This is a genomic window from Actinoplanes philippinensis, assembly GCF_900113015.1.
Lineage (GTDB): Bacteria > Actinomycetota > Actinomycetes > Mycobacteriales > Micromonosporaceae > Actinoplanes > Actinoplanes philippinensis.
Genome location: NZ_FONV01000010.1, coordinates 1 through 57,671, shown reverse-complemented (window position 1 = coordinate 57,671; position 57,671 = coordinate 1). Strand labels below are relative to the sequence as shown.

At 68.4% G+C, this 57,671-nt stretch carries 45 protein-coding genes, 1 tRNA gene and 1 other RNA gene (1 of these 47 running past the window's edge); 31 read left to right on the top strand and 16 right to left on the bottom strand.

What is annotated here, in order from left to right:
• From ahcY to hpf, 8 genes are all read left to right on the top strand, one after another.
• Nucleotides 1–146: the final stretch of an adenosylhomocysteinase gene (gene ahcY / locus BM290_RS26160; protein WP_093618558.1), read on the top strand. The gene continues 1,300 nt to the left of window position 1, outside the view; 146 of the gene's 1,446 nt are visible here — the last part of the coding sequence; its start codon lies beyond the left edge, outside the window; the stop codon is at nt 144–146.
• A 52-nt stretch (nt 147–198) separates the two neighbouring features.
• Nucleotides 199–1,047 (top strand): helix-turn-helix domain-containing protein, encoded by an 849-nt coding sequence (locus tag BM290_RS26155; RefSeq protein WP_093618896.1) that lies wholly within the window; start codon nt 199–201, stop codon nt 1,045–1,047.
• 53 nt (nt 1,048–1,100) lie between these two features.
• Nucleotides 1,101–1,304 (top strand): DUF397 domain-containing protein, encoded by a 204-nt coding sequence (locus tag BM290_RS26150; RefSeq protein WP_093618557.1) that lies wholly within the window; start codon nt 1,101–1,103, stop codon nt 1,302–1,304.
• A 130-nt stretch (nt 1,305–1,434) separates the two neighbouring features.
• Nucleotides 1,435–2,124 (top strand): MtrAB system response regulator MtrA, encoded by a 690-nt coding sequence (gene mtrA, locus BM290_RS26145; protein WP_089293161.1) that lies wholly within the window; start codon nt 1,435–1,437, stop codon nt 2,122–2,124.
• 53 nt (nt 2,125–2,177) lie between these two features.
• Nucleotides 2,178–3,806, top strand: a complete 1,629-nt coding sequence (gene mtrB, locus BM290_RS26140) for an MtrAB system histidine kinase MtrB (RefSeq protein ID WP_093618556.1) — start codon at nt 2,178–2,180, stop codon at nt 3,804–3,806.
• Nucleotides 3,806–5,620, top strand: a complete 1,815-nt coding sequence (locus BM290_RS26135; RefSeq protein WP_093618555.1) for an LpqB family beta-propeller domain-containing protein — start codon at nt 3,806–3,808, stop codon at nt 5,618–5,620. The genes mtrB and BM290_RS26135 overlap by 1 nt, the downstream gene beginning before the upstream one ends.
• A 9-nt stretch (nt 5,621–5,629) precedes the next feature.
• Nucleotides 5,630–6,346, top strand: a complete 717-nt coding sequence (locus BM290_RS26130; protein WP_093618554.1) for a ComF family protein — start codon at nt 5,630–5,632, stop codon at nt 6,344–6,346.
• 271 nt (nt 6,347–6,617) lie between these two features.
• The gene (gene hpf, locus BM290_RS26125) at nt 6,618–7,235 is read left to right on the top strand and encodes a ribosome hibernation-promoting factor, HPF/YfiA family (RefSeq protein ID WP_093618553.1); all 618 of its coding nucleotides are present in this window, start codon (nt 6,618–6,620) and stop codon (nt 7,233–7,235) included.
• On the opposite strand, the gene BM290_RS26120 is transcribed toward hpf, so the two are convergent.
• Complete coding sequence (locus BM290_RS26120; protein WP_239143729.1) at nt 7,224–8,183, bottom strand: GNAT family N-acetyltransferase; 960 nt, start codon at nt 8,181–8,183, stop codon at nt 7,224–7,226. The genes hpf and BM290_RS26120 overlap by 12 nt on opposite strands.
• A gap of 185 nt (nt 8,184–8,368) precedes the next feature.
• Here BM290_RS26120 and secA point away from each other — a divergent pair, with 185 nt between their 5' ends.
• A complete protein-coding gene (gene secA / locus BM290_RS26115; RefSeq protein ID WP_093618552.1) occupies nt 8,369–11,269 on the top strand; it encodes a preprotein translocase subunit SecA in 2,901 nt (966 codons plus the stop codon).
• A gap of 482 nt (nt 11,270–11,751) precedes the next feature.
• Here the strand turns inward: secA and BM290_RS26110 are convergent, their stop codons facing one another.
• Together BM290_RS26110 and BM290_RS26105 are read right to left on the bottom strand one after the other, a co-directional pair.
• The gene (locus BM290_RS26110) at nt 11,752–12,300 is read right to left on the bottom strand and encodes an Rv3235 family protein (RefSeq protein ID WP_093618894.1); all 549 of its coding nucleotides are present in this window, start codon (nt 12,298–12,300) and stop codon (nt 11,752–11,754) included.
• A gap of 124 nt (nt 12,301–12,424) precedes the next feature.
• Nucleotides 12,425–12,655, bottom strand: a complete 231-nt coding sequence (locus BM290_RS26105; RefSeq protein WP_093618551.1) for a helix-turn-helix transcriptional regulator — start codon at nt 12,653–12,655, stop codon at nt 12,425–12,427.
• 671 nt (nt 12,656–13,326) lie between these two features.
• Here BM290_RS26105 and BM290_RS26100 point away from each other — a divergent pair.
• Nucleotides 13,327–13,830: a DUF6912 family protein gene (locus BM290_RS26100; protein ID WP_093618893.1), complete on the top strand. Its 504-nt coding sequence runs from the start codon at nt 13,327–13,329 to the stop codon at nt 13,828–13,830.
• Nucleotides 13,831–13,872: 42 nt separating this feature from the next.
• Here BM290_RS26100 and BM290_RS26095 read toward each other — a convergent pair whose 3' ends face one another.
• Entirely contained in the window at nt 13,873–15,063 is a 1,191-nt protein-coding gene (locus tag BM290_RS26095) for a hypothetical protein (protein WP_177319914.1), read from the bottom strand.
• A gap of 368 nt (nt 15,064–15,431) precedes the next feature.
• Here BM290_RS26095 and BM290_RS26090 point away from each other — a divergent pair, with 368 nt between their 5' ends.
• The 8 genes from BM290_RS26090 (at nt 15,432) to ssrA (ending at nt 21,965) form a co-directional block, all read left to right on the top strand.
• Nucleotides 15,432–15,947, top strand: coding sequence for a PadR family transcriptional regulator (locus BM290_RS26090; protein WP_093618550.1), 516 nt, complete (start codon nt 15,432–15,434; stop codon nt 15,945–15,947).
• A gap of 50 nt (nt 15,948–15,997) precedes the next feature.
• Nucleotides 15,998–17,110 (top strand): peptide chain release factor 2, encoded by a 1,113-nt coding sequence (gene prfB, locus BM290_RS26085; protein WP_093618549.1) that lies wholly within the window; start codon nt 15,998–16,000, stop codon nt 17,108–17,110.
• A 141-nt stretch (nt 17,111–17,251) separates the two neighbouring features.
• On the top strand, nt 17,252–17,932 hold the full coding sequence (ftsE, locus tag BM290_RS26080; RefSeq protein WP_093618548.1) for a cell division ATP-binding protein FtsE: 681 nt from the start codon (nt 17,252–17,254) through the stop codon (nt 17,930–17,932).
• A 66-nt stretch (nt 17,933–17,998) separates the two neighbouring features.
• Nucleotides 17,999–18,874, top strand: a complete 876-nt coding sequence (gene ftsX, locus BM290_RS26075) for a permease-like cell division protein FtsX (protein WP_093618547.1) — start codon at nt 17,999–18,001, stop codon at nt 18,872–18,874.
• 101 nt (nt 18,875–18,975) lie between these two features.
• Entirely contained in the window at nt 18,976–20,217 is a 1,242-nt protein-coding gene (locus BM290_RS26070) for a M23 family metallopeptidase (protein WP_093618546.1), read from the top strand.
• A gap of 22 nt (nt 20,218–20,239) precedes the next feature.
• Entirely contained in the window at nt 20,240–20,716 is a 477-nt protein-coding gene (gene smpB / locus BM290_RS26065) for an SsrA-binding protein SmpB (protein WP_093618545.1), read from the top strand.
• 146 nt (nt 20,717–20,862) lie between these two features.
• Complete coding sequence (locus BM290_RS26060) at nt 20,863–21,558, top strand: cellulose binding domain-containing protein (RefSeq protein ID WP_093618544.1); 696 nt, start codon at nt 20,863–20,865, stop codon at nt 21,556–21,558.
• Between the two features lie 25 nt (nt 21,559–21,583).
• Nucleotides 21,584–21,965: a transfer-messenger RNA gene (gene ssrA, locus BM290_RS26055) on the top strand.
• Nucleotides 21,966–23,271: 1,306 nt separating this feature from the next.
• Here the strand turns inward: ssrA and BM290_RS26050 are convergent.
• The 6 genes from BM290_RS26050 to BM290_RS26030 form a co-directional block, all read right to left on the bottom strand.
• Entirely contained in the window at nt 23,272–24,909 is a 1,638-nt protein-coding gene (locus tag BM290_RS26050) for an ATP-binding protein (protein WP_093618543.1), read from the bottom strand.
• Nucleotides 24,910–25,008: 99 nt separating this feature from the next.
• Nucleotides 25,009–26,181, bottom strand: a complete 1,173-nt coding sequence (locus tag BM290_RS26045; RefSeq protein WP_239143733.1) for an ISAs1 family transposase — start codon at nt 26,179–26,181, stop codon at nt 25,009–25,011.
• 91 nt (nt 26,182–26,272) lie between these two features.
• Nucleotides 26,273–26,644, bottom strand: coding sequence for a HEPN domain-containing protein (locus BM290_RS51105; protein ID WP_425319644.1), 372 nt, complete (start codon nt 26,642–26,644; stop codon nt 26,273–26,275).
• A gap of 504 nt (nt 26,645–27,148) precedes the next feature.
• Nucleotides 27,149–28,021, bottom strand: coding sequence for a DUF6339 family protein (locus BM290_RS50065; RefSeq protein ID WP_483392417.1), 873 nt, complete (start codon nt 28,019–28,021; stop codon nt 27,149–27,151).
• A complete protein-coding gene (locus BM290_RS26035; protein ID WP_093618541.1) occupies nt 28,018–29,019 on the bottom strand; it encodes a hypothetical protein in 1,002 nt (333 codons plus the stop codon). The genes BM290_RS50065 and BM290_RS26035 overlap by 4 nt, the downstream gene beginning before the upstream one ends.
• The gene (locus tag BM290_RS26030) at nt 29,016–31,103 is read right to left on the bottom strand and encodes a helix-turn-helix domain-containing protein (RefSeq protein ID WP_093618540.1); all 2,088 of its coding nucleotides are present in this window, start codon (nt 31,101–31,103) and stop codon (nt 29,016–29,018) included. The genes BM290_RS26035 and BM290_RS26030 overlap by 4 nt, the downstream gene beginning before the upstream one ends.
• An 882-nt stretch (nt 31,104–31,985) precedes the next feature.
• On the opposite strand from BM290_RS26030, the gene BM290_RS26025 reads away from it, so the two are divergent.
• The gene (locus BM290_RS26025; RefSeq protein WP_143133967.1) at nt 31,986–34,418 is read left to right on the top strand and encodes a hypothetical protein; all 2,433 of its coding nucleotides are present in this window, start codon (nt 31,986–31,988) and stop codon (nt 34,416–34,418) included.
• A 185-nt stretch (nt 34,419–34,603) separates the two neighbouring features.
• Nucleotides 34,604–35,692 carry a PDDEXK-like family protein gene (locus BM290_RS26020; protein WP_093618538.1) on the top strand — a complete coding sequence of 363 codons (1,089 nt, stop codon included), beginning with the start codon at nt 34,604–34,606 and terminating at the stop codon, nt 35,690–35,692.
• A gap of 201 nt (nt 35,693–35,893) precedes the next feature.
• Here BM290_RS26020 and BM290_RS26015 read toward each other — a convergent pair whose 3' ends face one another.
• Complete coding sequence (locus BM290_RS26015) at nt 35,894–36,571, bottom strand: hypothetical protein (RefSeq protein WP_143133966.1); 678 nt, start codon at nt 36,569–36,571, stop codon at nt 35,894–35,896.
• A 428-nt stretch (nt 36,572–36,999) separates the two neighbouring features.
• Between BM290_RS26015 and BM290_RS26010 the strand changes: the two genes are divergently transcribed.
• A complete protein-coding gene (locus tag BM290_RS26010) occupies nt 37,000–38,070 on the top strand; it encodes a hypothetical protein (RefSeq protein WP_093618536.1) in 1,071 nt (356 codons plus the stop codon).
• A 79-nt stretch (nt 38,071–38,149) separates the two neighbouring features.
• Here BM290_RS26010 and BM290_RS26005 read toward each other — a convergent pair whose 3' ends face one another.
• A complete protein-coding gene (locus tag BM290_RS26005; protein WP_177319912.1) occupies nt 38,150–39,136 on the bottom strand; it encodes a hypothetical protein in 987 nt (328 codons plus the stop codon).
• Between the two features lie 928 nt (nt 39,137–40,064).
• Between BM290_RS26005 and BM290_RS26000 the strand changes: the two genes are divergently transcribed.
• The 4 genes from BM290_RS26000 to BM290_RS25985 are packed head-to-tail and all read left to right on the top strand — an operon-like array spanning nt 40,065 to nt 45,010.
• Nucleotides 40,065–41,444, top strand: a complete 1,380-nt coding sequence (locus tag BM290_RS26000; RefSeq protein WP_093618534.1) for an exopolysaccharide biosynthesis polyprenyl glycosylphosphotransferase — start codon at nt 40,065–40,067, stop codon at nt 41,442–41,444.
• A 52-nt stretch (nt 41,445–41,496) separates the two neighbouring features.
• Nucleotides 41,497–42,258, top strand: a complete 762-nt coding sequence (locus BM290_RS25995; protein WP_177319911.1) for a Wzz/FepE/Etk N-terminal domain-containing protein — start codon at nt 41,497–41,499, stop codon at nt 42,256–42,258.
• Complete coding sequence (locus tag BM290_RS25990; RefSeq protein ID WP_177319910.1) at nt 42,255–43,691, top strand: O-antigen ligase family protein; 1,437 nt, start codon at nt 42,255–42,257, stop codon at nt 43,689–43,691. The genes BM290_RS25995 and BM290_RS25990 overlap by 4 nt, the downstream gene beginning before the upstream one ends.
• Nucleotides 43,688–45,010, top strand: coding sequence for a lipopolysaccharide biosynthesis protein (locus BM290_RS25985; RefSeq protein ID WP_093618531.1), 1,323 nt, complete (start codon nt 43,688–43,690; stop codon nt 45,008–45,010). The genes BM290_RS25990 and BM290_RS25985 overlap by 4 nt, the downstream gene beginning before the upstream one ends.
• Nucleotides 45,011–45,028: 18 nt before the next feature.
• On the opposite strand, the gene BM290_RS25980 is transcribed toward BM290_RS25985, so the two are convergent.
• Both BM290_RS25980 and BM290_RS25975 read right to left on the bottom strand, forming a co-directional pair.
• Complete coding sequence (locus BM290_RS25980; RefSeq protein WP_093618530.1) at nt 45,029–46,657, bottom strand: phospholipid carrier-dependent glycosyltransferase; 1,629 nt, start codon at nt 46,655–46,657, stop codon at nt 45,029–45,031.
• Nucleotides 46,658–46,816: 159 nt separating this feature from the next.
• Entirely contained in the window at nt 46,817–48,028 is a 1,212-nt protein-coding gene (locus BM290_RS25975; RefSeq protein WP_143133964.1) for a glycosyltransferase, read from the bottom strand.
• A 401-nt stretch (nt 48,029–48,429) separates the two neighbouring features.
• Between BM290_RS25975 and BM290_RS25970 the strand changes: the two genes are divergently transcribed.
• The 3 genes from BM290_RS25970 to BM290_RS25960 all read left to right on the top strand — a co-directional run bounded on the left by BM290_RS25970 (nt 48,430) and on the right by BM290_RS25960 (nt 53,396).
• Nucleotides 48,430–49,572, top strand: a complete 1,143-nt coding sequence (locus BM290_RS25970) for a glycosyltransferase (RefSeq protein WP_093618528.1) — start codon at nt 48,430–48,432, stop codon at nt 49,570–49,572.
• A gap of 255 nt (nt 49,573–49,827) precedes the next feature.
• Nucleotides 49,828–50,817, top strand: coding sequence for an NAD-dependent epimerase/dehydratase family protein (locus tag BM290_RS25965; RefSeq protein ID WP_093618527.1), 990 nt, complete (start codon nt 49,828–49,830; stop codon nt 50,815–50,817).
• Nucleotides 50,818–51,017: 200 nt separating this feature from the next.
• A complete protein-coding gene (locus BM290_RS25960; protein WP_143133963.1) occupies nt 51,018–53,396 on the top strand; it encodes a carboxypeptidase regulatory-like domain-containing protein in 2,379 nt (792 codons plus the stop codon).
• A gap of 7 nt (nt 53,397–53,403) precedes the next feature.
• Here the strand turns inward: BM290_RS25960 and BM290_RS25955 are convergent, their stop codons facing one another.
• Nucleotides 53,404–54,096 carry an aggregation-promoting factor C-terminal-like domain-containing protein gene (locus BM290_RS25955; protein WP_177319909.1) on the bottom strand — a complete coding sequence of 231 codons (693 nt, stop codon included), beginning with the start codon at nt 54,094–54,096 and terminating at the stop codon, nt 53,404–53,406.
• Nucleotides 54,097–54,349: 253 nt separating this feature from the next.
• On the opposite strand from BM290_RS25955, the gene BM290_RS25950 reads away from it, so the two are divergent.
• Nucleotides 54,350–55,663 (top strand): extracellular catalytic domain type 1 short-chain-length polyhydroxyalkanoate depolymerase, encoded by a 1,314-nt coding sequence (locus BM290_RS25950; RefSeq protein WP_093618524.1) that lies wholly within the window; start codon nt 54,350–54,352, stop codon nt 55,661–55,663.
• A gap of 70 nt (nt 55,664–55,733) precedes the next feature.
• On the opposite strand, the gene BM290_RS25945 is transcribed toward BM290_RS25950, so the two are convergent.
• Nucleotides 55,734–56,540, bottom strand: coding sequence for an S-methyl-5'-thioadenosine phosphorylase (locus tag BM290_RS25945; protein ID WP_093618523.1), 807 nt, complete (start codon nt 56,538–56,540; stop codon nt 55,734–55,736).
• 122 nt (nt 56,541–56,662) lie between these two features.
• Between BM290_RS25945 and BM290_RS25940 the strand changes: the two genes are divergently transcribed.
• On the top strand, nt 56,663–57,211 hold the full coding sequence (locus tag BM290_RS25940; protein ID WP_177319933.1) for a YqgE/AlgH family protein: 549 nt from the start codon (nt 56,663–56,665) through the stop codon (nt 57,209–57,211).
• Nucleotides 57,212–57,288: 77 nt separating this feature from the next.
• Nucleotides 57,289–57,364: transfer RNA gene (locus tag BM290_RS25935), tRNA-Ala, on the top strand.
• Nucleotides 57,365–57,671: the final 307 nt, after the last annotated feature.

The window sequence follows — 57,671 nt, the reverse complement described above, 5'->3', positions numbered from 1 at the left end:
TGCTGCCGAAGAGACTCGACGAGAAAGTGGCCCGGCTGCACCTCGCCGCACTGGGCGTACACCTGACCGAACTGACCAAGGAGCAGGCCGCATACCTCGGGATCGCGGTCGAGGGGCCGTACAAGGCGGAGCATTACCGCTACTGAAGGTGGTGTGCAAGTTGCACCGGGGGGCCACCGCGTCGATATGGTGGGCGTCGTGGCGAGGCCGACTTCGACAGCACGCCGGGAGCTGGGCGGTGAACTGCGCCGGCTCCGCGGTGAGCGCCGTGCTGTCGACGTGGCGACCGCCCTGGGTTGGTCCGAGTCGAAACTGAGCCGGATCGAGACCGCGCACACCGGGATCAGCGAGGACGATCTGGATCGTCTGCTCACCGTCTACGGGGTCGCGATGGAGGACCGGGGGCGGCTGCGCGACCTGGCCCGGCGTGGGCGTGCCCGGGCCTGGTGGACGCCGTACCGGTCGTCGGTGCCGGATCCGTACGACGAGTATCTGGCGCTGGAGTCCGAGGCGTTCCAGATCTTCGAGTGGGAGGCCCAGGTGGTGCCGGGCCTGCTGCAGACCGACGAGTACGCCCAGGCGGTGATCGAGACCGGGGCGGACATCGACGACGAGACGATCATCGAGCGTCGTCTCGCGCTGCGGATGGGCCGGCAGACCACGATGAGCCGGGTCCCGCCGCCCACGCTGCGGATGGTGATCGACGAGGGCGTGCTGCTGCGCCAGATCGGCGGGCCGGCCGTGCAGCGGCGTCAGCTGACCCGGCTCTACGAGGCGAGCAGCCGCCCGGGGATCGAGCTGCTGATCCTCCCTTTTGAGGCCGGCGCGCACGCCGGCCTGATCGAGTCGTTCATGGTCCTGGAGTTCGCGCCCGGCACCAGGTCACCGGTGGTGCACATCGAAGGGCTGACCGGCGGCCTCTTCCGGGTGAAGCCCGAGGAGATCGACGTGTACCGCGACGCCTTCGATGACCTGCAGGAACGCGCATTGTCGCCAGAAGAGAGCCGAACGGCCATCGCTGAGACGAGGGATCGGATCGGTCGTTGACTCCTCGACGTGGGGTCCAATGGAGAGGCATTCCACGGTAAAGGGAGACGAAAATGCAGGACACCACACTGACCTGGCGCAAGAGCAGCCGCAGTGGCGCTGCCGGGCACTGTGTCGAAGTCGCGGAGGCGCCGGCCACGGTGCTGGTCCGCGACTCCAAGGACGTCACCGGCCCGGTGCTCAGCTTCGGCGCCCGGGACTGGACCGGCTTCCTCGCCGGCATCCGCGCAGGGGAGTTCGACCGGCCCGGCATGTGATCGTCGATCGCGTGCCACGGGCGGTCCCGGACCGGGGCCGCCCGTTTTTCTATCTCTGGGGGTAGGCTCCCGGGCAAGATCGGCCCCCAGGTAACGCAAAGACCGGGAGGACAGTGCAATATTGGACCGCATGAGAGCCCGGGTACTGGTCGTCGATGACGACCCAGCGTTGGCCGAGATGCTCGGCATCGTTCTGCGCAGCGAAGGCTTCCTTCCGTCTTTCGTCGCCGACGGTGAGCGGGCCCTGGCCGCCTTCCGGGAGAGCCGTCCCGACATCGTCCTGCTCGACCTGATGCTGCCGGGGATGAGCGGGATAGACGTGGCCCGCGCGATCCGCGCCGAGTCGGGCATCCCGATCGTGATGCTGACCGCCAAGAGCGACACCGTCGACGTGGTGCTCGGCCTGGAGTCCGGGGCCGACGACTACGTGGTTAAGCCGTTCAAGCCCAAGGAACTGGTCGCCCGGATGCGGGCCCGGTTGCGCCGGGGTGAGGACGCCGCGCCGGAGATGCTGACCATAGGGCCTCCGGGCAACCAGATCACCATCGACGTGCCGGCGCACACCGTGTCGCGGGACGGCGAGGAGGTGAAGCTGACGCCGCTGGAGTTCGACCTGCTGGTCGCCCTGGCCCGCAAGCCGCGTCAGGTGTTCACCCGCGAGGTGCTGCTGGAGCAGGTCTGGGGTTACCGGCACGCCGCCGACACCCGCCTGGTCAACGTGCACGTCCAGCGGCTCCGCGCCAAGATCGAGCCGGATCCGGAGCGGCCGGAGATCATCCTGACGGTCCGTGGTGTCGGCTACAAGGCGGGCACCGGCTGATCGGCCGGAGCGGCTAATCTTGCCGCGAGATGCGTGCTCCTGCCTGGCTCCCCATGCCCGTGCGCCGTGCCCTCCGAGTGGTGCGGCGCTACTGGCGCGTGCTGGTGCGATATTCGATGCGGTACACGGCGCCGGCCCGCCGGGCCTGGCGCCGATCGCTGCAGTTGCGGGTGGTCACGATCACCCTGCTCGCCTCCAGCCTCCTGGTCGGCACGTTCGGCGCGTTCATCGCCGACCGCAGCGCCGAGATCCTGCTGAGCCGGGCCGACGACGAGGCGCGGTCGGCGCTGAACACGAAGGTGAAATTCGCGTACGACCAGCTCACCCTCTATCCGCAGCCGCGTGACCCGCAGCTGCCGAGGGCGCTCACCGAGCTGGTCGACGATCTCTTCGCCGGCGAGTCCTCGGCTCGCGGCAACACGGTGATCTCGATCCGTGCGGAGGGTTCGCCGGACCTCAAGGCCGTCGTCGTCCCGCCGTCGGTCGACACCAGCGACCTGATCACCCCGGAGATGGTCAAGGCGGTCACCGGCCCGGACGGCGGCGTCAGCAGACAGATCCGGACGACCGAGATCCAGGGCGAGACGATCAAATATCTGGTGTACGGGTCGCCCGTCACCACCCGCTTCGGCCAGGTCGAGCTCTACTACATGGTCCCGCTCACCAGCGAGGACCAGGATGCCAATCTGATGGGCACCACGGTGCTCGCCACCGGCCTGGCCCTGGTCATCCTGCTCGGCGTGGTGGCGGCCCTGGTCACCCGGCTGGTCGTCACCCCGGTCCGGGTGGCCGCGCGGACCGCCCAGCGCCTCTCGGCCGGCCTGCTCGACCAGCGGATGAAGGTCGACGGCGAGGACGACCTGGCCCTGCTGGCGGCCGCGTTCAACCAGATGGCGGCGAACCTGCAACGCCAGATCGTCCGGCTGGAGGAGATGTCGCGGCTGCAGCGCCGGTTCACCTCCGACGTGTCGCACGAGTTGCGGACGCCGCTGACCACCGTGCGGATGGCCGCCGACCTGATCTTCTCCGAGCGTGACGAGTTCGACCCGGCCGTGGCCCGCAGCGCCGAGCTGTTGCAGGCCGAGCTGGACCGCTTCGAGGAACTGCTCACGGACCTGCTGGAGATCAGCCGGTTCGACGCCGGTTTCGCCGCGCTGGACGCCGAGCACACCGACCTGGTCCCGATCGTCGAGCGGGTGTGCGAGCGGCTCACCGGACTGGCCGAGCGGGTCGGTGTGGAGCTGGAGCTGCGCCTGCCGGACACCCCGGTGATCGCCGAGGTCGACCCGCGCCGGGTGGAGCGGGTGCTGCGCAATCTCGTCGGCAACGCCGTCGAGCACGCCGAGGCGAAACCGGTGCAGATCACCATGGCGACCGACGACGCGGCGGTGGCGATCACCGTTCGCGACCACGGGATCGGGCTGAAACCGGGCGAGGAGCGCCTGGTCTTCAACCGGTTCTGGCGGGCCGACCCGTCCCGGGCCCGGCAGACCGGCGGCACCGGCCTCGGGCTGTCCATCAGCGTCGAGGACGCCCGGCTGCACGGCGGCTGGCTGGAGGCGTGGGGCTCGCCCGGCGAGGGCGCCCAGTTCCGGCTGACCCTGCCGACGCGGGCCGGCGACCGGCTGGTGGCCGCGCCGCTGCCGCTGATCCCCCGGGACCGGACAGCGGAGGTGAGCTGATGATCCGACGTGTGCTGGCCTGCACGGCCGCCGCCGCGCTGCTGCTGGCCGGGTGCGGCATCCCCGACGAGTCGGATGTCACGGTGGTCGGCCCCGGGCCCTCCACCGGCACATCCTCCGGCGACAACGGCAGGCGTACACCGATCGCCCGCAACTCGACCAGCGACCGCATCCAGTTCGTCGCCAACTACCTGCGGGCCGCCGCGGGGGAGTATGACGGCGCCCTCGACCGGGTCAAGCAGTTCATGGCGGCGGGCACGCGGGAGAGCTTCAACCCGCCGGCCGCGCCCCGGGTGATCCGCCTGACCGAGAAGCCGCTGATCAACTCGACCGAGGACCGGGTGGTGATCTCGTATCAGCTGCTCGGCACCCTCGGGAAGAACGGGCTGTTGGAGCCGTCCACCGAGCAGGTCGAGGACAAGTACGAGCTGGTCCTCGACGAGGTCGCCGGCGACGGCCTCTACGTGGTTCAGGCGCCGCCGTTCCTGCTGCTCAGCGACACCGCGGTAACCGAGTACTACGAAGAGCGCACGATCTATTTCTGGAACACCGACCAGACCGGCCTGGTCCCGGACGTCCGCTACCTGCTGCGCGAGGTGCCGAAGGAGCAGCAGCCGACGATCATCGTGAACTGGTTGATCGGCGGCCCCGCCCCGTGGCTGCAGGACGCCGTGGAGCCGCTGCCGGACGGCACCAAGCTGGAGAACAAGGTGCCGGCGATCGACAAGGACCGCCTGCAGATCCGGCTGAGCGCGCAGGCGGTGCCGACCGAGAACTCGGTCGAGGAGATGGAACGCCTGCGGATGCAACTGCAGTGGTCCCTGCGGAGCCTGCTGCCGGAGTATCTGGATCTCACCGTCGGTCACGAGCAGCCGCGCAGCTACTCCGGTGAGGACTTCTACGGCAGCAACCCGGCGTCCCAGTTGCTGCCCGACCCGGAGCGGTTCGTGATCTACGACCACACCGTCCGGCGCCTGTCCGAGGCGTCCCGGCCCACCTCCGACTTCGTGCCGGGCATCGCACCGGACGACAACAAGGACGTCTCGCGGGCGGCCCTGACCACCTCCAGCACGGCCGTCTTCGCCGCCCTGGTGACCGGCTCCGGCAAGAACGAGCGGCTGCGGGTGGGCAGCGCGGCCGACAGCAACCAGATCGCCCTCAAGGAGATCTCCGGTATCCCCACCGGCATGGGCCATCCGACCTGGGCCGTCACCCCGGACAACGACGCGGCCGGCGCGGTCGGTCTGATCATCGCGGGTGGGCGGCTCTGGCGGTTCCGGGCGCAGGGCGGCCCGGCGCAGGAGGTCTCCTCACCCGGTACGGCCGGGCAGATCACCGCGATCACGGTGGCCCCCGACGGTCACCGGGTGGCGCTGGTGGTCGGCGGGCGTCTCTACCGGGCGGTGCTCAATCTCAGCGCCGACGGCCAGGCACTCACCGGGCTGCAGCAGGTCTTCTCGCCGCTCACCTCGGTCACCGCGGTGGACTTCAGCGGCGAGGGCTGGCTCGCCGTGGCCGGTGCGAGTCGCGACGACGGCCGGACGTCGATGATCTACACGTCGATCGACGGGGTCCTGCAGTCGCCGGTGCTGCCCGACATGGGCAACCAGGTGGTCACCTACCTCACCTCGTACCCGGCGAACCCGCTGAAGCAGAGAAACAGCGTCGGCTCGGTCCTCTACTCCACCTCCAACGGCAAGAACGCCTTCGAGGCGCTGTCGTCGGCCGTGCAGATCACCGCGAAGGACCTGGCCGGCCCGAGCGGCGAGCCCCGGCCGGACGTGGTGCCCGAGGCGCCGTTCTTCCTCGACTGAGACTCTGACATGGTGCTCGCCGAACTCGCCGACCTCGTGCTGCCCGCCGCGTGCGCGGGGTGCGGGGCGGAACGGGTGCGCCTCAGCTACGGGGCCTGTGCGGACTGTGTGACGGCGCTGGAGTCGCTGCGGCCGCGGGCTGCCGTGCCGAGCCCGCCACCGGCCGGGTTTCCGGACTGTGTGGCGGTCGGGGCGTACTCCGGGCCGTTGCGGGGCGCGCTCCTGGCGTACAAGGAGAAGGGTCGTCATCGCCTCGCCCGGCCGCTCGGGATGCTGCTCGCCGGCGCGGTGTCGGCGCTGGCGCCGCGGGATCGGCAGGTGACGCTGGTGCCGGTCCCGTCGACGGCGGCGGCGCGGCGCGAGCGCTACGGCGACCACATGGCGCGTCTCGCCGATCACGCGGCGCGGCGGTTGCGAGCCGCCGGATACCGGGTGAACGTCGTGCAGCCACTGCGTGCACTGCCCCGCCCTGACTCAACGTCACTGGAAGCATCCGAACGGGCGACTGTAGCTGTCAATTCGCTGCGAATGATGCCTCGAATGAGCAATCCCCTACGCGACGGAAGATCCCGAGGCACGCTTGTGGTGGCGGATGACATCGTCACCACCGGCGCCACCTTGGCGGCGGTGACACGCCGGCTCGAGGAGGCGGACATGCAGGTCACAGGTGCCGCGGTGCTAGCAGCGACCGAGTTGCGCAAGATCCGCCCCGGCATTTGTCTGTGATCGTGTCCGGACCGGCCGATAGAGGCCAATGTCAGTCTTCAGGTATCCCAAACGAGGGGTGACTGGCGGGCATAGGCGGGTTAGCGTCTAGGTGACGAGGGTAAGCGCGCAGACTTACCCGCCACCGGGAGCGCCGCAGCCGCACCGGAAAGGAGTCGTCTCACTCTCATGAGCCGCGTCCAGTAGTTGATCATGACGCGGTGTTTTCACCCAGTAGCCGGGCTGAGCCGCGAATCGGCGCCCGCAAGCACAACGTTGGGGGAGGTCACGAGTGGACATTGTCGTCAAGGGCCGCAACGTAGAGGTTCCCGACCACTATCGAGAGCATGTCGCCGACAAGCTGAGCAAGGTCGAGCGTTACGACCAGAAGCTGATGAGGGCGGACGTGGAGCTCTTCCACGAACGCAACCCGCGACAGTCCGACACCTGCCAGCGTGTCGAGATCACGGTCATGACCAAGGGGCCGGTGGTACGCGCCGAAGCCCAGGCACAGGATTTCTACGCAGCCCTGGACTGCGCCATCAACAAACTCGACGCCCGGCTACGCCGCTCCGCCGACCGGCGCCGGGTGCATCGCGGACGGCACGCGCCGGTCTCCGTCGCCGCGGCCACCGCCAACCTCCCCACCGACCTGACGCACGGTCGGACCGCGACGCTGACCGAGCCGGTCCTCGACACCGAGCCGACCGAGCACGACGAGGACCAGCCGTGGCGCATCGTGCGGGAGAAGGAGCACTCGGCCGAGCCGATGACCGTCGACGACGCTCTCTTTCAGATGGAGCTCGTCGGCCACGACTTCTACCTTTTCCATGACAAGGACAGCGGCCGGCCCAGTGTGGTCTACCGCCGCCGTGGCTACGACTACGGCATCCTCAGCCTAGGCATGTGAGGCGTTCCCGCCGGAGGCCTGTGCGAGCAGGTCTCCGGCGAGGAGCACGAACTGGACATCGTCGATGCGCGTGCCGTCCGGCCCGGGCAGGCGCGAGCGCAGGTATGCCTCCCGGGTGAAGCCGGCTTTCTCCAGCACCCGCTGGGAGCCGGTGTTCGTCGGCAACGTCCCGGCGATCAGACGGGCGATGCCCGTCTCGGCGAAGACCCAGAGAGCGAGCAGTTGCGCGGCGCGCGAGGCGAAACCCCTTCCCCGGTACGCCGGGAGCACGCTGTACCCGATCATCGCCTGACCGGTGGGCGGCTCCTGGTAATACAGGCCGATCTCGCCGGCCCGTGCCCCGGTCGCGGAGTCGAGGATGACCAGGTCGGCGCGGCTGCCCGCCAGCCAGTGCGCCCCGGCGCGCAGGCATCGCCGGCGGATCTCGGCTGCGGGCCTCGGCTCGGGCGGCACGCTGGTGGCGATCACGTCCGGAAGGTCGTGCAACTCGGTGTAGAAGTCGACGTCCGTCTCGTCGAGCGGGCGCAACGAGATCACGCCGTCGGACAGCTCGCCGCCGGGCAGGTCGGGCAGCAGCCGCGGCGCCGGGCCCTCCGGGTCGTCCGCCAGCCGGGAGAAGACCAGCAGCTCGGGATCACCACGGCGGACCGCCTCGCGGGTGTAACCGGCGCCCAGGGCGACCCGCTGGGCCGCCGTGTTCTCCCAGCCGATCCGCATCTCCAGCCGGGCGCGCCGGGCCAGCAGCGCGCGGCTGAACTCACGCACGGCGGTGGTCGCCACACCCCGGCCCCGGTGCTCCGGCGCCACCTCGAAGGTGAGGATCCCGTGCTCGAGCCCGATCCGGCCGAGAGCCGCCCCGGTCTGCTCGTCGACGATCGTGTCGCCCCGGAAGCGGACTCCGCTGCCGGCGCCCGCGTCCTCGAGCCGTACTTCGGTGTTCTGATCCACGTGGCCATCCTCTCCGGGACGCGCCCGGCCGCCAAACACGTTTCCGATGCGTCGGAGACTGCGCTGTCAGCGAACTTCATGGAATCTTTCGCCCTGTTTGCGAGTTTCCCCGGAGGCCAGGGTCACAGGTACCGGGCGAAGGTGCCTACGATGGTTCGGCAGACTGTCTAGGGGAGCGTTGACCCGTGTCGATTTTGGAAAAGATTCTTCGCGCCGGCGAAGGCCGCATGGTGCGACGGCTCAAGGCGATCGCGGACGCGGTCAACTCGATCGAGGACGACTACGTCGATCTCACCGATGACGAGTTGCGCGACTGCACCCAGCAGTTCAAGGAGCGCTACGAGGAGGGTGAGTCCCTCGACTCGCTGCTCCCCGAGGCCTTCGCGGTGGCCCGCGAGGGTGCGAAGCGGGTCCTCGGCCAGCGGGCGTATGACGTCCAGCTGATGGGTGGCGCCGCCCTGCACTTCGGCAACATCCCGGAGATGAAGACCGGTGAGGGCAAGACCCTGACCGGTGTGTTCCCGGCCTACCTCAACGCGTTGAGCGGCAAGGGCGTGCACATCATCACGGTCAACGACTACCTGGCCCAGCGTGACGCCGAGTGGGTCGGCCGGGTGCACGTGTTCCTCGGCCTCACCGTCGGCGTGATCCTGCCGAACCGGCCGGCCGCCGAGCACCGCGCCGCCTACCAGTGCGACATCACGTACGGGACGAACAACGAGTTCGGCTTCGACTACCTGCGCGACAACATGGCGTGGTCGAAGGACGAGCGGGTGCAGCGCGGGCACAACTTCGCGATCGTCGACGAGGTCGACTCGATCCTGATCGACGAAGCCCGTACCCCGTTGATCATCTCCGGCCCGGCCGAGCACTCGCAGCGGTGGTATGGCGAGTTCGCCCAGATCGTGGCCCGCCTCCAGCCCGGCAAGGACGGCGAGGGCGACTACGAGGTCGACGTGGCCAAGCGGACCATCGCGGTCACCGAGCGCGGCGTCGCCAAGGTCGAGGACCGGATCGGCATCGAAAACCTGTACGAGTCGGTCAACACGCCGCTCGTGGGGTACCTGAACAACGCGATCAAGGCCAAGGAGCTCTACAAGCGCGACAAGGATTACATCGTCAGCCCCGAGGGCGAGGTCCTGATCGTCGACGAGTTCACCGGCCGCATCCTGCACGGCCGCCGCTACAACGAGGGCATGCACCAGGCCATCGAGGCGAAAGAGGGGGTGGAGGTCAAGCAGGAGAACCAGACCCTCGCGACCGTCACCCTGCAGAACTACTTCCGCCTCTACGAGAAGCTCGGCGGCATGACCGGTACGGCACAGACCGAGGCCGGCGAGTTCAACAGCGTCTACAAGGTCGGCGTCGTGACCATCCCGACCCACCGGCCGATGATCCGGATCGACCACCCGGACGTCATCTACAAGACCGAGAAGGCCAAGTTCAACGCGGTCATCGAGGACATCGCCGAGCGGCACGCGACCGGCCAGCCGGTCCTCGTCGGCACCGTCTCCGTGGAGAACTCGGAGATCCTCTCCCAGCTGCTGCGCCGCCGCGGCATCCCGCACAGCGTGCTGAACGCGAAGTTCCACGCGCAGGAGGCCACGATCATCGCGCAGGCCGGCCGGAAGGGCGCGGTCACCGTGGCCACCAACATGGCCGGTCGTGGCACCGACATCCTGCTCGGCGGCAACCCCGACTTCACCGCCGCGGCCGAGCTGCGCCAGCGTGGCCTCGACCCGGTGGAGAGCCCGGAGGAGTATGCGAAGGCGCTCGAGGAGATCCTCCCGATCGTCAAGCAGGCCACCGAGGCCGAGGCCGCCGAGGTGCAGGCCGCCGGTGGTCTCTACGTGCTCGGCACCGAGCGCCACGACTCCCGCCGCATCGACAACCAGCTGCGCGGCCGCTCCGGCCGGCAGGGCGACCCGGGCGAGTCCCGGTTCTACCTGTCGCTTCAGGACGACCTGATGAAGCGGTTCCGGGCGGGCGCCGTCGAGGCGGTCATGGAGCGCTTCAACATCCCCGAGGACGTTCCCATCGAGTCGAAGATGGTGAGCAAGCAGATCCGCAACGCGCAGACCCAGATCGAGGCGCAGAACGCGGAGATCCGCAAGAACGTCCTCAAGTACGACGAGGTCATGAACAAGCAGCGGCAGGTCGTCTACGCCGAGCGCAAGCGCGTGCTCGACGGCGAGGACATGCACGACCAGGTCACCCACATGATCGACGACGTGGTTGCCGACTACGTGAACGCCGCGACCGCCGACGGCTTCGCCGAGGACTGGGACCTCGACGACCTGTGGACCAACCTCAAGCGCCTCTACCCGATCACCCTCACCATCGAGGACATCGTCGAGGAGTCCGGCGGCGAGCGGAACACGCTCGACCAGGAGTACCTGCTGGAGCAGCTGAAGCAGGACGCGCAGGCCGCGTACCAGGCCCGCGAGGAGGAGCTCGGCTCCGAGGCGATCCGTGAGCTGGAGCGTCAGGTGCTGCTCGCAGTGATCGACCGCAAGTGGCGTGAGCACCTCTACGAGATGGACTACCTGCAGGAGGGCATCTCCCTGCGGGCCTACGCGCAGCGCGACCCGGTCGTGGAGTACCAGCGCGAGGGCTTCGACATGTTCAACCAGATGATGGAGGGCATCAAGGAGGAGGCGGTCGGTCTCGTCTTCAACCTGGAGGTCCAGGTCGAGGAGGCGCCGCCGGTCACCCTCGACACCAGCCAGGCCTTCGAGCTGCCCAAGGTCGGCGAGGTGCCGGACGACGACGAGCCCGAGCGGGTCGAGGTGCACGCCAAGGGCCTCAACACGCCGAGCCGCCCGCAGAACCTGCAGTACACGGCGCCGACCATCGACGGCGAGGCCGGCCCGGGCCGCCCGCAGTCCCAGCCGGAGCCGCCGGTCGCCATCGGCCCGGGTGGTTCTCCCGTCCCGGCGAGCCCGGCCCACACCACGGCCCGCGCGGCGTCGAGCCGCTCGTCCTCCGGCCAGTCCGAGTCGAACGGGCCGTCGCGCAACGCGCCGTGCTACTGCGGCTCGGGCAAGAAGTACAAGCGCTGCCACGGAGCGCCCGGGGCGGTCTGACCTCTCCAGCTAAAACGGCCCGCGCGGCCCGGCTTCGGCCGGTGCCGGGCGGGCCGTTCGCTTTCCCGTCCCGAGCCCACGGCCGTCACCGGCCGCGTGCCGCTTCCAGCGCCCATCACCCGGCGCTTGCGGCCGTCGTCCCTTGACCGCTGTGGGCCGTCACCGATCGCCCGCCGCCTGCCGTTCGTCGTCACCACGCGCCGCCGCACGACGATTGTCGCCGTCTTCCGTCGGCCGCCGTCTGCCGATTGCCGCCGTTCTCCGTCGGCGGTCCTCTTCCGTCGGCGGTCGTTCTCCGTCGGCGGTCGTCTTCCGCTGGCCGCCGTCTGCCGACTGCGGCCGTTCTCCGTCGGCGGCCGTCTACCGATTGCCGCCGTCTTACCGCTGGCCGCCGTCCTACTGCCGGCCGCCGTCCGACGGTGGCCGAGTGGCTTGTCGGACGGCGGGTGGCAGGGTCGTGTGTGTCTTCAGGACGGGGCCGGTCAGATGATCACCAGGTCGGTTGCCGACCAGTTCTGCTGGTGCAACTCCAGGCGGAACGCCATCGCCCAGGTCCGGTCGCCGGTTACCAGCGTCACCGCTGCCTCGACCGCGCCGGTGCGGGGCTCGCACAGCACCACCTTGATCACGCCGACCGGGGGCCGCCGCGCCGTCGGCTGACGCGCTCGCCGTAGGTCGGCGGCCCGGCGTGCTCCGGTGAGGCCCTGGGCGACCACTTCGGCCGCCCGTGACGGCAGCGCCAGCCGCCGGAGGTGGGCGGCCGGCCGGAATCCGTTGAGGACCTCGACGCAGAGCCGCACGAATCGGCGGACCGCGAGCTTGGCGTCGCCGGACGCCCCGGCCACGACCGGTGGCTCGACCACGGGCGGCGGCGCCGATGGGCTCTCGGCCGGCCACTCCAGCGTCAGCTGCCGCGACGACGTCCACACCTGAGGCGTCGCCTCGTCGTCGAACGGGGGTTCATACCGGGGAACCGGGCGCAGGCGGATCGCCGCCCGTGACCCGGTGGGTGTTTCGACCGCCGAGCGCATCGCCACCGCCAATTCTTGCGTTTGCCTCCGTTTGCTTTCGATAGCTTCGAGTCTTGCTCACGCTCGATCGCCCCGACAAGCGCTACTCATCGATCCGGGAAGAGGCGCAAAAGCCGCTGAAAGGTCAATCCGCCTCGCGCTCGGCCAGCGGGTTCTCCCGGACCCACGCCGCGGTCTCGGCATACTTGCCCGCGATGTACTCCTCCAGCTTGGCCCGCTCGACACGCCACTGACCGCGGCCACCGATCTTGATCGCGGGCAGCTCGCCGCTGCGGACCATGTGGTAGACCTGCGAATCCGAGACGTTGAGCTCGGCCGCCACGTCGGACAGCAGGAGGAAACGAGGCTCGGACACGGCAATCTCCTATCGACAGCCTCAGTTTGCCACCGTTTGCCGTCACCACTCATCCCGTGCCGCGGGGAGGACCGCAGCTCCTAGGAGGCATCCGCGGTGTCGCCGCCGGACCGGGGCGGTCAAACCTGGAGGGCGGAGCTTCGGGCCAGCCCGGGATTTCCCCAGACCCGAGCGGGAGGGCGGAGCTTCGCGTCGGCTCGGGATCGGTCCCAACCGGGGTGGGCGGGGCTTCGGATGGGCCGGGGATCGGTCCCTGTCCCGAGCGGATGGGTGGGGCTTGGGGTTGGTCCGGGCCTCGACCGGGGTGGGTGGGCTTCGGGTGGGCTTGGGGTCGGTCGCGGCGACGAGCTGATGGGTGGGGCTTGGGGTTGGTCCCGGCCTCGACCGGGGTGGGCGGGCTTCGGGTGGGCTCGGGGTCGGTCCCGGTGACGAGCTGATGGGTGGGGCTTGGGGTTGGTCCCGGCCTCGACCGGGGTGGGCGGGCTTCGGTGGGCTCGGGGTCGGTCCCGGCCCCGTGTTGGTGAGCGGGCCTGCGGGTCGGCGTGGGATCGGTGCGGCCCCGAGCCGCCCCGATTCGGAGACGCCTGGTGGAATGGTGCACTCGGCGGACCGTGTGGACGGTGTACTGTCCGGGACCGCTGAACGTGCCTGCGCAGGAGGAAGACGTGCCGATCACCGATCTGGTCCGGGTTTATGTGCCGGCCACCCTGCCGATGCTCGCCGCGCTGCGGGCCGACGGGCGGCTCGGCGACCAGGCGACGATCGCGCATGCGGTGACGCCCGCGCTCCGCGAGTGGTATGCGGAGGGCGACGAGGAGGAGTTGGAGTACGTCGCCTTCACCCGGGCCGCGCAGGGTGCCCTGCAACTGCTCCGGCACGATCCGGCCGCGCCGCGCCGCCGGGTCGTGGTGTCGGCCGATGTGCCCGCCGCCAGTCTGATCCGGGAGGACACCGAGCTGGGGTCGAGCACGGTCCGGCTCCCGCAGGCGGTGCGGCTGTCCGAGCTGGCCAGCATCCACGTCGACGGCGCGGACGCCGAGGAGGCGGTGGGGGAGGCCGCCGAGGTGATCGAGGAGGCGCTCGCGGGCGACCCGGACGCCCAGTTCACCGTCGACGGCGCCGAGGATCACGAGCTGGAGTGGTACGCCGTTTCCGAGCTCGACGAGCTGCTCTGACAGTGTGATCGGCAGGCGGCCCGCATGATCGGGCCGCGCTCTCTAACTCCGCGGCTCAGCCGCGGCTCCGTTGGTCTCGTGCGTCTCGGACTTGGCAGGGGAGGCGACGGCCTCACCCGTCGCCCCGATGCCGCCGCCCTCACCCGGCGCCTTGGTGCCGGCCTTACCCGTCGCCTCGATGCCGCCCTTACCCGGTGCCTTGGTGCCGGCTTTACCCGTCGCCTCGATGCCGCCCTTACCCGGTGCCTCGGTGCCGGCGTCACCCGTCGCCTCGATGCCGGCGTCGGTTTCGGCGCCGACCCGAGAGCCGGCCTCGTCGTCGGCCTCGTCGTCAGATGAGCCGAGCGTCCGGCCGACCGCGAAGATCGCGGTCAGGGCGCCGACGAAGAGCACGATCAGCGCGTTGTTGAGGCGCGCCGTGCTGAGCAGTTGCTGAACGGTCCGTTCCAGCTCGCTGACCTTCCCGGCCAGCTCCAGCACCTTTGCGCCGGCGGTGCGGGACAGCAGCTCGCCGATCACGAGGAGCAGGCCGGGTCCGGCGCCGGCCAGCGCATACATGGGCCAGCGAAGCCCGGTGGAGGGGGCGTCGCGCCGCCCGGCCCGGCGCAGCAGGTGGTAGGAGATGAGGCCGGCGGCCAGGCCACTGAGGGCGGCCTGACTGTACGAGAACCACTGTGCCGCGTTGGCCGACGACGCGGTGTCGCCGGCTCCGAAGGCGTTGAGCACCGGCTCCTGGAAGTAGTTGAGCACGAAGCCGATCAGGAAGACGCCGATCGACGCCGCCGCGGCCGCCGCGACCACCCGGGGGATCCGCAGTCCGGCCAGTGCGCCGCCGATGGTCGCCGCCGCCGCGACGGTGCCGCCGACCGCGGCGTAGATGGTGCCGAGCGTGTTGATCGTGATGATCGGGATGGCGCTGACCACGCCGACGAGCAGCCCGGTCCCGGTGGCGACGGCGAACCGGGCGGTCGCCCCGAGCGTCCACCGCCGGCCGGCCAGGCTGAGCGCCAGGAGGGCCACGGCCGCGCCGGCGATCAGGTCGGCGGAGACGGCGCCGGGCAGTGCGTACGCCGTGGAGGTCACCTCCATCGCGGCATCCGCCCGGCTGGTGATGCTGGCCCGGGCCGACCAGAGCATCGCGGTGGTCCACCCCACGGCGGCGACCGCGAGCAGCGCCACGGTGAGCGGGGACTCCTCGAGGGTCGGCTCCGGGGCGGTCTGGCGGTCTGTCATGGGGCTCAGGGTATCCGGCTCGTTCGCGTACCCCCGACCGGCCGTCCGGTGAGGTGCGACGATGGACTGTTGCCCCGCCGGTGGAGCGTGGCGCAATTCGCACATGGGGAGACGATGGCCGCTAAGTGCTGATTGTCTGGTTTTGCATGGCGAATCGCGGGTTTTCGCGAAGTTCCTGCCCGCAACGGGACGTCTGACCGTTTGTCTGCGCCATATTACCTGGTCAACGCGCTTTACAAGGCCGAAACGCCCGATCCGCACGCTCGTTGTCGGACTGTCTGTGCGGGACAGTCGTTTGTGGAGGCGCAAACTGGACGGATCGGGCTAAATCCTGGACGGCGGCGCGACAAAGTGGCAGCTTATTAGGCATGCCCGACTTCCAAATCAATCCGACGGCGGCTGCCCTTCTCGGCCTCCTCCATGAGGGGGCGATGACCGGCGGTCAGCTGATGGCGGCTGCCGAACGCCGCCTCGGGCCCTACTGGTCGATGACGCGGAGCCAGGTCTACCGCGAACTGCCCGTACTGGCCGAAATGGGGTACGTCCGCCTCGGTAAGCCGGGCCCTCGATCCAGTCAGCCCTACGCGATCACCGCGTCCGGAAAACGCGCCTTCACCCGATGGCTCGCCGAGTCGCCGGGCCGGGACGCGCTGCGCAACCCGGTCGCTCTCCGGGTCGCCTTCGGCCAGCAGCACACCGGCGACCAGTTGCAGACCCTCTACACCCATGCCAACCAGTACCACTCGGAAGCCATGGCGATGGCGAAGGAGCAGGCCAAGGAGGCCAAGAAGAACGGCGACCCGTTCGGCGCGGCGGCGCTGGAGTTCGCGGTCGCCTATCACAAGGCCGCTCTCACCTGGCTCAAAGCCGCTCCGACGAGTTGAACGGACCGCCCCGGCCAGCAATCTGGCCGGGCGGCGTAGTCTTGAGTGTCGTGACCGCTGCCGACTTTCCCGAGCAACTGAAGGCCCTCGACGCGACCCTGCGCAACATCGAGAACGTCCTGGACGTCGACAAGCTGCGGCGGGACAAGGCGGACCTCGAGGAGCAGGCCTCCGCCCCGGACCTCTGGGACGACCAGGCCCGCGCACAGGAGGTCAACAGTCGTCTGGCGTACATCTCCGGTGAGATCTCCAAGCTGGAGCGCCTGCGCTCCCGCCTCGACGACGCCGGGGTGCTTCTCGAGCTGGCCGAGGCCGAGGGTGACGCCGGCTCGATCGCCGAGGTCGGCGACGAGCTCGCCGCCCTGAGCAAGTCGGTCGAGGAGATGGAGGTCCGCACCCTTCTCTCCGGGGAGTACGACTCTCGTGAGGCGCTCGTGGCGATCCGGGCGGGCGCCGGTGGCGTGGACGCCGCCGACTTCGCCGAGATGCTGATGCGGATGTACCTGCGCTGGGCCGAGCGGCACGGTTACCCGACCGAGGTCTACGACACCTCGTATGCGGAGGAGGCCGGCCTCAAGTCGGCGACGTTCACGGTCAAGGTGCCGTATGCCTACGGCACCCTCGGCGTCGAGTCGGGCACCCACCGGCTGGTCCGGATCAGCCCGTTCGACAACCAGGGCCGCCGCCAGACCAGCTTCGCCAGCGTCGAGGTGATGCCGGTGGTGGAGCAGACCGATCACATCGACATTCCGGAGAACGAGATCCGGGTCGACGTCTACCGCTCGTCCGGTCCGGGCGGGCAGAGCGTCAACACCACCGACTCGGCGGTCCGGCTGACCCACATCCCGACGGGTGTGGTGGCCTCCTGTCAGAACGAGAAGTCGCAGCTGCAGAACAAGGCGGCCGCGATGCGCGTGCTCCAGGCCCGGCTGCTGGAGCGCAAGCGGCAGGAGGAGGCGGCCAAGATGGCGGATCTCCGGCAGGACACCACCGGCTCGTGGGGGGACCAGATGCGTTCGTACGTCCTCCACCCGTACCAAATGGTGAAGGATTTGCGCACCGAGTTCGAGACCGGTAACCCTTCGTCGGTCTTCGACGGCGATGTGGACGGCTTCATCGAGGCAGGCATCCGCTGGCGCAAGCAGAACGAGATCGCCGGCTGATCGAGCCGGTGACGGAGCGCGACCCGTCCTGAACGGTGAGTCAGGCCGGGACGCGCTCGAATATGGTGTTACCGCAGCTCGTGAATATTCCCGGCCCCGGCGGGCTTGGCGTTTTCGTTACACCGCGTAGACTCCAGTCCCGTGATTCAGCTCGAGAACGTGACGAAGACGTATCCGAAGGCGTCTCGGCCGTCGTTGGACAATGTCAGCGTCGGGATCGAGAAGGGTGAGTTCGTCTTCTTCATCGGCCCCTCCGGTTCCGGCAAGTCGACGATCATCAAGCTGCTGCTGCACGAGGTCGCCCCGACCCGTGGCAAGGTGGTGGTGAATCAGAAGGACGTGACCACGCTCCGGTCCTGGAAGGTTCCCCACTTCCGGCGCTCGATCGGCTGCGTGTTCCAGGACTTCCGGCTCCTGCCGAACCGTACGGCGTACGAGAATGTCGCCTTCGCCCTCGAGGTGATCGGCAAGACCAAGGCCGTCGCCCGGCGCGTCGTGCCCGAGGTGCTGGAGCTGGTCGGCCTGGGTGGCAAGGAGCACCGCTACCCGCACGAGCTCTCCGGTGGTGAGCAGCAGCGTGTCGCGGTGGCCCGGGCCTTCGTGAACCGCCCGCTGATCCTGCTGGCCGACGAGCCGACGGGTAACCTCGACCCGGACACGTCCATCGAGATCATGCGCCTGCTGGACCGGATCAACCGGACCGGCACGACCGTCGTGATGGTCACGCACGACTCCAACATCGTCAACCAGATGCGCCGCCGGGTCATCGAGATCGAGAGCGGACGGATCGTCCGTGACCAGGCGCGCGGTGTCTACGGGTAGGCCCGGCTCCGCCCTCGTAACGAAAGCTGAAGCTGTGACACGCGGAGTCCTGGAAGGATCCCCCCGATGCGCGTGAAGTACGTACTCAACGAGGTCCTGGTGGGCCTGTGGCGAAACGTCACGATGACGATCGCCATGATCATCACCATGTCGGTCTCGTTGAGCATGCTGGGCGCCAGCGTGCTTCTGTACATGCAGGTCGACCAGATGAAGGACTACTACTACGGGAACATCCAGGTCTCCATCTTCCTGACCGAGGACATCACCGACGGTCAGAAGGAAGCCATCGATCAGGCGATCACCAGCAGCGACCTGGTCAAGGACAAGAAGTACGAGACCAAGGAGGACGCGCTCAAGCGCTTCCAGCAGCTGTGGGCCGACACCCCGGACTTCGTGAACGCGATCAACGCGGACAGCCTGCCGGAGTCGTACCGGGTGACGCTCAAGAATCCCGAGCAGTACAAGGCCTTCGCCGACGGGCTTCAAGGACTGGCCGGGATCCGGCAGATCATCGACCAGAGCGACATCCTCGAAGAGGTCTTCGACATCTTCAACTCGATCCAGCTGGCGTCCTTGATCGTCGCGGGCTTCATGGCGGTGGCCGCCTTGCTCCTCGTGGGTAACACCATCCAGGTCGCGGCATACAGCAAGCGCCGTGAAGTGGCGGTGATGAAGCTCGTAGGAGCCTCGAACTGGTTCATCCAGGCGCCGTTCGTGCTCGAGGCGGTGGTCGCCGGCCTGATCGGCGCGATCCTGGGCTTCGCGGCGCTCTTCATCGCCAAGGTGGTGCTGCTGGACAACAAGCTCCAGGCGCTCACCACGATCCTCACCCCGATCCCGACCGGCAACGTGGTGCTCATGCTGCCGCTTCTGGCCGGTGTGGGCGCTCTGGTCAGCGCGGTCACCGCCTGGATCACCCTGCGCTTCTATCTGAAGGTCTGACCACCCGTTCGTGATAGTGCCGATGGCCGCACCCCTGTCCGGGGTGCGGCCATCGGGCGATTTGGGGCTTTGGGGGTGATTGGTCGCGGTAGCGTGGCCCGGTGGGGTATCGCCAGCTGGATCGTCTGATCGCCGCCTGCCTCTGCCTCATCGGCGTCGCGGGAATCGTCCTGACCGGACCCCGGCCCGCCGCCGCGGACCGCAACGGTGACGCCGCCCGGGCCGTCCGGCGCGCCGAAGCCCTTCTGGAGAGCGCGAGCGCGGCCGCCCGTACCGCCGCGACGAATCTGGCCCGAGCCACCGCCGCTCTGCCGGCGGCCCAGAACCGGGTCGCCAGCACCCGCGGCGTGGTCGTGGCCACCCGCGTCCAAGCGGATCTGGCCCGCCGCAACGCCGACGCCGCCCGCGGTGACTATCAGAAGGTCGCCGACAACTACGAGGTGGCGGCCGGGCGGCTCGACGAGGCCCGGGCCCGGGTCGACGAGATCGCGGCGGTCAGCTACATGGGCAGCCGGCTCACCCGGTTCAACATGCTCGCGCGATCGACCGGGCCGCAGGATCTGATCGACCGGCTCGGGCTGATCGAACACCTGCAGACCCGGGAGCAGGATGAGGTCCGTACCCTCTTCGACACCCGGCGCGAGGCCCGTGCCGCGCAGGACCGGGCCGGCGCCGCCAAACGTGCCGCCGAAGCCGCCGAGCGGGCCGCCGTCGACAAGCTCCGCGCCGCGCAGAACGCCCAGGCCGCCGCCCTCCGCGCCCGGCAGGCGCTCTACCACCTGGTGCTCGCCCGGCAGACCGCGCTGCGGGCCGCTCAGGCCCAGCGCGCCACGGTGCTCGCCCAGTACCGGGCCGCGGTCCGGGCCGAACAGCGGGTCCGGTCGGCGGTCCGCGGCTGGGAGAACCGGGGCGGCGTCGGCAGCCGCTATCCGGGCGGATCGCTCCTGATGCCCGTCCGCGGGTGGAAGAGCAGCGACTACGGCAACCGGTACGACCCCTACTACCGGGTCTGGCAACTGCACGCCGGCACCGACTTCGCGGCCGGGTCGGGCAGCCCGATCCGGGCCGCCGCCTCCGGCCGGGTAATCCAGGCCGGCTGGAGCGGCGGTTACGGCCGGTACACGTGCATCAATCACGGACGGTTGAGCGGGTACGGCTTCACGACCTGCTACGGCCACCAGTCACGGATCTACGTCAGCGTCGGGGAGTACGTCCGGCGGGGTGAGCTGATCGGCCGGGTCGGCAGCACCGGCGCCTCCACCGGAGCACACCTGCACTTCGAGACCCGTCTCGGCGGCGCGCCCCGCAACCCGCTGAATTACCTGCCCGGCTGCCTCTGCTGAACCGCGGGTAGTCTTCTTCCTCATGCCACGTGAACAGGGTCGCAAGCTGGTCGCCTCCAACCGCAAGGCGTACCACGACTACACCATCCTGGACACCTATGAGGCCGGCATGGTCCTCACCGGCACCGAGGTCAAGTCGCTGCGAGCCGGGCGCTCCTCGCTCGTCGACGCGTTCGGCCACGAGAAGGACGGCGAGATCTACCTGCACGGGATGCACATCCCGGAGTACACGCAGGGCACCTGGACCAACCACGAGCCACGCCGCCCCCGCAAGCTGCTGCTGCATCGCGAAGAGATCCACAAGATGCTGGGCAAGCTGCGCGACGACGGCGTCACCCTGGTGCCGCTCTCGGTGTATTTCCACAACGGGTACGCGAAGGTCGAGATCGGCGTCGCGAAGGGCAAGAAGAGCTACGACAAGCGCCAGGACATGGCCAGCCGGGACGCGCAGCGGGAGATCAACCGGGCGATGGGCCGCCGCGCGAAGGGGATGGACTGACGGGTATTCTCGCCCGCCAGGCGTTGATCTTCGTCTGATCCGATGTTGCCCCGCCTCCCGTCGTCGTGCGATCTTTCGCTGTCGTCCGGTCCGTCGTTGTTCCCGCTTCTGTTCGATCTTCCGTTGCCGTGAGGGAGAACCACCCGTTGGCGAAGCATGCCACCCGTCAGTTCATCCTGGCCCGTCTCGTGCTCGGCTCCGCCGCCGCGGTCCTGCTCGCCCTTGTCGTGTGGGTCGCCGTCGTCGCCGGCGGATCGGGCGGCAAGGGCGAACCGCTGATGGTCCAGCCGTCCGCCGCCCTCCAGGCCGCCGGTGGATCACTGCCCGCCACACCGTCGACCGAGTCCGTCCCGGCCGGGCCGTCGGTCACTCCCTCGGGCTCCGGCTCGGCTTCGCCATCGGCCTCCGCGTCGGCGTCCAGGTCGCCGTCCGCCTCGCCGTCCGCGTCGGGCAAACCCAAACCCTCCAAGAGCGTCAGCCGTACGCCGAGCGCCTCACCCTCCCGCTCCACCGCCCCGCCCCCGCCGGACGTCTTCAGCGCCAGCTATGCCACCAGCGCGACCTGGCGCGACGGTTTCATCGCCGCGGTCACCGTGGTCAACAAGAGCGGCGCCGCCGCGGACTGGTCGGTGACCCTGACCTACCCGTCCGGCGCCGGCGTCGTGGCGCGAGGCGCCTGGAACGCGACGGTCAGCTCCAGCGGCGACACCATCACCCTGCGCGGCCGCTCCCTGCCGGCCGGCGCCTCGATCACGGCCGGCTTCCAGGGCGCGAAGTCCGGCTCCGCCACGGGCAAGCCGTCCAGTTGCTCCGTCGGTGGCGGCTCCTGCCGGATGAGCTAAGATTGCCACGCTGTGACACAGACATGGGGGTGACTGGTTTCGACTTCGTACGTGGAGACAGGGGAAGCGAGCCGAGGAAGCCGACGTCGTCTCGAGAATCGGTCGTCGGAAAACTATAAGCGCCAACGATAAGTTTGACGCTGACCAGTACGCTCTCGCCGCCTGAGGCAAGTAGCGTGGTCTGTCGGTCTGGGAGCGCCTCCGTCCCAGCTGCCGGCATCAGCTAGGAGGCTGGCCAATGGGTCCCGGTCACGGGGACCTTGCGGCGAGATCAATCAGTGACTGGGCCCGTCGTCCGAACTTGCTCACGTGAGTCGGAGGGCCGAGTAGGGACATAGTGAGCTGCGCTCGGAGAAGCCCTGACAAAACAACGAAGGACCCGGGTTCGATTCCCGGCACCTCCACGAGAGAGGGCTTACTTGAACCCGCGACAGCGGGAGAGAGTTCGCTCGAAGCGGCGGCACCATCGGTGCCGCCGCTTTCGTTTCTCGCCTCGTTGACCAGCGGCAACACCAGGTCCGACAGTTCGTCGGCCGCGACGTACGGCCCGGCCTCGTCGGCGTCGAAGTAGACCTTGGCGAAGAACGACTGATTGAGTACGCGGTGCCCCTGCTGCCCAGCGCGGCGGTACAGCTCTTGAGGGTCGGCGAGCAGGTCGAGTAGGTCGAGTAGGTAGAGCATCGTCTCGCCGGCCGCATCGAGCCGCGGAGTATCCGAGTCGTCGAGCTGCCGTGCCAACCGGTCCCGCTCATCGCGGATCTTCCTCAGCCGCGCCCCGATCTTGTCCTGCGGCCAGTCGGGATTGCCGACGAGGTCGAGAAACCGATCCTCCTGCTGGTCGAGTGCATTGAGCTGATCCTTGATCCGACTGCGCAGCTCGGCACTGGTCCCGGCTAACTCGGACAGCACTTCGTCGATGCGAGAGGTGAGCTGAACCCGAAGGTCCGCGGGCAGCGTGATCGTCGCGTAGTTGTCGACGAGGGCGGTCTCCACTCGGGCAACCGGCAGATAGGGCAGGTCGAGAGCGCCATGGCGCCCACCATCGGCGCGACGGTCGGTGGCTGTTGTTGGGACGGTGTTTCGGCGCGGTTGTGGTGGGTGCACGCCGACGTGAGTGTGGCATCGCTTCCTCCGCAAGCTGGCAAACGAGCAGAGGTCCGGCCATGCGTTGTGGGAACACGCACGACCGGACCCTGGCTGACGCCGTTGCCACCTGCACCACATGGCTTAGAAGTCGCTCTTGACCCCTGGTGCTTAGCTGCCTCGGCGTTGCTCATAGCTTCGAGCCAGCCGAGAATCACCCCCACCACGTCTCGCCGGACGTCTAGGAAACATCTTGGTGTCCTCCTCTGATGAGGTGCGCGGCAGAGGAGCTGTACTTATGCATGCACGCCGGCGAACAGGCTTGATAACGGATTAAGGCAGCGACCTGGGTGAATTAGGCACCTTAGATCCCCCGAAGGTGCAGGTCGATCTGGCCCGTTCGCGGTCGATTAGGCCTATTCCCGCTGGCACAGGGTTTCGAGCGTGGTTCACCGAAGGTCGGTCAGGCGTGTTACCTCACTGCCGCTACGCTCGACACGTGGTTCCCGGTATGAAGTCTAGCTTGGTCGCTGAACCAAATACCGGAGACCATCTAGTTATCGATCACCGCCACGCCGCAACATCGACGCGCGGACCACGAAACAAGGCCTCGAATCCATGGCAGCCTACCTAGATCGCGGAATCGCTAAGCATTTCCATAGCGATAAGGGGACTCTGGCGAAGAGTGTCCCTGAACTTGGTTCCGGTGAGTCGCTCCGGCTTTCCTCGCCGTCCTGTTTGGCGCCGAGTCCACTCGCCTCCCTCTAGATCCAAGATGCTCAGGCTTCTCTTGATCCGCACCTCTGCATACTCGCTAAGGTCCAATACGTAAGCCTCATACCGCATTCCGACTCTATGCTGGTCGGACAGTGAGGCTTGGACCAGGTGCACAAAACGCAGATTCACTAGCTGGCTCAAAAGTTCGTACCCTGAATGTCCCTTGTCAGCCATGTTGACTCTAAAGTAGGTATAACCTTCGCCTTTGACGAAAGCCGAAAGCCGCTCCAGGGCGCCGAGTAGCGCATCAGCGTCATTAGAGGAAACGTCCTGTTCTAGGTCGCGCTTCTTGCTTCGTGCGGCATCACCCGCAGCCTTCTGCACATCCTCTCGGCCGACTTCGCGCGCTCGCGAACGTGAACGCGCGAAAACGATCGAAGAGGCGAAGAGGTTCAGGTAATCACGCGGAACGCCTCCAGATGCAATTACCAGGCGTGCCAGCGCCTCCGACTTTGCAATGGACGGAAGGCTCTTGATTCCTGCTGCCGTGATGTAGTTTCCGAGAACATTTTCCAAGAAGCGCTGGGCGGATCCAGGATTTTCTAACGTAACATCAAGATCAATCTTTGAGGCGTCGTGCGGAATTTCGATACCAGTGTGCGAAGAAGGCTCGTAAGAACGTGTCAGTCGCTCAATGCTCGCAACCTTCATCCAGCCATCGCAGTCCCTCAACATAGCGGCAAGGTAATCGAGCAAGGCTGGTTGGATCGATCGCGGAAGCAAATAAAAATCGTCCAGGTACAGGTAAAGACGAACCACACCCTCCCTTAGGACGCTCCGTAGTGCCAAGTTCAAGGCAGGCAGCCTTGCCCCGATGTCTCCAGCCGACCCGCCCTCTCGGTGCAAGCGTTGAAAATCTTCACCTTCGCGGGCCAGGCGGGCAACGATCTCCGACTCAGAAGATCCTGAATGTTGCACTAGCGCGCGTACAACAAACTCTGCAACTACTGCGAAGGCCGTAGCGGCACTCAGGTGCCGCAGGGATTGAGCGTTCATCCAAACTGCGACGTGGCCACTTCTTTCTGCCAAACGCTTCGCTTCCAGTAGCAGTGCCGTCTTGCCTACTCCACGCCTCCCGTAGATCAACTGGTGCCGTGAGGCGGCCACGGCGCCTAGGCTGGCACGAGGATCTTCAACGTACTTCAGGCTTGGTAGCGCATCAGAGGTACGTGATCGGGCCTCTAGTAGCTCAATCAGTTGAGTTATCAGAGGCTGACTTAACGGCCCTCCTTCCGTAGGGTTATCGACCCGTTCGGGCGGTGTCACCTTCGGGCGGAATGTGACCGCGAAGGGTGCCTCATCCGGTGCGTTCTCATTCAACCTGCGCTCGAGGGATCCTGCCAGACTCTGGGCCGCCATAACTGAGCCTTCAGGAACGAAGATAATTAGCCAGCGCTCGCCTGGGAAATCTCGAAGGTCGATGTCTAGAGGCTCAATTCCCACCTCGCTGAGGATGGAGGTGGCAACTTCTGCATAAGTGTTATCTGTCATCCCGCGTGTCCGTTCGTGTGAGCGTGGTTATCACATGCAACCAAGAATTGTGCTGCAGTCACCGCGAGGCTCCTCGCGTCCCAGGGTCCCGGCAAAGTCCTAAATGAGGCCGAGAAGTGCCAGTGGGCGGTTGCTGTCGCGGGCGTGGTGGCGGTTGGCGGCGGCGATGTTGGTGATGCCGGCTGCTCGTAGCGCGGCGATGGCGGCGTCGCGGAGGGCGGCCATGACATGTGGTCCGGTGCCGGTGCGGATCTGGCTGCGGTCTTCGTCGTAAGTGACGTCGCGGACCCAGTGGATCTTGTTCTCGATGGCCCAGTGCCCACGGATCCAAGCGGCCATCTGAGCCGGTTTGGCCTGGTGGACGCGTAGGTCGGTGATGGCGTAGACGGTTTCGGTGGTGAAGCGTCGTGGCTGGTCGAGGCGGCGTCTGCGGCGGCGGATCTGCAATGCTTGGGCGGCGTGGGGGAAGTCGATGCCGGCCGCGACGGTGAGGATCTTCAGCGTGCGGATCTCGCGGCGGCCGTGGCCGCGGTCGTCATGGCGGGCGGCTTGCGGAACCTGCTTCCAGGGCAGCCGGGAGAGTTGTTTATGCAGGTGAGGCTGGTTGGCTTTGACGGTCAGGATCCAGTGGGCGCCGCGTTTGGCGAGGTAGTCGACGTGTTCGCGCTGGCAGTGCATGGCATCAGCGGTGATCACGGCGTCCGGGAGGTCGCTGATCTGGTCGAGCAGTGGTGCGAACCGGGTGATTTCGTTGGTCTTGCCGTCGACATCTGTGCTGGCCAGGACCATGCCGGCGGTCTGGTCGCAGGCCGCCAGGACATGCCGGGCGGTGCCACCGGCGGTGCGGGATCCGCGGATCGTCTTGCCGTCGACAGCGATCGCCCGTCGCTCGGTCGGCGGGGTGCCCGTCGTGGTTCGGCCGGCGAGCCAGACGCTGATCGCCGTGGTCGGCAGTTGCGCGTCCAGGGCCTGCAGCAGTCGGCGGATCATCGCTTCGGAAGGGAGCCGGTCAGGCGTAAATCCCAAGGCCAGAGCCGTGGTGGCGGGAACATCGGCGACCCATTCGCCGATCGCGGTGTAGGAGCGGCTCCCGGCGATCACCGCGCAGATCGCCGCGACGACCACCACCGTCAGCCGGTGCCGGATCCCGCGACGAGCCCGCGGATCAGGCAGGTCGGCAAGCGCTGCGATCAGCCCACCAGCGGTTTCGGGCACGGGCAGAGCCGGTGCGCAGGACAAAGAGGAGATCAGCGATGATGGCAGTGCGGGCATGACTCACTTCGGATCGATCTTCGTGGCGTAGGAACCTTGATGATCTTCCGAACCGGTCATGCCCGCCTTGCTGTACCTGACAGCGGCGCTTCTACTCCAGACCACCCAAGTCGGACATCATGACGACTTTGCCGAGGCCCTGCCTCGCGTCCGGCTCCCACTCCACGGCGCCAGAGGGATACGGATCATAGTCCGCCTGATTTCGTAGCAGTCGAGCATCGGTTAGCCGGCTTTCCCATTGCGGAGCATCTGGCAAAGTTGCAGGAAGGTGGCGCGGGAGTTCGGAATGTCGCTCAAAGTCGTCCCCCTTCTCCTCTGCATAAACGATCGCTCGGGCGGAATGGTACATCGCGTAGTAGTGGCGGCTGATCGCTGACCTAAAGTGACCCGCAAGTACCATGGAATCGCCAGCCTGCAAATGCTCGCCAGCCAATTTCAAGCGATCGGATACTACCGACCGCATCATCTCGTCTATCGGGAACGGATATCTACCTCCCTGTGAGGAATATGCCGCGATGCCTGACTGGCGTAGCGTGCATAAGTGGAGGTAGAGCCGGTCGATGGGTGTCATGGTGGGCATGCGGCCGACCTCCAAGCCAGAGTAAGTGGCGAGCCGGATAGTATGACACAAGTCGGGACAGATCTCTAACCGCCTCGGAATTCGGTCGAAGTGAATATGTTCATTCATCTACTCACTTCTCCTCCGTGACGAGAGGGGGAGGTGGCAAGGGCCTCGAAGCGATGCGCGCTGTCCCTCGGTGTAGCGAGTCTTCGGGCGGGCGCCGTAACTTCAACCGTCAGGCGAGGTAACCGTCAGCGTGAACAAAGGGAAGAGTTAGTGCCGGATCAGGGAGCTGTTGAGCCCGCTCACCGAGGTCCAAGTAAGCGGTCATCAGTTCCACTTCAAGATCATCGGCGGCAGTCGCTCTGTTCGGGCGCCGCCGCCGACGTGTCAGGACCGCTGTGCTTAGGCCGCAACCTGTCCGCGGATCGGCGCTTCCGTGAGTAGTTCCGAAAGCAGCTTTTTCATCAGCTCGACTGATTCGGCAGGTACCTCGCCGTCGTCGGGCCCCTCTGGCAACGTGTCCAGATAGGCTCGGGCGTCGTAATCGGATGCTTCAGCCTCCCAACGTGCTCGGGCGACGACGTCGGCCTGTTCATCGGGTGCCAGCAGGTCCAACAGCAGGGTCGAGGCCGTAGCGTTCGTAGCCTTCGCCAAGGCGTTCGCCGCCCGACCATTCGGCAGGGAGGTGCCGTCTTTTGACCGAGGTAGGACTGCCAACGCCGCGAGGGCGGTTGGCCTGTGATTCGCGATGCTCATCCGGAACAGGTTGTTGATGATGTCCTGGTTGGTGAGGGCGAGAGCGGCCTGGCTGTAGTCGGTGCCGTTTCGGAATGTTTCAGTCATCCACCAGAGCCGAGCCAGCGCTTGCTTACTGTGCGGTCCGACGAATCGCTCGACCTTCGCGGCTTGTTCAGGATCCTCTTGCCCGGGTTCGGGCCCGAACCGCCAGCGGACGTAGTCGGCTGCCCAAAGCCCGAGGAAGCGCCACGTCGCCCTGTCGCTGGCCTCTCGACGGGATAGGCGTAAGGCAGCGTGAAGCCGTGGCCCCACCCAGGTGTCGGACGCGGCGGAGTCAGGATGCCCCCACCTGTCCATCGCTTCGTCGAGCACGACTCGGACCGGCTCTAGGTTGTGCTGCCGGCCTGGTTTTTCTCCGAGGTGTTGTCCGATGTCGAGGTCTTCCGCGCCGAGTCGGAAGGCAGGTGTCAGGCGGACCGACGGTTCTACTCTCCCGAGGCGAGTCCAACCCTCCAACGGCTTCGCGATTCCAGTCACAGGTCAGCCTCCTTGAACTCGTTGTCCTTCTCCAGGAGCGAGATGCCGCGTCGGAGCAGCGGAGCAACACCTACCTGCTTAGCAGCGGCGGGTAGGAGACGCTCTAGCAGTTCTCCCGAGCCGTCCCCAGATGCACGTGCTGCGACCGCTTCCACCAGTGCATCGTCCGGTCCCAGGTTGGTATAGATCCGAGGAAATAGAGTCTTCAGCACCACGACACGCCATTCCTCGGCAGGCCATTCGGGCTGCCCGGTGGTTTCGTCGATCTCTACGGCGTCAAGCGCGTTAACGAACATGGCAGACCAAGCGTCGCTGGCGATGTTTGCGCGGGTGCTGTCGTGCAGGGCCTGTTCGGCGCGTGGCCGGCGCCGTCGATCGATCAGCAGGGCTTGGAGACCGGCGAACCCAGAGTTGAGGTAGAGGCTGGGGGCATCTGGGTCGAGACGGAGATGATGTGGGTCATCTTTGAAGTTTTTAAGCCCGTACGTGTCATCCTCTGCGAAGTTGACCCACTGCACTGCGATGCTGCCGTGCACGGGGCTAGGCGGAAGATCGTCGAAACTCAGACTCCAGTTTTCCCCTTGACCGATGATGCGGTGCCTCACGCCGTCGACGGTGGCAGCGATGAGAGCGCGAAGGTTGGCGCGTCCGTACCAGCTGTCACGCGCCAGCTCGATGCTCCCCGTCCAACGCGCGGGAGTGTATGGGTCCGGATCGAGGGGCACGGCGACGCGTGTGTTGCTGTATGCACATATGACCTGGAGGACGACGCAAGGGTCTTGCCATGTTGCGTTGCCAGCGAGTTCGCCGGCGGGTGCAGTGACTGCGACGTCGATTACGGCTTCCTCCCAGCGGTCGGATTCAAGTTCGCGGAAGGCGATCTCCGGGATGTCGGGATTGATGAAGTTGGCCGACAGGGACTTACCGTCGATGGTGACCTTGTCGACCGTCAGCCGAAGTTCGCCGATGAGGCTGTCGTATGGATAGAGCGCGATCACGCAGCGCCTCCCTTGTAGACACGAACGTCGACCAGCGCGGTAGCACGAGATGCACCTACTGGGTGGCTTGTGGCCTTGGTGGTTCCGGTGAAGCGAACGGTCCGCGCACCGGAGTCGGCTGTGATGATGTCGCCGTCGACGGTGCACTTGTAGCTGGCTTTGAGTTCCTCCCACATGACTGGGATGGGCGCTCCGGACTCGGTGCCGAAGCGCAAGACCGGACTGAAGCGCCACGGAGAAGTGCGGGCCGGGAGGCTTACTGCCACTTCGACGAACCAACGGCCATCTGCATCAGGCTTGCCGCTCGCGCTCTTGACTTTGGGGCGTTTGGTGGTATCAGCGGCATGAGGCGTTATCCGGAGAAGTTCCTTCAGCGCATCAGGCCCGTCGGACAGGTCCCGTGGAGGCCGCCCGACCACCTCCCGGATGGCGTTTCTGACCTCCGCCTTGAAATGAGTAAGGGCTGTACTAGAGCCACGTGTGTAGGAACTAGAGACCTCCGGCGTCACCTTCCACTGGTCGTGCTCGGGTGGCTCCGCGGCACGAAGAAATCGATCTGCCGCACGGTCAGCCGGCTCGTCACCGGCGGCAAGGCCGGCGAGAACCACGGCGTGGAAGGGCCGGCTCCCCATAGGCAGTCCGCTGACGGCCTCGTCGCGGATTACCATGTGGCTGCCGCGCATGTAGGCGACGCGATTGATGTTGGCATCTTCCTCGTCGGCCTCGGTTATCAGGACTACTGCCTCATGCTGCTGGGGGCCGTGAGAGCGATCGGTACGCCCTGGGACATTCAGCGTGACGTAGCGTCGCACTACGTCACCGGGGCTCTCCAGCGTGTCGACGGTGACGTCCTCAAGATGCGCGCGAAGCAACCTCGTCCGTGCGGGCGTGTGGGCTGCTGGATCGACCAGGTCGGTCTTGACGGTGACTCCATTGCGCTCGGAACGAACCGATGCGGTGAGAAGTCCGGGCTCTCCTCCGGGCCGTTCCACCATGGCTGGCCAGAAGTTGTCGGCGAGCGATCGGACCAACTCGTCGTGCATTTCCTCCAGCGATTCGATCTTGTCATCCGGGTCGTACGCGCCAACGATCAAGAAGGAGGTGCCTGACTCCTCTCCCTCTCGGTTGAGGAGCGTGTCCTGCGCGAGCGCGTGATTTCCCCAGTAGGACCGGGTGACAGGGGTCTTCTCGGGATCTACCTGTCCAAACCAGGCTGGTCCCGCGTAGGAAGTCGAGTCGCCCGGGATGCGGTGCCATGGCAAGTCGAGCCGGCCTATGTAGCGACCTTCACGCTTGCCTTCTTGAGCGACGGAAAGGTTGCTGTTTATCAGCACCAGACCGAAACGCGAGCATGCCCACATAACGGACTTGCCAAGACCATACGAGCCGCCGGAGCCTTCGCTCTTGTACGAGTCGAGAATGTTGCGGACGACCGCCATGTAATTGCCGTACTCGTACTCCGGTCCGATCAAGCCCTTGGCCCCGTAATCCTCTATTCGGAGCAGTACTAGGCGCTGATCGGTGTCAAGCAGCTCCAGGCCCCTGGCGATCACCTTCGCCACCTTCTGCTTGCTGCCAGCGGCCGCCTCCAGATGCACACGCAGTTCCTCGTTGAACCGGATGGCAGTGAGGAACGCCGTGAGGGGTGCTCCGGAGAGTTCGATCAAGGTATAGCGCGCTTCGACGGTGGGCTGACCCGGTGTCGCTTCGTCGACCACGTTCTGGCCGGTCTCGCGCGCGAGCGTGCCGAGCCCGCCGCTGAAGGCGAAGCCCGCCGGATTGCCCAATTCCCTTCCTTCATCCGCTGGCGCGAGCCGGTGATACCAGCTGCACTCCCGCCGGTACGCCGCCCGCTGCCGCTCGTCGGCGGGGACCGAACCCTGCGTCGATTCGCCGTAGTGAAGCCACCACGGCTCCCTGCCCAGCCATCGAGCGATCTTAGTGATGTTGCTGGTGCTCGGAGTTTTTGTGCCAGCCCTCCACTGCGAAACGGTCGCCGCTGACACGCCGACGGCCTTCGCTAGCTCTGCCTGTGTCCTACCTTGCCTGTTCAGCTCTTGGTTAAGCCGCTCGTGGAGTGACATAGTCGCCCTCGCCTTCCGGCTAACTTTTTAGATGTCTTCGTTGGTCAGCATACAACAAGAGTTAGCCAAGGGCTAAATCTTTAGTATGGGCGGTGCTCTGCCGTGCGCCTCTGGCGCGTGCTGAAAGTGCATGCCCGATGCGAACGGTATCGAGGCTTATGCCAGGTCTTGGTGAGGCCCGCCGAGTGTCAGCCGCCGGTCAAGAGAGTGCTGTCGAGCGCCGAGCGCAAACGCTCTAACTGTCCATCTGGGTTCAAGTAAGCAGTCGGCATCTCCACGGCATTGCGGCCCCCTGTTCGCGGAAAGCGCGAACCGGGGGCCGTTCCGGTTTGTCTGCTCCGGGGGCCGAGCCCCCGGAAACCCCGCAGCACGGTGGGCGCGCCAGGTGGTTTGAGTTCCGCTTAACCCTCATCACGGTGGGCGTGCCAGGTGGATTGGGTTCCGCTTGACCGCGTTGCGGTGGGCGCGGCGGGTGGTTCGAGTTCCGCTTGACCCGCGTTGCGGTGGACGTGGCGGGTGGGGGCGTCGCGGTGACCGCGCGTCACGGTGGATGCAACAGCTTGGTTTGTTCCTGTTCACCCCGCGTCGCGTTCCGCTCATCTCGCGTCAGGCGGGTAGGACGGGCACGTCGTATTTCTGGATGTGTGCGTCACGAGTCACCGAGGTCAGATGTTCTACCTGGGCCTACCCCGGAAACGCCTGCGGCGGGGCGCCTGCTGCCACTGGCTCGGCGCGCCGGCGTGGAAGGTGTGGGGTTACGGGCTTCGATATTGTTGGGTGTTGATGTGCGTGAAATGATTCTCGCGCTCCGCGTCTCGTGCGGAGTTTCAGCGGGGAGTACGCATGGGGATGAAGCGGTTCACGTACGGGACCTGCTTGTGGTTGGCGATTGCTCTGGTGCTCGGTGGGCTGCTCGGGGCTGGGCCCGCGCGGGCGGCGCACGGCGGCGTCGTCACAGCGGGGAGCAAGGGCGCCCCGACGCCGACGCCGACGTCCGAGGAGCGGCCGGAGGCCGTTGCGGGCAAGGACCTGCGTCCGCGGCGGGCCAATGTGGGACCGGACGCCCGGCCACCGGTCGCGGTCCGGAAGCAGAGCAGGACCACGGCCGCCACCGGATGTGGTGGGGTAGCCCGGTTCGGCAAGATCTATCACTGTTCCTCTCTGTCGGGCAGCCGGCAGGACACCTTCACCGTGACCACGAGCGTGAGCGGGGACGTGTTGTACGGGACGGTCACCGAGACCGCCAACAACGACGTCACCGACAGCGTCAGCGCGATGGTGTACGACGCCGAAGGCAACTACCTCTGCTACTACGGGACCTATCCGGGCAGCTGCGAGCTCGGCGCCGCCGGGACGTACACGATCGTGGTGGCGCTCGCCTACAGCTCGGGGGACATGGCGTACACGCTGTCTGTGCAGTCGCAGCGGACGCCGTCGGCCTGCCGGACCCTGGGGAGCGGATTCTTCTCGTTCGCCTCGCCGGGGCGTACGGCGGAGCTGGCCCTCGGGTCGGCCGGCGAGTGCTTCTCCTTCACCCTGCCGGTCGGCAGCGTCCTGCAGATGTACGCCCCGCGGTCGTCGAACGGCGGCGACGTGCGCGGTCACATCCTCAACGCGGAGTACCAGCCGGTCTGCCCGGTTCAGGACACCTACACCTGCACGCTGGACTCGCCCGGCCCGTTCCGGCTGATGATGTACGAGATGTACGGCCACGAGGTGACGTACACCCTGCGGATGTCGCAGATCTCCCACTCGAGGGGTTGCCCGGTCCTGCGGCCCACCGCCTTCGGTGTTCCCGGCTCGGCCGCCGGCTCCGGAACCCTCGATGAGGCGAACCCCGTCACCTGTCATCAACTGCGTACGTCCACGGCCGGTGGGGTCGCGGTCCGGATCCACGACGACCAGTCGGTCTGGTGGAACCTCTACGACGACGCCGGCCTCAAGGTCTGCGACAAGTACGAGAACGCGTACGCCTGCCCGCTGCCGGTGTCGGGCAACTACACGATCGTCACGAGCAACCAGGGCTGGGAGCCGGTCACCTATCAGATCGCGGTGGCTGCTCTGAACCGGTCCGCCGGATGCGCCACCGGCACGTCACTGCGGTGGGACGAGGCGGCGGCGCTGTTGCATCAGACCTCCCCGGTGCAGACGAACTGCCAGCAGTTCCAGGGCGCCGCCGGGCAGCGCGTGGTCGTCTACGCCGCGCCGACCCGGTACAACAGCTTCGTGACGACGGTGGTGGACAGCACCGGTCGAGCGCTCTGTCTCGGCTACAGCGAGGAGACCGGGTGTCTGCTGCCGGCGGACGGCACGTATCGCGTGATCTCGTATCTTGACCGGTGGGATGCCGAGAGCGTCGACGAGACCTACGAGGTGCAGGTCCGCAGCCTCTCCGCGCCGAAGGGCTGCCCGGTGGTGACGCCCGGCGCCTACAACGATCCTCCGGCCGGCGCCTATGGGCCGATCCGCTGCCGGACCGTGCGGCTGTCCGAGGCGGGGATTCATCGGATCCGGGCGTACGACGACGAGAACTACCCAGCGTACGCCGCGGTCTTCGACTCCACCGGGCACCGGATCTGCAACGACTCCGGGAGGTGCGAGTTCCCGGCGGCCGGTGATTACGCGGTGGTGCTCTCGGGCCAGTCCACCGGTACCGTGATCGACAACGACTTCTCGTACGCGTTGAGCGTGCTCCCCGAGCACCCGGTGGGCTGTCCGGTGTCGGCGCAGGAGCTTTACCGCGCCACGTTCACCGCTCCGGGTCAGTTCCTCTGCCTGCAACTTCCGCAGACGACCGGGCAGCGGATCGTCGAAATGGTCCCCGCCGAGAAGCGGTATCCGCCCACACAGGTGTACGACGCGGATGGCAACTATCTCTGCGATTCGTCGTACGCGTTGTGGCAGACCAGCTGTCAGCTGACCGGAACCGCCCCGTACTTCGCCGTCATGTCGCAGCAGGAGGGCGAGGCACCCGGTCCGGTCGCGGCCCGCTTCTACCGAGTCGACGGCCCGCCGTCGTGCCCGGCCTTCGACGGTGCGGCGCTGACGCTGACCACCGGTGGTGATGACTTCTCGGTCTGCCGCACGATTCCCGCGGACGCCCACGCTGCCCGGGAGAGCTTCACCTGGAAGCGAACCGCCGGCGCGGGCGGCGCCTACCTGTCGGTCTTCGGCGCCGACGGGATTCGTCACTGTGGGCCGACCGGGACTTTCGCCGAGCGCACGGCGACGTGCAACCTGCCGGCCGGCCCGCTCACGGTGATCCTCGATGCCACCGAGGCGGCCGCGACCTTCGAGTTGAGTCGCAAGCCCTGAGGGCAGCGCGGTGAGGTTCGAGTAGGCCCCCTGCTCGCGGAAAGCGCGAACGGGGGGCCGTCTCGTCTTGTCTGCCCGCCGGGGCCGAGCGGTGGGCGGGGCAGCCGGTTTCGTTCTGCTCACCGCCGGTTCGAGGAGCAGGCTCATGCGAGGCCGTACCACCGGCAAGGTTTTATGATCTTGAAGTGCCGGAGAACAATGAGGCGCTGGGCCGCCTGATCGCCAACGAGAACAGTGCCAGTGACCTGCTGGCGTTCCTGTTCGAGCGGGATCCGGCGCCGCTGATCCGGGTGCTGGGGCTGCCGGACGGGGAGTATCGGGTCCGGCGTGAGGGCAAGGCCGCGCGGAGCCGGTTCGATCTGGTCGTGTACCGGGAGAATCATCCGGTGGCTGTGCTGGAGTTGAAGGGCGCGTCGACCGAGCACGGGGATCAGCTGTGGCGCTATCAGGCCTGGGCGGCGAAATACTCGGCGGCTCTCTTCTACTGCACCCTGGACCGTGGCGATGTGCCGCCGGATCCGTGGCGGGCGGTGGGGCTCGTCGAGCTCTACGGAGCGTGGCGTGACAGCACCGATCCGCACGCCGCCTGGCTCGGCGGCGAAGTCGCCGGGCTGTTCGCGAGCTGGGACGAGCAGGCCGAGGGTGTGATCGGCGAGTCCCGGGGGTGGTATGTGCCCGACCACGTCACCCGGCGTGTCGCGCTGGACCTCGATCGGGTGCTCCGGCAGCGGGACGGGCGGGCCGAGGCGACGCGCACGAACCCCGGCAACCCGATGTTCCTTGCCTGGCAGCGGCACCCGAACGGAGACCCGGACGCGTGGATCGGTGTGGACGTGCGCTCCGAGGGCCGCAAGACCCCGGCGGCGCGGTGGCTGTTCCGGCCGTGTGTGCAGGTCGACGTGGGCGACGGGGACGCGATCGAGGCCCGGCGGAAGGCGCACGACCTTGCCGTGGCGCTGCTGCCGGCCATGGTGCTGCCGGCGATCCAGCGGATGCTCACCGAGCGGGGCCGGCCGGAGCTGGGCCAGGCGCTGTCCGCGAACGAGTACGGCGGCCTGGCCGGGCCCGCGGACGCCGCCGTGCTGGACGAGTTCCGCAACGGCGGACTCGGCGGCTTGCATCCGGTGTTCCGCAACGACTGGAACCGGCGGCTCGCGACCCAGCTGACCCTGGACGTGACGAGGGTGGACCGGTTCCAGCTGGCCGATCTCACCCTCGCGGTGCTGGATCACCTGGTGGCGTCGGCCCGGGGGCTCGTCGCCGATCAGGGCTAGCGACTCGAGTGGCGCATCGTGCCGTTGACCGGTCGCGATCAGCGATGAACAAACGTTGAGGAAGCAGCCGGACGGAGCTGCTGTGAGCGGCCCCCTGCTCGCGGAAGGTGCGAACCGGGGGCCGTTCGATTGTCTACTCCGGGGGGCAGATCGGGTGCGGCAGACGGCCCGGCGCCGGTGCTTCCGCTGGTGCGGAGCGGGTCAGCGGGACCCCGGCTTCGCGGCTTTTCCGGCCGGTACGGGTGTCGGGCTGGGGCAGCCGAGCATGACCTGGGCGGCCCGGCGGACGGACTTCGGCGGGAGGACGTCGCCGCACCCGACGGTGCCCTCCTCGATGTGCCCGAAGGTGGTGTAGGTGCCGCTACCCCGGCGCACATACCGGGGGTAACCCCAGGCGGGGGTGCAGACGGCGTGGCTGAAGGTGCCGGTCACCCGCCGGGTGCCCTTGTAGAGGCCGTAGTAGCCGGGGTTGTTGAACCGCCACTTGACCGTCAGGTCCTCGGTGTTGGTGGTGCTCTCGTCGGTGCGCACGCTGAACCCGACCGTACGGGTCACCTGCTCGAAGAGCGTCTCGGACGCGCCCGAGTTGCCATTGATGGTCGTGCCGACCCGATCGACCACGTTCAGGCGGTACGTGTTTTCGGAAAGCGTGCCGGTGGTCACGTAGAAGCTGGTGAAATGCGTCACGATCGGCGACACCCGAGCCGATTCGAGGGTGTATAACTGATCGCCGACCTCCTCGAAAGAGCATGGCTTTCCCTCGTCCGGGGCGGGGCCGGCGGCGGACGCGCTCGACGCGGCACCCATGGTCATTCCGGTAACGAGTGTCATCGCGACGAGAAACTCGCCGGCTCGCCGGGAGGGCAGATTCTTGATCACTTTCTTCTCCTGCTGAGTTTGATTCGCGGGGCCCGGATTCCGATGCCATCCGCTCGATGTCGCCGACTTCTGCGCGCCGGCATCCAGCCGCTGAACGGCTGTTCATGCTGTTCAACTATGTTTTGTGGCATCAGGGGTCGCGGCGAACTGACTTACTCATGTCAATACGTTCACAAGCGGCCGATCGCTTTTCTGACGTAGTTTAACGGGTCGGTTATAGCGGACATTGCGGACCCTGGCCGCCGGTCCGGACATTCGTATTCCGAGCTGTCCGGCCGCCATTAATTGATCTTCGCGGGAAACCGTGCGCCGCTGATCCGCCCGCAACTGGACAGCACCGGGCAGGGTACCGGCCGCGCACCTTCCGACCCTGAATCTTCTTCGCATGCCCAGCCGGCACACGGCTGGATAAACGGGGGAGAAACGAATTGCGTCGTCGGAAGCTGAACAAACACCGTCCGGTTCTCGCGGCCCTGCTCGCGGTGGCGAGCGCGGTCACGCTGGCGCCCGGTAGCGCCGGCGCGGCGCCCGTCGCCAGCCTGCCGGCCGGCGAGACGGCGTTCTCGTCGACCGCCGCGGATCCGCGGCTCGGTGGGCGTCTCTATTCCGCGACGAGCCCGTTCAACCAGGTCATCCCCTCCACCGCCCAGGTGGATCCGCGCTCCGCGGACTACGTCAAGCTGCTGAACCGCAGCAAGCAGGAGAAGGGCTTCGGCATGGCGCTCCGGGAGTGGAGCGTGCCGGCCTACTTCACTCGCCAGGGCACGCCGCGGCACGACGTCCGGATCACCGGCTTCGACGAGGTCCGCCGCGTCATGCGCGGTATGCCGATCCCGGACAACGCCAAGCCTGACCCGCAGGAGGACGCCCACCTGTCGGTGATCGACCCGGCCACCCGCTGCGAGTACGACCTCTGGGGCGCCAAGAAGACGGCGACCGGCTGGACCGCGACGTGGGCCAACGTCACCTCGACGGCGGACAACGGCGTCTACCCGAATGGCCTGTCGTCCCGGGCGACCGGCTTCGCGCCGCTGGCCGGCATGATCTGGCCCGCCGAGCTGCGCGCCGGGCGGATCGACCACGCGCTGGTCTTCGCCTACCCGTACACCAAATCGGGCGGACCGGTCTCCCCGGCCACCTCCAGCGACGGCCGGACCACCCTGGCCGGGGCCCTGCCGGAAGGCGCCCGCGTCCAGCTCGACCCCAGTCTCAACCTCAGCACATTGGGGCTGACCGCCAACGAGCGGACGATCGCCACCGCCCTGCAGCGGTACGGGATGTACCTGGGCGACACCGGTGGCGCGCTCTCCATCTACGCGGTGAACCCGCAGAGCTTCGACACCAACCCGTACGCCGGACTGCTTCCCGACGAGTCGTCCGTGCTCCTCAACAAGATCCCGGTGAACCGGTTCCGGGTGCTGAAGGTCGGCACGCAGCAGCCCACGACGAAGTACGCCATCGTGCCGTCGGCCTGCGCCCGGATCGACGTCGTGAACTGACCCTGATCAGTGAGGAAGCCACCGCCGCGTTCGAACCGGACGCGACGGTGGCTTCCTCGTCTGCGGTGACGGCGCCCGATCACTTGGCGATGACGTCGATCTGGGCGCACGTGGACGGCACGATGGACCGTCGTGTCTGTGCCATCTGCTTGCCGGTCTTCAACACCCGGAAGCGGTGTACGGGGATCTTGTCGAGCGGGATGAAGGGCTTGTCCGGCAGCAGTCCGGCGTACGGATTGGTGTCGAAGCTCTGCGGGTTCACCGCGTAGAGCGCGAGCGCCCCGCCGGTGTCGCCCAGATACATGCCGTACCGCTGCAGGGCCTCGGCGATCGTCCGCTCATATGCGCTGAGTCCCAGCGTGTTCAGGTCGAGTGTGGGGTCGAGCTGGACCCTTGCTCCCTGCGGCAGGGCCGCGGCCAGGGTGGTCCGGCCGTCGCTGGAGGTAGCCGGAGAGACCGGGCCGCCCGATTTGGTGTACGGGTAGGCGAAGACCAGCGCGTGGTCGATCCGCCCGGCGCGCAGCTCGGCGGGCCAGATCATGCCGGCCAGCGGCGCGAAGCCGGTCGCCCGGGTCGACAGGCCGCTGGGGTAGATCCCGCTGTCCGCGGTCGAGGTGACGTTCGCCCACTTCGCGGTCCAGCCGAGCACGGTCTTCTTGGCGCCGTACAGGTCGTACCCGCAGCGGGTGACCGGGTCGATCACCGACAGGTGGGCGTCCTCCGCCGGGTCGGGGCGGGCATTGTCCGGGATGGGCACGCCGCGCATGATCCGGCGGACCTCGTCGAAGCCGGTGATCCGGACGTCGTGCCGCGGCGTGCCCTGCCGGGCGAAGTAGGCCGGCACGCTCCACTCCCGGAGCGCGACCACGAAGCCCTTCTCCTGCCGGCTGCGGTTCAGCAGCTTGACGTAGTCCGCGGAGCGCGGGTCCACCTGGGCGTTGGTGGGGATGGCCTGGTTGAACGGGCTGGTGGCGGAGTAGAGACGCCCGCCGAGTCGAGGATCCGACCTGGCGTCGACGCTCTCCGGGATCGGGGCCGGCCGCTGGCATCCGACGACCGTCAGCACAGCCGACGAGGCCACGAGCAGTGCCGTGACGACCCGGCCGGATGCGGGTCGCGTGATGAGGCGCGCTCGCTGGGCGGGTCTTGGCGGCTCCGGATCCTGGCGGAGCGGCTCCTCGATGTTCAAGGCGAGAATTCCTACCGGCTACGGGGGCGCGGCGCGCCCGGAGACAGGTTTCTTCTGGTCGGTGAAAAGGGACCTCCGAAGGCCCGGATTATCTCTTCCGGAAAGGCGTCGACGGGCGAAGGTCACCTGAACGGGTCCGAGGTTCGTCATCACGGGCGACCGGCGAGGTGTGATGAGCCGCAGGTCACCGGCCGCTTCGCCGGGCTCGGCGGGTTCGCCGCGGAATCGTCCGTCACCGCGCCGCCGAGGCCTCGTTGGTCAACGGTGACATCGATCGTTCGTGAGCAATGCCGAGCCGTCCCACCCCGGGTGGCAGGGCCGGAAGGCTGCCGCCGTGTCCGGACTCGATCCGCGACAAATTGATCGGAAATAGAATGGGGATTCTGTCGACCGGCGGAGTTCGATATTTGCAAGCGGATAGCGGCCGGTTGCGGATGGTAATGCCCGAATCGCGCGATTCCGGCTCGGATTCCGGACCCCGGGAGCCGGCGTTCCCCGGCCCCATTGGGGCGTGACTTCCCGGATGCCCGCAGCGTGGTCGTGAAAATGCCTCCCGATCTGGGCGCCGGCCGGATGCCGCGTACTCCTCCCAGGTCCGAAGGCTGTATGGCCGGTGCGCCATCGACCGGATCGGCTGATCCCTGCCGAGTGAAATGTGACGGCGCGACAGTAACGGAGTGGCGCCGACATGCACTATTAATCGAAAGCATCGACGTCCGGCTCGTGAGTCGTTGATCGAGCCGTGCCCCAAGTACCGAACCAGGAGTACGTCGCCTTGCGAGAACGATTCCGTCGCGCACTGGACATGGGCGGCATTGAATTTTCATCCCTCGTCTCGATCGCCACGATCGGGCTTGCCGCCGCTACCGAGTCACTGACCTGGTACGAGGCTCCGGCCGTCGTGGCGGCCATGTGCGCGTCCATCCTGATCGTTCGCTGTGGTCGTCCGTTCGCCCATTTCCTTCCGCTGGCGAAGCGCCTGGTGCCGGCGGTCGGACCGTTGATCGTCCTGGTGATGACGCTGGCTTCGAGTCTCGTCGCCCAGCGGGCACACCTCCCGTCGGGGAGGCTCGCGCTGATCTGTCTGGCCGGCAGTCTGGGCATCGTCCTGCTCTCCTTCCGCCGGCGGCCGCGGCGCAAGGCGGTCCGGATCGCGCTGCTGGGCAACGCCGAGCTGGTCACGGCGCTGACCCAGGCGCTGGCCGTGCATCCGTCCGCCGGCCAGATCGTCGGATATGTCGGGGATCGATCGGCCGACCCGATCGAGAGTCACGACCATCCCCTGGGGCCGAAGAGCGAACTGCCCGCCATCATCGAGCACAACGGCATCGACCTACTTCTGGTCTCCTCCGAGGAGGCCCGTCGCGCCGCCTTCGAGTTGCTGGCCGCCAACTGCCTCGACATGAAGGTGCGCGTGCTCGAACTGGTCTCGTTCTGCGAGGAGACCTTCGGGCTGACGGCGCTGGCCGCGATCGAGCCGCGCTGGCTCGAATCGGTGCTGCACCCCAGCTATCAGACCGGCATACCCCGTAGCAAACGGATCCTCGACGTGGTCGTCAGCCTGGTGGCGGGCCTGCTCGCCCTGCCGGTGGTCCTCGTCCTCGCCGCTCTCGTGAAACTGGACGGCGGCCCGGTTCTCTACCGGCAGATGAGGATCGGCGAGCGCGGCCGGCCCTTCGAGATCCTGAAACTGCGGTCCATGCGCTCCGGCGGCGAGGGCGAGCAGTGGTCGTCGCGTACGGATCCGCGGGTCACCTGGATCGGGCGGCTGATGCGCCGTACCCACCTCGACGAACTGCCGCAGATCGTCAATGTCCTTCGCGGCGACATGAGCGTCGTCGGTCCTCGCCCCGAACAACCGGCGCTGGCGGAGGGCCTGCGGTCGGCGATTCCCTACTACGACGTCCGTCACCTGGTACGGCCGGGCCTGACCGGCTGGGCCCAGGTGCGGGGCGGTTACGCGGGCTCCGAGGTCGGATCCGCGCTGAAGGTCTGCTACGACCTCTACTACATCAAGCACCGCTCGTTCTCCGTCGACTGCGTGATCCTGCTGGAGACGGTCCGGACCCTGGTGTTCGACCGTCAGTGGCAGAACACCGGCGCACATCGGGCGCTGGCCTTCCCGGCGAACGTCCGCGTCCTCTCCAACCAGACGACCCCCTTCCCCCGGACCTCTTCGATTTAGGCGTGCCCCTGTGATTAATTCCCAGCTCAAGGCCATACCGAGCCCGAGGCCGGTGTCGTCGGCGCCGGCACCGGCGCTGGCCGGCATCGTCCGCTACTGGAGGTTCATCGCCGTAGTGGTCGCGGTATGTGTCGCTGCGACGGCCGCCTACGTCCTGGTCGTGCCGCCGAAGTGGGAGGCCTCCGCGCACATCCTGGTCGCGCCGGTCCCGGCGGACGCCGACCTGTCGGAACTGGGCGTCATCAGCGGGTCCGTCGAGCCGGCCCGATCGGTGCAGACGGCCGTCGCGCTGCTCGACACACCGGCCGCCGTGGCCGCCACCGCCGCCAAGCTGGGTGCGCCGTGGAGCCCGGAGTCCGTCGACGGGAGCATCGTGCTCGAACCGCTGGGGCAGAGCTACGTCGTCGAGGTGAAGGCCCAGGCCGATTCGCCGTCCAGCGCCGCCCGGCTGGCGACGACGTTCGTGGAGGCCGCCCTCGAGACGAGGAACGCGGAGATCAAGAAGCGGGCGGCCGACCTGCTCGCCCTACGCGCCAAGCTGCCCGCGGGCGCGACGGGCAAGCCGAACGCCGCCGCCGGGGCGCGACTCGAGATGATCACTCGGACCGGGGATCCCTCGCTCTCGGCGGATCAGCCGGCAAGCCTGCCCAGCTCCCCGGTCGGGCTGCCGGCGCCGTACAAGATCGCTTTGTCCGCGGTCCTCGGCTTCTTCCTCGCCCTCGCCGGAGCATGGGCCCGGTCCCAGGGCACCCGGCCCGACGACGACATGCGGGCGCCGGCGTACGCGCCGACGGCCGATGGTTGGGACACGTGACAACGGCTGTCCGAACACTGCCCGCGCCACTCCACAGCCTGCCGCTGGTCCCCCTCGTGGCCTGCTCGGCGGCGGCTCTCGGGGTGCTGGTCGGGTTCGATGAGCGGTTCGCGGTCGGTGGACTGGGCGCGGTGGCCCTGGCGGCCTGCTGTTTCCTGAGACCGGCCGTGGGACTGCTCCTGTGGCTGCCGGCCGTTTTCGTCGCCGCCAGCGCGGCCGGCGGCGCCCTGCTGAGAGCGGGTTTCGTGCTGTGTGTCGGCGCGTGGGCCGCCGAGGCGATCCGGCGCCGATCGATCATGGACGAGCGTCTTCGTGAGTTCCGCTGGCTGATCGCCCTCGTCATCGCCATGTACCTGTGGTTCGGGGCGACGATGCTGTGGGCGGCCGAGCCGGCGGCCACCCTGCGGGAGTACCGGTGGTGGCCGATCCCGCTGACGGTCTTCGGCCTGGTGCTGATCCGCATCACCTCCATCAGGCGGCTCCTGCTCCTGGTGACCACCTTCGTCGCGGCCGCGACGCTCGCCGCGACCACCGGCATGATCGCTCTGCGCTCCACCGCCTCCGCCACCGCCGACCCGCTGAACAGCGTGGACAACCGCGTCTCGGGGGCCGCCGGAGACCCCAACATGCTGTGTGCCGGGCTCGTCGCCGCGGCGATCCTGGCCTTCGGCCTGGCGTGTACGGTCCGCAGCGCCCGGGTCCGGTCGATGATCGCGCTGGCGATCCTGGTGCTGGCGGCGGCCGCGGCCGGAACGGCGTCACGCATGGTGGTGATCTCGTCCGGCGTCGCGCTCCTCGCCGCGTTGGTGATCTTCAGGCACGTCATCGGCCGGGTGCTCGCGGCCGCTCTCTGTGTGGTCGCGCCGGCCGCCCTGTGGTTCTGGTCCTTCCCGCCGGCCTGGCAACGGATGGTGGTCTCCAGCGACGGTGGCTCCGGCCGCGAGGATCTCTGGCGGGCCGCGCTCCACCTGGCGCTGGAGAATCCGATCCTGGGCTTGGGACTGGAGAACTTCCAGGTCCACAAACCGGCCGTCGCCCTGCAGATCGGCCAGGTGCAGAACGCCTCCGCCGTCGCGGAGAAACCGCTGGTGGCTCACAACACCTATCTGCAGCTCTGGGTGGACAGCGGCGTGATCGGCCTGGCGCTGTTCCTGACGATCGTCGTCTTCTGCATCTGGTGCTCGCTGCGCGCCGCTCGTCTTCTCGCCTCGGCCGGCCGGCGCGACCTGGCGGCGTTGAGCCGCAGCGTGGCGGTGGCCGTCATCTCGATGCTCGGATCGGCCCTGTTCCTCACCATCGCGCGGGACTTCAGGCTGTGGCTGCTGCTGGCGATGGGACCGATCCTGCTGTCGCTGGCGCGGGCCGAGACACCGTGGCGCCACGAACACCGGGCGGAAACGACACCGATCGCAGGAAAGTGCCCCCAGCCATGACAGAAGCCCAGACCCTTCCCGAGGACCGACGGCCGTCCATGCTGCGCGCGGCGATGCAGACCTACGGGTCGTACCTCGCCGGATCCGCGGTCAGCCTCGCCAACGTGGTGCTGACCGCGCGCCTACTGGGCGCCACGGGCCGCGGCGAGATCGCGTTTCTCACCACCGTCTCCGGCCTGATCGCCTTCCTGGCCAGCCTGAGCGCCTCCGAAGCCATGATCAACATCAGTGGGGCGTACCCGGAGAGACGGCCCGCTCTCGCCGGCGCCGGGGTGGTGCTCGCCGGCGCGCTGGGCGGGCTGGGCGCGGCGGTGGCCTGGATCATCTTCTGGGTCATGCCGGCCCCGGGGATCCAGTTCGCCGACGTCGACATCCTGATCGCGGTCAGCGCCATCCCGATCTGGATCCTGCAGACCTACTTCCTGTACCTGGCCCGTGCCACGTACGACCTGGGCATGGCCAGCCTCGGCTTCATCAGCGCGCCGGTGGTCACCTTCGTCCTCAACCTGGGTTTCGCGGCGGCAGGCGGCCTGACGATCCGGGTGGCCATCCTGAGCTGGGCGATCGGTGTCGCCGTCTCGGCCGGGCTGCTCGTGGTCCACGTCGGCCGTTCGTCCGGTTTCGCCCTCCCGTCGGCGCCGCTCATCCGGCAGGTGCTCGGGTTCGGGCTGCGCAGTCACCTCGGCGGCGTCATGATGACCGGCACCTACCGCCTCGACCACTGGCTGGTCGGCGCTCTCGGCAACGCTCGTGAGCTGGGCACCTACAGCGTCGCCGCGGCCTGGTTCGACGGGATCGTGCACCTGTCCCGGGCGGTCAGCGTGACCTTCCGGCCGGACCTGCTGCGCGCCTCCACCGCGGACGCCGGCCGGCAGGCGGCCCGCATCTTCCGCATCTGCGCCGTGCTCGTGCTGATCATCGTCGGTGGAACGGTGCTGGCCGCGCCGTTCCTCTGCGTCACCATCTTCGGCCCGGAGTTCACCGACTCCGTGCTCGACCTGCGGATCCTGGCCGTCGGCGCCTTCGGCATGATGGCGCTGAACATCTTCGGCACCGCGCTGGTCGCCCAGCAGCGGCCGATCCTCGAGTCGACGGCCCACAGCGTCGGATTCGCGGTCGCGATGATCCTGTTCGTGGTGATGATCCCGCGGTTCGGCGCGACCGGCGCGGCGTTCGCCTCCGCGGTCGGCTATCTGGTCTGCGGAGGCGTCGCGCTGGGCCTCGCCCACCGCACCCTCGGCCTGCGGTACCGCTCGCTGCTGCCGCAGCCGACCGACATCGCCGACATGATGCGGATCGTGCGCCGGCGGAAGGGCTGATCCGCCGGCTCGCGACCGTCAGCGGCCGCGATGCTCGAAAATGATCACTTCCCGGCTTCGCGCGGCGACCGAGAACCCGGCCACCGACCGGCCCGCCAGCAGGGAGGCGAGGAAGGGCGACTCCGACTGGACGCTCCTCCCGCTGACCTCGTCCGGATTCGTGTACAGGATCAGATAGCGGGCGTGATACTGCCGGATCACGCTCACCACTGTCGCCTCGTCCCACCGGGTGCTGCTGTATCGGGCCTCGGCCATGCCCACGACCGGCCGCTGCAGGGCGTACGACGTCGCCTGGCTCTCCGTCGCCATCACCGGCGCCTCGGGCGTGTTGCGGGCGGCCAGCCAGTCGATCGCCCGGGACCCGTCCTCCAGCGGCGCGGCCAATTTCTGGTACACCCCGTGGTGCGGCGGTGAGTAGGGCAGGTCGAGACAGGTGCAACCGGAGATGAAGTAGGCGCACGCGCCGATCATCGTCAGCGCCCTCGGGACGACGGGCCGGTGACGGCGGGCGCCCCCGCGGTGCAGCCGCCAGACCACGAGCCCGCCGGTCAGCGAGATCAGCGGCAGCGCCGGGAACAACAGGCGGGCGCCGATGTCGATCGGCGAGTTCAGCGACGCGAGAACGATCGCCACGATGTACACGGCCAGGACCGTCGCGACCAGATTCAGGGCGGGCGTGTGGAACCACCTGCGCAGCCTCGTCAGGGCGGCGGCCGCGACGATCCCCACAGTGATCTGGGCGGCCACCGCGACAGCCGTCGTTCCGTTGCCCACGGCCAGCCAGGCCAGGCCGGTCGCCCCCTTCATCAGCGTCCACGCGGCGCCGTCCTCGCTGGCCACCGTGTTGCCGCCCCGCCACGTGCCGGTGAGCAGGATGTTCCGGACGATCAGGGGCGCGATCAGCACGGTGGCGGAGAGCCCCACGGAGATCAGGCAGTAGAACGCCCGGCGTGTGCGGGCGATGGCCAGATCCATCACCAGGGCCAGGACGAGTCCGGCGAACACGAACAGGCCGGCGTACCGCACCCAGGTGGCGACCCCTACCGCGAGTCCGCTCAGGATCGCGATGGCGTACGCCGTACGGCTGGCGCCGACCGCCCGCGAGGCCAGGAAAGCGAGCAGCGCGGCGGTCACCACCAGGGTGAACAGCGACTCCGACAGGATGCTGATCGAGTACGTGAGGGTGCTCGCGTTGGCGCCGAAGATGAAGAGCACGTAGCGCGAGACGATCGGGTCCATCCGCAGACGCCGGCAGATGAGGCCGACCATCGCCACGGCCAGCGCGCCGGACGTGATCGACACGGTCACCGCGGCCAGTTGCGGCCGCAGGCCGAAGAATTGCAGGGCGGCGATGGCGATCGGGTAGCCGGGCGGGAACGTCGTCACCGGAGCGGGAATCACCCCGTGCCGCAGCTCGCTCTCGAAGAACGGGATGTCCGTCGTCATCCCGGCCCCGCTCAGGATGTTCGAGGTGACGCTCAGGTACTGGTAGCTGTCGTTGTCGAGCAGGGGGGACCCCACGACGAGCAACATCGCCGCGTAATAGGACGCGGCGGCCAGCAGCCAGGTGAGGATTTCGCGTTTGCTGAGCCGGGATCCGCTCGGAGTCACCAGCCGGCTCGACTGGACGGCAGGCGCGGCCTCCATGCGTGCATGCACGATGCGACGGACCTCATCTCGGCATCGAAGGCTTGGTGCCTTGCGGGGTGGCTCGGGTACTCGGACACGCGTCGGCCGGGCGCGGCCCGGCCGACGTCGGCCCAGGGAACAGCACGCCTCGATCGGGGCGGCCGAAACGGAAAGCGGTCAGACGCCGGCCGCGAGGAAGGCGGCCGTCGAAGCGGAGGTCGCCTCCAGGGTCCGCGTCTCGGCGAGCTCGCGCCCGCGCTCCACCAGGGCCGACCTCCGGGCGGCGTCCGCGGCCAGGCCGTCGATCGACTCGGCCAGGGCGGCGGCGTCCCCGGACGGCACCAGAACGCCCGCCCGGCCGTTGTCGAGCACCACGCCGACCCCGCCGACGTCGGTCGCCACGATCGGGAGGGCGTTCGCCTGCGCCTCGACGAGAGCCTGCGGCAGCCCTTCGGTGACCGAGGTGAGGACGAACAGGTCCGCGCGGCGGTAGTACGCCATCAGCTCCTCGCCGATCGGCACGAACCCCGGAAGCGAGACGACGTCGCCGACACCGAGCTCGGCAGCCCTCGCCCGGACCGCCGACAGCATCTCGCCATCGCCCACCCAGGTGAGCCGGAAGCGGCCCGGGTGACGCGAGTGCAACCTCGCGAGCGCGTCGAGCAGCATCATCGGGTTCTTCTCCGGCGCCAGCCGGCCGACGGCCAGCAGCTCGATCGGGCCGGTCAGCTCTCGCCGCGGGCCGGCCGGCCGGAGGTCGCGCTGCCGGATGAGCGAGACGCTCATCGGGTACAGGCCGGTCCGCGGCCCGCCGTAGTCCTTCTCGATGCCGGCGCCGACGACCGTCGTCGGCAGCCGGCGCGACAGCAGCCGCCACGACGCGTCCAGCAGCTTCACGACGAGCAGGACACCCGCGCGCCGGGCTCCCGGCTTGACCCGGCTGGCGAAGTAGTTGAGGGTGTCCTGCCGGACGCCGAGCGTCACCCGCCGCCGCCGGACCGCCGCGAGGACGGCGAGCAGAAGCCCGTAGGGATGCGGCCCGAAGACCCAGACGTGGTCGACATCGTCGAGATGCCGCCACATCGCCCGTACGGTCGCGCGGGCATTGGTGGCCAGGGCGCCGGGCGACAGCGCCGGGTAGTAGGGCAGGCCGGCGATGCCCGGGCTGCCGGGCAGCTCGAAGTCGGCGCCCGCGCCGCTGGACTGCCTGGCGAAGATCGTCAGGCCGGAGAAACGTGACCCGACCTCGCAGACGAAGGTCAGGAACGCCAGGCTCGCCGCATTGGTCCGTACGGTGTGGACCTCGTCCCCACGGCTGATGTCGACCACCGTGTCGACGTAGACGCCGAGCCGTCCTCGGCCTGCGGTCTGGTCTCTGGGCGAGCGCAACAAGAAGGTCCCTCCGGCCCGGCCGGGATACGGCGGGCATCGCTTACGACGGTCGACGTCACCGTCGTATAACGAGGCCTCCGCCGGGCGGGTCGCGGAGAAATCCGGAGTAAATACGGCCGGCCCGGGTGCGGCCCCGGAATTCACCGGTGCGAGTTAGTCCGATCATTCGGGTGCCGTGCGCCGGCGGTACGACAGGCCATGTACGGGCCACTTTCCGTCCGGGTGAATAATTACCGGGCGCGTTCCTCGTTTCCTATTTCAATGGAACAGTGTGGCGATCCCGCAGACCGGCGCGGCTTTCGCTTCCGCGGTTTCCCTTTCCGGCATCGCACATCTGGTGCGGTGGTTGCGTAGAGAGCAAAGGATGACATGCCTCAGATCAGTGGTGTGGCGACTCGATGAGGATTCTGGTGGTGGCCTGCCGTTTCCCCGAGGCGGGTGGCAAGGGTGACGCGCTGCGCGCCTTCGCCTTCGTCCGGGAGCTCGCGTCCCGCCACGACGTCACCGTGGTCACGCCCGCTCCGCCGCCGTCCGCCAGGGCCGAGGCCGCGCTGCGTGAGCACGCCGTCGTGGAGGTCCGGCCCGCCCGGGCGCCGGCGCGTGTGCTCGGGGCCGGCGGGGCGGCGCTGCGCGGCCGGCCCGGGCAGGTCGGGTGGATGATGCCCAGAGCCTCGTGGGCGAGCGTCCTCGCGCTCGCGCCCGGCCACGACGTGGCGCTGGCCGTCACGGTGCGATCGATCAGGGGTCCGCTGGGGATCCCCACGGTCCTGGACCACGTCGACGCGCTCAGCCTGAACATGCGGCGACGTGGTGACGGCCCCGAGTCGCCGCTGCGCCGCCTTGCCGCCCGCCGGGAGGCACAGGCGCTGGCACGGTACGAGCGTCGCGCCGCCGGATGGGCCGACGCGCAGGTGGTGACGGCCCGGGAGGACGCCGGCGAGCTGCCGTCCCGGCCGGCGGTCACGGTCATCCCCGCGGCCTGGGACGGGACGGTCGCCGAAACCGGCGGGGCGGACCGCGACATCGATGTCATCTTCACCGGTGACATGGCCTATCCGCCCAACCGGGTCGCGGCGGAATGGCTCGCGGAGGAGATCGCCCCGGCCCTCCGGCGGCGTCGCCCGGGCGCCCGGGTGATGGTGGTCGGCCGGGGCGCCGCGCGGCTCCGGCTGGCCGGGGTGGAGATCGCCTCCGACGTCCCGAGCCTCGCCGGCTACCTGGCCCGGGCACGGGTCGCCGTGGTGCCGCTGCGCGCCCTCGGGACGGGCTCCCCGAACAAGCTGCTGGAGGCCGCGTCCAGCGGCGCGGCCGTGGTCGCGACCTCGTGGGCCGCCGCACGGTTCGACGTCCCCTGCCTGCTCGCCGATGACGCGGAGGAGTTCGCCGCCTCGATCGAACGCCTGCTCCGCGACGAAGCCGGGCGCGACGACCTGGCCCGGCGGGCTCGCCGGGCCATCGAGGACTACAGCGTCGCCCGTACCGTGATGCGGCTGGAAGCCGTTCTGACGGACGTCGTCGTGGCGAGATCCGCGCGTGTGTGAGCGGCCTTTCAGGTGTCCGGGTGACCGGCGCCGTCGGCTGAACGCCTTTGTCTTGTGACCGGTGGCCTCATCTGCGGCGGCTGACCGGATTAGCTCTCTCCGGTGAATTCCAGCCTCCCGCGCAGGTTGGTCGAATCGTCCGCCACCGGCCTGTCGGGGCCTCGTTGTATAACGTTGACGTCGATCATTCGTGAGTGGTCGTGAATCTGAGTAGAGCGTCAAATTCGATCTCAAATAATTGGGCGAGATGCAAACATGAGAATTCTGGTAACCGGTGGAGCCGGCTTCATCGGTGCGAACCTGTGCGGCGAACTCCTCGTGAGGCCCGGCGTGGAAAGCGTCACGGTTCTCGACGATTTCAGTACGGGGAACATCTCCAACGTCGAGTCGCTCCCCGTCGAGGTGATCAGGGACACCATCCTCCACCGTGACACCGTCTGGGACCTGGTCGGCCGCAGCGACGCGGTCGTCCACCTGGCGGCGCAGCCCTCGGTGCCCAGCTCCATCATGGATCCGATGTGGAGCCACGAGGTCAACGTGAACGGCACCGTCGGGATCCTGGAGGCCTGCCGGAAGTTTCAGAAGCCATTCGTCTTCGCCTCCTCGTCGGCGGTGTACGGCCAGACGCGGAAGCTGCCCATCAGCGAGGACGACGCCGCCGCTCCGGTGAGCCCGTACGCGGCCAACAAGCTCGCGGCCGAGTCCTACGCGCTGGCGTACGCGTCGACGTACCACTTCCCGGTCGTCGCCTTCCGGTTCTTCAACGTCTACGGCCCGCTCCAGTCGCCGGACCACCCGTATGCGGCGGTCATCCCGTCCTTCATCGACGCGGCGCTCCACGGCAGGCCGCTGATCATCCACGGTGACGGGAGCCAGACCAGGGACTTCACCTATGTCGGCTCGCTGGTGTCGGTCCTCGCCGACGCTGCTCTGAACGGGGTGTCGAGCCCGTCGCCGGTGAACCTGGCCTTCGGCACGCGGACGACGATCGTCGACCTGGCCAAGAAGATCGAGTTCTTCCTCGGGCGGCCGATCGACATCCAGTTCACCAGGTCCCGGATCGGCGACGTACGGGACTCGCAGGCCGACAACAGCCGGCTGCGGACGCTGATGCCCGGGGCGGGCGACTCCGCTCTCGATTTCGGCCTGCGGGCGACGATCGACTGGTTCGAGGCCGCCGGGAAGCGCGGTGGCATCGTCCACCAGCGGACGCAGCCGATCGCCCAGGTCACGGCTGCCGTGTGAGCGGCTGAGACGGCACGGGCGCGGTTCTGCCGGTCCGCGGAACCGCACCGTGCCCTCCTGCCCGAAAGACCCCCGGAAGACCCCCGACGGCCCTCGTCCCGGCCGGACGGACCGGAATCCTCAGTGAACTCCTCTATGCTGCGGGCGATGTGAAGCATCGACATAGGTCGTGTTCTCTGTCACCGCCATGGGGGCTTGTCGTGATCAGATCTCTTCTCGTACGGCTGGGTGGCGTGCTCACGGCCGGGCTCCTGCTGGCGGGAGGGCTGACCGCTCCCGCGGCGGCCGCTGCGGGCGCCGGAGCCGTCGAGGGGGTCTTCACCGATCACGCCGGAGCGCCGATCGCCGACGCCTGGGTGGTGGCCTGGGGCGCCGAGGACGGCTCCTACCTCGCCGGGACCGGCACCGACGCCACCGGCCGCTACCGCCTCACCGATGTGCCGCAGGGCCCGGTGAAGCTGTCGTTCCAGACGGAGTCGCTGCTGCAGTGGGCCCCGGGAGCGCTCAGCCAGGAGACCGGGCAGGTCTACCAGGTCCCGGCCGGCGGGACGCTCACCGTCGACGAGCGGCGGCGTCCCACCGGTGTGATCGAGGGTGCCGTCACCGGGCCCGACGGCTCGCCGGCCGCCTGGATCCCGGTCGACGTCCGTGATCTCGCCGACGACTCGCGCGCCTCGACCTACACCGACGACGCCGGGAAGTACCGGCTCACCGTCTGGGCGGGCGATCACCACGTCGGGTTCGGGCCGGACGCCGCCAAGCAGTGGGCGCCCCGGGCGACCAGCGAGGACGAGGCCGGCCGGGTGAGCGTGGCGGCCGGGGCGACCGTCGCGGTCGACGAGGCCCTGCTGCCGACCGGGACCTTCCGCGGCCGCCTCAGCGCTGTCGACGGCAGCCCCCTGGCCTGGGCCGAGGTCCTGCTGTATTCGGGTGACCGGCGCATTCACGGCGGCTACACCGGCGACGACGGGACCTACGCGTTCCCGGTCCTGCCGGGCGGCTACGTTCTCGGCTTCCAGGCCGACCCCAACGGGGCGGAGCAGTACATCCCGGGGGCCGTCGACCGGTCCAGGGCCACGGTGCACACCGTCGCGGCCGGGCAGACCGTCGTCGCCGACGACGCGGTGCTGAAGCCGGCGTCCGTGTCCGGGCGGCTGACCGGCCCGGACGGCACGGGCAAGGCGGACTTCCAGGTCTCCGTCACGTCGACCGACGACGAGCACGGGTACGGCGCGACGACCACCGCCGACGGCAGCTGGCGGGTCGACGACGTGTTCCCGAGCGACTACCGCGTCTCGTTCACCAATCCCTCCGGCTCGCGGACCCAGTGGGCGCACGGCAGGAGCAACTCCGGCGACGCCGCGGTGATCACCGTCGAGGGTGGTGCGCAGGTCGTCGTGGACGACACGTGGCTGACCGGCGCGACGCTCGCCGTGCGGGCCGTCGACGAGGTCACCGGCGCACCGGTGACCGACTTCTGTGTGCAGGTGGAGGCGTCCGGCGGGTTCGACCAGGGCTGTGCGGTCGGCGGGACGGCCACCGTGGCCGACGTGACGCCGGGAGCCGCCCTGGTCGATGTCGTGCCGGGGGAGGACACCTACTTCCTGCGTGACCGTGGCAATCCGGTCACCCTGGTCACCGGAGAGACCGCCACCATCACGGTGCCGCTGGCCAAGGGCGGCAAGGTGTCGTTCGCCGTCACCGACCGCGCCACCGGACGGCCGGCCCCCGAGACCTGCTTCGTCCTGACGACGATCGGCGGTGGCGGCCTGCCCGACGGGTACGGCGACTGCACCGGGTCACAGGGCACGTCGACCAGCGCCGCGCTCGCCCCCGGAACCTACGAGGCGTTCGCCGTCGCGCCGGACGAGTACGGGCACCAGTGGGTCGGGCGAACCGGCGGCACCGGCGACCAGAAGGCGGCGGCCCGGATCGTGGTCGAGGCCGACCGGACCGTGCCGGCCCCGCCCGTGCTGCTCGACCGGGCCGGATCGATCACCGGCGTGGTCGAGGGCGCCGACGGCGCTCCGATCGAGGACGCCGACGTCTCCCTCACCGCCTGGGGCTTCGGGCCCGGGCCGATCCACAGCGTGCACACCGACGACCGGGGCCGGTACACGATCGGCAAGCTCGGCCCGTATGCCTGGCCGCTGTCGTTCACCGCGCCCGGCCACCCGCGCCAGTGGTCCGGCAACGTCGGCGACCGGTTCACGGCGGCGGCCATCCCGGTCACCGCGGGCGCCACGGCGACCTACGACATCACGCTGGCCACCGGCGCCACACTGGCCGGCAAGGTGGTCGTCCCGGCCGGGCTGCCCGCCGACGGCTGGCGGCTCACCGTGACCAACGCGGTCACCGGCGACCAGATGGCGGACTTCGACAGCTCCGGCCAGGGCCCCGGCGGGACGTACCGCATGCCGGTGATCGGCGGCCAGCCGGTCAGGATCAGCTGGATCGCCACCGGTCAGGGCAACACCGTCAAGACCGGGTGGTACGACCGTGCGACCAGCCGGGACGACGCGAAGCGGGTCAACCTGCCGGCCTCGGGCACGAAGCGGGTGACCGTGACGCTCGGCTGACGTCCCCTCAGTAGGAGCCGGCGCTCTGGAAGTGGTTCCAGGCGCCGCAGGGGGAGTCGTAGCGGCCCTTGATGTAGCCGAGACCCCAGATGATCTGGGTGGCCGGGTTGATCCGCCAGTCGGCGGCGACCGTCCCCATCTTGGATCCCGGATACGCCTGGGGGATGCCGTAGGCGCCGGAGCTGCGGTTGGTGGCCTTGTAGTTCCAGCCGCTCTCGTGATCCCACAGCTTGTTCAGGCAGGAGAACTCGTCGGCGTCGAACCCGGCTTTGATCATCAGGGCGCAGCCGATCTCCCGGCTGCCGCTGAAGCTCTGGCACGCGGCCGGGATCGTGCCGTTGTAGGGCACCGGGCCGACCTGGGCCGCCTGCCTGGCCGCCTCTTTCTTCTTCTCGGTGTCCTTCTTCTGCGCGGCGTCGAGCTTGCGCGCGTCCGCCGCGGCCGACTTGGCCATCGTCGAGGCCTTCTGGGCGGCGGTGCGCTCCGACTCGGCGCGGGCCGCCCGGTCCGCGGCGTGTTTCGCCTCGCGCTGGACCGTGGCCTGCTCGGCGGCGAGCACCGCCTGCCGCGCGTCGGCGGCCGACCGCTCGCGAGCGTCGCTCTGCTGCGCCAGGTGGAAGCCGCCGGCCGCGCCGGCCAGCAGCAGCGTCACCGACGCGACGCGCGCGCCGACGGCCTGGAAACGTTGCGGTCGAGTCACCGGGGGTCCCTTCGACAGCCATGGATCGTCCTCTGGGGGTAGGACGGTTCACCGGCAGATCGCTGTGCAGTGAAGTGGGTCGGATCATACGCGGAGGGCCCGGGTGCGAGATGTCCCGGCGGTGGGACGGACTGGCGTGACCCACGCCACCAATACATACTTGTCGATGCTTTCGGATCGGGGGCGAGGTGGGGAGAGTCGCGGCCCCGATGCCGGAGCGGCCCGTCCCCACGATCCCCGCAAGGAATCCCCCATGAGATCGAAAGTGAAGGCCCTGCTCGCCGCCATCACCATGCTGGCGGCGACGGCGGTGGCCGCCGTAGTCCTGCCGCCACCCGCCTCCGCGGCCGCGCTGACCGAGGTCACCGGCTTCGGTGCGAACCCCAGCAACCTGCGGATGTACCTCTACGTCCCGGACAACCCGGCGCCCCGGCCGGGTCTGCTCGTGGCCGTCCACTACTGCACCGGCACCGGGCCGGCCTTCTACAGCGGGTCGCAGTTCGCCGCGCTGGCCGACCGGTACGGCTACATCGTCATCTACCCGTCGGTGACCCGGAGCAGCCAGTGCTTCGACGTCGCCTCCCCGCAGGCGCTGACCCGCGGCGGCGGCAGCGACCCGGTCGGCATCAAGTCGATGATCGACTACGTGCGGGCCCGCTACCCCGTCGACGCTGACAAGATCGTCGCGACCGGCGTCTCCAGCGGCGCGATGATGACGAACGTGCTGCTCGGCCTCTACCCCGACGTCTTCAGCGCGGGATCGGCCTTCGCCGGGGTGCCGTTCGGCTGCTTCGCCACCACCAACGGCTCCGAGTGGAACAGCGACTGCGCCAACGGCCTGGTCACGAAGACCCCGCAGCAGTGGGGCGACCTGGTCCGCAACGCCTACCCCGCATACACCGGCCGCCGCCCGCGCATGCAGACCTGGCACGGCACCAACGACGAGGTGCTGCGCTACCCGAACTTCGGTGAGCAGATCGACCAGTGGACCAACGTGCACGGCCTCAGCCAGACGCCGTCGTTCACCGACACCCCGAAGAGCGGATACACCCGGACCCGGTACGGCGGAACCGGCGACACCGCCCCGGTCGAGGCGATCAGCCTGAACGGGGTCAGCCACAACCTCCCGGTCGACGCGGCCGCCGCCGTGCACTTCCTCGGGCTCGACACCACCACGCCGTCGCCGTCGTCGCCCGGCCCGTCCTCGCCCGGCCCGTCGTCTCCGGGCCCGTCCTCGCCCGGCCCGGCCGGCGCCTGCCGGGTCGGCTACACCGTCAACTCGTGGAGCACCGGCTTCACGGCGTCGGTCACCGTCACCAACACCGGCACGGCCGCGATCAACGGCTGGACGCTCCGGTTCACCCTGCCGGCCGGGCAGACCGTGACGAACGCCTGGAACGCCTCGGTCAGCCCGTCCAGCGGGACCGTCGCCGCCACCAACGTCTCCTACAACGCCACGGTCGCCGCCGGAGCGTCACAGACCTTCGGCTTCCAGGCCACCCACACCGGCAGCGCCGCCGAACCCACCGCCTTCACCCTCAACGGCGCCACCTGCGCCGTCGTCTGAGCAGCCCGGGAGGAGGCCGGTATCCCCACCTGGCCTCCTCCCGCACAACGGCCGCGGGTGGCCCGTACCGCTAAGGGAGGTTGATCGGCAGTTTGATGCCCGCCAGGGCGTCCTTGCAGGGACAGGAACGCTCGGCAGGGAGCTTGGCCACCGCATCGAGGAGCACCCCGCGAAGGCGGGCCGTGTTGTCGGCGAAGACCGAGAACACCTCCTCCTGCGTGACGCCGTGATCGCCCTCGACACCCGCGTCCAGGTCGGTGACCAGGGCGATCGCCGTGTAGCAGAGCGCCAGCTCACGAGCCAGGACCGCCTCCGGATGACCGGTCATGTTCACGATCGTGCCGCCGATCGACGTGAACCAGCGAGACTCGGCCCGGGTCGAGAAGCGTGGCCCCTCGACCACGATCATGGTCCCGCCGTCGACGGCGCTCACCCGCTCGGCGGAATCCAGCACGGTGGCCCGGCCCACCGGACAGTACGGATCGGCGAACGACACGTGCACCGCGCCCGAGTCGTAGAACGTCTGCTCACGCCCACTCGTCCGGTCGATCAGCTGGTCCGGCACCACGAAGGTGCCCGGCCCCAGCTCCGGACGCAGGCCACCCACCGCGCACGGCGCGATGATCTGCCGGACGCCGAGCGAGCGCAGCGCCCACAGATTGGCCCGATAGGGGATCTTGTGCGGCGGAAACCGGTGGTCACGGCCGTGCCGCGGGAGGAACGCCACGCGGCGCCCACCCACCTCGGCCACGGTGATCCGGTCCGACGGCGGCCCGTACGGGGTGTCGACCTCGTGCTCGGTGGCGTTCTCGAGGAGCGCATACAGCCCCGATCCGCCGATGACGCCGATCTCTGCTGCCGTAGGTGGCGGGTTCATGTCCAGACCTTATCCATGGCCGGAATCGCAAGCTAATGTGCGAGTCATGGCTACGTCGAGCGGACGGCGGTAATCAGGTGTTCGGTGAGCAGCAGCGGATCGGAGGCCGGTCGGTGGAGTCGATGACCGGTCAGCTGCTCGTCGCCACGCCCACCCTCAAGGACCCCAACTTCGACCGTACGGTCGTGCTGCTGGTGGCCCACGAGACGGGCGGCGCACTGGGGGTCGTGCTCAACCGCGCGACCGAGGTCCCGGTGGCCGAGGTCCTCGGCAACTGGGGCGAGCTCGCCGGTGACCCCGCGGTCCTCTTCGAGGGCGGCCCGGTGCAACCCGAGTCGGCGATCTGCCTGGCCCGGACCAAACCGGAGGTGAAGAGGCGATTGTCCGGTTTCCATCCGGTCAGCGGCGCGCTCGGCACCCTCGACCTCTCCGCCGACCCGGAGCGCATGCGGGAGAGTGTCGCCGGCATCCGCGTCTTCGCCGGCTACTCCGGCTGGTCGGCCGGGCAACTGGAGGAGGAGATCGCGTCCGGCTCCTGGTTCGTCTTCGACGCGCTGCCCGGCGACCCGTTCGTGGAGCGCCCCGACGATCTCTGGGCGATGGTCCTCCGGCGGCAGGGCGACATCCTTGCCGCGGTCGCCCACTTCCCGCCGGACGTCTCCCTCAACTGAGGGGGGTGCCGCAAGGGCCCTCGCGGAGGTGTGTAGTATTTCCAGCGTGCCCGGGGGAAACGCCGGGGACACGGTAAGGGGCTGTGGCGCAGCTGGTAGCGCACCACACTGGCAGTGTGGGGGTCAGGGGTTCGAGTCCCCTCAGCTCCACCATAGGTGGGTCCAATTGAAACCCGTTCCGCGAGAGTGGCACGGGGGAGACCACCGGTCGATAAGGCACCGTCCATGAGGACGGTGCCTTAGTCGTTTTCGTGGTTTCATACCATCTCGACCGGCGGCGAGCCGTCGGCAAGGCCAGTGGCCACTGTGATCGGTGCGGTCGTCGCCGTTGATGTCCTCAACGGGCGGGAAGCGCCGTGCCGATGGGGGGGTGTCCCTATGGGTTCTGTCAAGCGGCGAGGGCGAGGTTCTCTGCCGGTTTGTGCTGGTAGGGGGTCCGGGTGCGGAGCATGGCGTGCAG

Coding starts and splice junctions, on each gene's coding strand:
- BM290_RS25985 (WP_093618531.1), top strand. CDS start 43,688: ATGACAGAAGCCCAGACCCTTCCCGAGGACCGACGGCCGTCCATGCTG.
- BM290_RS26110 (WP_093618894.1), bottom strand. CDS start 12,300: ATGCGCTCGGCGGTCGAAACACCCACCGGGTCACGGGCGGCGATCCGC.
- mtrA (WP_089293161.1), top strand. CDS start 1,435: ATGAGAGCCCGGGTACTGGTCGTCGATGACGACCCAGCGTTGGCCGAG.
- BM290_RS26050 (WP_093618543.1), bottom strand. CDS start 24,909: ATGACAGATAACACTTATGCAGAAGTTGCCACCTCCATCCTCAGCGAG.
- BM290_RS25945 (WP_093618523.1), bottom strand. CDS start 56,540: ATGAACCCGCCACCTACGGCAGCAGAGATCGGCGTCATCGGCGGATCG.
- smpB (WP_093618545.1), top strand. CDS start 20,240: ATGCCACGTGAACAGGGTCGCAAGCTGGTCGCCTCCAACCGCAAGGCG.
- BM290_RS26150 (WP_093618557.1), top strand. CDS start 1,101: ATGCAGGACACCACACTGACCTGGCGCAAGAGCAGCCGCAGTGGCGCT.
- BM290_RS51105 (WP_425319644.1), bottom strand. CDS start 26,644: ATGCGGTCGGTAGTATCCGATCGCTTGAAATTGGCTGGCGAGCATTTG.
- BM290_RS26130 (WP_093618554.1), top strand. CDS start 5,630: ATGGTGCTCGCCGAACTCGCCGACCTCGTGCTGCCCGCCGCGTGCGCG.
- BM290_RS25965 (WP_093618527.1), top strand. CDS start 49,828: ATGAGAATTCTGGTAACCGGTGGAGCCGGCTTCATCGGTGCGAACCTG.
- BM290_RS26135 (WP_093618555.1), top strand. CDS start 3,806: ATGATCCGACGTGTGCTGGCCTGCACGGCCGCCGCCGCGCTGCTGCTG.
- BM290_RS26000 (WP_093618534.1), top strand. CDS start 40,065: ATGGGCGGCATTGAATTTTCATCCCTCGTCTCGATCGCCACGATCGGG.
- BM290_RS26045 (WP_239143733.1), bottom strand. CDS start 26,181: ATGCCCGCACTGCCATCATCGCTGATCTCCTCTTTGTCCTGCGCACCG.
- BM290_RS26090 (WP_093618550.1), top strand. CDS start 15,432: ATGCCCGACTTCCAAATCAATCCGACGGCGGCTGCCCTTCTCGGCCTC.
- BM290_RS25980 (WP_093618530.1), bottom strand. CDS start 46,657: ATGGAGGCCGCGCCTGCCGTCCAGTCGAGCCGGCTGGTGACTCCGAGC.
- BM290_RS26030 (WP_093618540.1), bottom strand. CDS start 31,103: ATGTCACTCCACGAGCGGCTTAACCAAGAGCTGAACAGGCAAGGTAGG.
- mtrB (WP_093618556.1), top strand. CDS start 2,178: ATGCCCGTGCGCCGTGCCCTCCGAGTGGTGCGGCGCTACTGGCGCGTG.
- BM290_RS25970 (WP_093618528.1), top strand. CDS start 48,430: ATGAGGATTCTGGTGGTGGCCTGCCGTTTCCCCGAGGCGGGTGGCAAG.
- BM290_RS26095 (WP_177319914.1), bottom strand. CDS start 15,063: ATGACAGACCGCCAGACCGCCCCGGAGCCGACCCTCGAGGAGTCCCCG.
- BM290_RS25940 (WP_177319933.1), top strand. CDS start 56,663: ATGACCGGTCAGCTGCTCGTCGCCACGCCCACCCTCAAGGACCCCAAC.
- BM290_RS25950 (WP_093618524.1), top strand. CDS start 54,350: ATGAGATCGAAAGTGAAGGCCCTGCTCGCCGCCATCACCATGCTGGCG.
- ftsX (WP_093618547.1), top strand. CDS start 17,999: ATGCGCGTGAAGTACGTACTCAACGAGGTCCTGGTGGGCCTGTGGCGA.